Source organism: Hymenobacter fodinae (genome assembly GCF_004745825.1).
GTDB classification, from domain to species: domain Bacteria; phylum Bacteroidota; class Bacteroidia; order Cytophagales; family Hymenobacteraceae; genus Hymenobacter; species Hymenobacter fodinae.
In genome coordinates this window covers 687,766-745,436 of the sequence record NZ_SRLA01000002.1, presented here as the reverse complement: position 1 = coordinate 745,436, position 57,671 = coordinate 687,766, and the positions used below count along the sequence as shown (strand labels likewise).

Below are 57,671 nucleotides of genomic sequence, written 5' to 3'. Positions count from 1 at the left end.
GGAAATTGCTGCCTTGGTGCGCGACATAAGCAAAGCCACCGACCTCACGGAACGAGGCGTAGATGTCCGGCAGGCCGACTACATTGATTACCCCGCCTTAGTGCAGGCCTTCCAGGGCGTCGATAAGGTGCTGTTGGTGTCGGCCGTGGTCTTTACCGACCGGCTGAGTCAGCACCGCAACGTCATCGACGCGGCGAAAGAAGCTGGGGTCAAGCACCTGTTTTACACCAGCATTCAGCGTAGTTCCGACTTTGTGATGCCGCAGGTTACGGAAAGCGACCTGGCCACGGAGGTCTACCTGAAAGCATCGGGGCTGGTGTACACCATTCTCCACAACGGCTACTACTTCGAAGGCCTCGGGTACCTGATTGGCAACGAAGTACCGGAATCCGAAATCCGTGTTCCGGCCGGAGAAGGCAAGATTGCGTTCGTCAAGCGGACCGAGCTGGCCGCGGCTACGGCCGCCCTGCTCACCAGCGGAGGTCATGACAACCGGGAGTATACTCTGACCGGAAGCGAAGCCTACTCGTTTCACGACGTCGCCCAGGAGCTCTCCCAGCTGGCGGGCCGGCCCATCACCTACCACAGCAGCGAGCCCGCGCCTTACATCGCGCAGCAAGTAGCTGCTGGCCTCCCTGAACCTGTTGCTGGCTTCATAGCCCAGTGGGCCGACGCTGCTCAATACGGCATGCTAGCGGGCACGCCCGATACCGTCGAGCGGCTACTAGGCCGCAAGCCAACCTCGCTGCGAGAATACCTAAAAGCAACATATTTCCCAGGTGCCTAAACCGCTGTGCGGCTACAACCCTATACTTGGTTCCTTCTCCCTTTTTCTGCTTTACCAAGTAGCCAAACAAAAAGCCTCACCATGTGGTGAGGCTTTTCTTGTTATACCTGGCCTACGAGGTGGCCTAGGCCACTCTATTGTTTCCAGCCGCCACCTAGGGCTCGGTACACGTTCACCGAGGCGTTAAGCTGCTGCATCTTGGTTTCGATAAGGTCGAACTTCGACTCCAAGGCGTCGCGCTGGGTGAAGAGCACTTCGGTATACTCGGCGCGGGCCGAGCGGAAGAGACTGTTGGAAATGGTGCTCGACTGGTTTAAGGCTTGCACGGCTTTGGCCTTCTCATCGTAGCTTCTTGCCAGGTTGTTGATGCTGGAAAGCTGGTTAGCTACTTCCACGTAGGCATTTAGAATAGTGCGCTCGTAATTGTAGGCAGCCTGGATCTGGGCGGCGGTGGCGTTGCCGTACACGGCCTTGATGCCGTTGCGGTTCACCAAAGGCGCTACTAAATCACCGGCCAGTGAATACAGCATCGACTCGGGTGTCGAGAAGATCAGGCCGGGCTTGAATGCCCCGAAGCCCGCACCACCGGTTATGCGCAGAGCCGGGTAGAAGTTGGCTCGCGCCACCTGAATGTCCAGCTTGGCAGCGGCCAGGCTCTGCTCGGCTTGCCTGATGTCGGGGCGGTTTTGCAGGAGCTGGGCTGGCACGCCGGCCTGCACTACCGCGGGCACCAAGTCATTAAACGAGGCCGCGTTGCGAATAATGGGCTGCGGATACCGGCCAACCAAGAAGTTGATTCGGTTTTCGGTTTCGACGATGCGCTGCTGAATACCGTACTGCAGGCTGCGGGTGTTGTGCACCTGAGCCTCAAAACGCTGCACGGCCAGCTCCGTAGTCCGGGCCGACTCTTTCTGCAGGCGCACCAGTTCCAAGGCATTGGTCTGCAGCTCAATGTTCTGCCGCACAATGGCCAGCTGGTTGTCGAGAGCCAGCAACTCGTAGTACGAGTTGGCAATTTCGGCAATCAGATTGGTCACCGTGAAGTTGCGACCTTCCACCGTAGCCAGGTAGCGCAGGGCCGCCGACTTACGCGAGTTGCGCAGCTTGTGCCAGATATCCACTTCCCAACTGGCAAAGGCACCAATCTGGTAGTTCTGCAGTGGGTCGGGGTTGCGGTGCTCGGGCTTGATGTCGATGGCTTTTTCCGTCGCGCCTTGCAGCGTGTAGCGACTAGGCCGCTCGGCTTCAGCTTTGGCACCCAGGCCTACGAAGGGCAGGTACTCCCCTTTCCGGATCTGCACCTCGTTGCGGGCAATCTGAATTTCCTGCAGCGAGATGTTTAGCTCCTGGTTGCGCTGCAGCGCGGTATCGATGAGGGCTACCAGGTTGGGATCGGTGAAAAAGGATTTCCACTGGCCGGTGGCCGTACTGGCGGTGTCTTTTGTGCTAGCGGTACCGTAGCTGGCGGGCACCGTGCGGTTGACTTTTCTTTCTACCAGCTCGGGCGCTTTGCACGCCGCCACGGCTAGAGCCAGGCATGCGGCGCTTAGGCCCTGATATATGCGTCTCTTAAGCATGTTCTTCAACTAATACGTGCGGCTCGAACTCCGACAAGGGGTGTTCGTTTTCATCCCCAATCAGCTTGCGGCCGGAGGCCAGGGTGCCGAAGATGTAATAAAGCCCTGGCACAATAATTACCCCGAAAATGGTACCGAACAGCATGCCCCCGAGGGCTGAGGTGCCAATGGTGCGGTTACCAATGGCCCCGGCGCCGTGGGCCAGTACCAGCGGAATCAGACCGGCAATGAAGGCGAACGAGGTCATCAGAATCGGGCGGAAACGCACCTTAGCACCTTCAATGGCCGCGTCGCGCACCGACATCCCTTCCTCGTGCTTCTGCACCGCGAATTCCACAATCAGCACCGCGTTCTTACCCAACAGGCCTACAAGCATGACCAGGCCTACCTGGGCGTAGATGTTGTTAGCCAGGCCCATGGTTTTGATCAGTAGGAAGGAGCCGAAAATACCCGCGGGCAAGGACAGGATTACGGCCAGGGGCAGCAGGAAGCTTTCATACTGCGCGGCCAGCACCAGGTACACGAACACGATAACCACTAGGAAGATGTAGATGGCCTCATTGCCGCGGCTAACTTCGTCTTTCGAGAGGCCACCCCAGTCGATGTCGTAGCCGCGGGGCAGGGTTTTGGCTGCAACTTCTTGCACGGCCTTGATGGCCTCACCGGAGCTGTAACCGGCCGCTGCATCGCCGCGGATGGAAGCCGTGGGGTACATGTTGTAGCGGTTGATTTCGTTGGCGCCCTGGCTCTTCACAATCTTCATGAAAGCCGAGAGCGGCACCATTTCGCCCTTGTCGTTCTTCACCCACATATCCAGCACGTCCTTCGGCAGGCGGCGGTACTCCGGCGAAGCCTGCACGAACACCTTGAAGAAGCGCTGATACTTGATGAAGCCCAGCTCGTAGGTCGAGCCAATCATAATGCTCAGCGTATTCATGGCATTGCCAATACTCACGCCCTTCTGCATGGCCAGCTGGTTGTCGATCTGCAGCTCGTACTGCGGATAGTTGGCCGAGAAGAAGGTGAACAGGCCGCTCAGCTCCTTGCGCTTTTTCAGCTCGGCCATGAAGTCCTCATTTACCTTTTCCAGCGCTTTATAGTCGCCGGTGGCGGTTTTATCAAGCAGCTGCAGCTGGAAACCACCCGCCGCGCCGTAGCCGGGTACTGCTGGCGGCTCGAAGAATTCAATGGTCGCGCCGGGAATTTCCTTGGCCTTTTTCTCAAGGTTCTCCACGATGTCGTGCACCGACTCCTTCCGCTCTTCCCAGGGCTTAAGGCTGATCAGTAGGGTACCGGCGTTCGAACCACGGCCCTCGGTCAGCACCTCGTAACCCGCCAGCGATGATACGCTTTCGATGCCGGGCACTTTCTCCGCCAGCTTCGAGAGCTGCTGCGACAAGGCGTTGGTGCGCTCCAGCGTGGAGCCGGGAGGCGTTTGGATAATGGCGTAGAGCATGCCCTGGTCTTCGGCCGGGATGAAGCCCGAAGGCAGCGTAGACGAGATACCGAAGATGCCAAAGCCGAAGGCAATCAGAATACCGAAGGTGAACACCCGGCGGTCAACTACCTTCTCCAAAATGTTGGTGTAGCGGCCGGTCAGGCGCTCAAACCCGCGGTTAAACCAGTCAATGAAGCGGTTAATAGGCGTCTTCTTGCGGGGCTGGCCGTGGTTGTTCTTCAGAATCATGGCGCAGAGCACCGGCGTCAGTGTCAGGGCCACAATACCCGAGATGACGATAGACGAGGCCATGGTGATGGAGAACTGGCGGTAGAAAATACCTACCGGACCGCTCATGAAGGCCACCGGCACGAATACCGCCGTCATCAGGATGGTAATGGCGATAATAGCGCCGCTGATTTCACCCACTACTTCGCGCACTGCGCCGTAGGGCGAAAGGTGCTTCTCCTCCATCTTGGCGTGCACGGCTTCCACCACCACAATAGCGTCATCGACTACGATACCGATGGCCAGTACCAGCGCGAAGAGCGTAATCATGTTGATGGTCATGCCGAAGGCCTGCATGGCGATGAACGCCCCTACCAGCGACACCGGCACGGCAATAATCGGGATGAGCGTAGAGCGCCAGTCGCCGAGGAACAGGAACACCACAATGGCTACCAGAATAAAGGCGTCGCGCAGGGTGTGGATTACGTTTTCGGTGGAAGCGTCGAGGAAGCTCGATACGTCGTAGCTGATTTTGTAGTCCATGCCAGGGGGCATGGTTTTCTTCAGCTCTTCCAGCTTGGCTTTCACGCTCTTGATTACATCAGAGGCGTTGGAGCCGTAGGTCTGCTTCAGCATAATGGCCGCCGAGGGGTAGCCATCGAGGTTGGAGTAGATATCGTAGAACTCCGAGCCCAGCTCCACGTTGGCTACGTCTTTGAGGCGCAGCGTTTCACCGTTGGCGTTGGCCTTGATGATAACGTTCTTGTACTCCTCTACGTCGTTGAAGCGGCCCTTGTAGGTCAGTACGTATTCCAGGGCGGAGGCTTCTTTACCATCGGAGCGGCCGATACGACCCGGCGAGCCAATTACGCTCTGGTCGTTGAGGGCTTCCATCACGTCATCCACGGAGAGGTTGTAGGCCCGCATCCGGTCGGGCTTCAGCCACACGCGCATGGCGTACTGGCGAGAACCCAGGATGCTGGCGCGGCCGATACCGTCGATGCGCTGAATTTCGGGCAGCATGTTTACCCCAGCGTAGTTGAACAAGTACCGCATGTCGGTATTCTTGTCCTTGCTGTAGAGGTTCACATACATGAGCATGTTCGGCACCACGCGGTTTACCACCACACCTTCGCGCTGCACCAGCACCGGTAAGCGGTTCAGGATCTGCGCAATGCGGGTGTTCACGTTTACTACCGCCTGCTCGGGGTCGGTGCCCAGATTGAACACAATCTGAATGTTGGCCTCACCGGCCGATACGGCGTCGGAGGTCATGTACTTCATGCCGGGCACGCCGTTGATGGCCTGCTCCAGCGGGATGAGTACCGACTCGGTCAGCACCTTGGCACTGGCGCCCGGATACGCCGTGCTCACCATTACCATGGGCGGCGAAATCTCCGGGAATTGCGAGTTGGGGAGGGTTTTGATGGCCAAAACCCCCAGGAACATGATTACCACCGATATCACGATGGCAAACACTGGCCTACGAAGGAATCTACTGAACATTATACATTGCTATTAGCGCCAAAAGACCGTCATGTCGAGCTTGTCGAGACATCTTGCCAGAGGGTAATTACCCTCGTTGAAGTTCATCTCAGACGTCAGCAAGCGAGATTGGCTACGCCTTCCTGCGGTTCCTCGACAGGCTCGACATGACGTTCTGTATCGGCATTTTGCTATTATTCAGAGTACACTTTTAGGTGCGACACGACCGACTTGGGGTCTTGGTAAGTGAAGCTGATCTTGTCGCCGTCCTTCACTTTCCGGATGCCTTCCAGCATGATCTTGTCGGTGGCGGCTAGGCCACTCGAAACCACGTAGAGGTCAGGCATTTCAGACGCCACTACCACTTCCTTCTGGTGCACCACGTTGTTTTTGTCCACCACGTACACGAACTTCTTTTCGAGCACTTCGAAGGTGGCTTTCTGTGGAATGATGATGGCGTTTTTCATGGGCACCGTCATCAGCACGCTACCCGTTTCACCGTTGCGCAGCAGCCCCTTAGGGTTAGGAAAAGTGGCCCGGAAGGCGATGTTGCCGGTTTCGTTGTTGAAGTCGGCCTCAATGGTCTGCACTACGCCAGGGTACTGGAACACCTCGTTGTTGGCCATTTTCAGCTTCACGCGCATGGCGCTGTCGGTCTTGGCGGCGTGGGCTTTGTACGACAGGTACTCGGCTTCTGGCACGTTGTAGTACACCCACATCTTGCTGTTGTCGGAGAGCGTGGTCAGCAGGTCGCCCTCGTCTACCAAGCTACCTAGCCGGGCCTGGAAGTGGTCCATGATGCCACTGAAGGGCGCCCGAATGGTGGTGAAACCCAGGTGCGTTTGGGCCAGAGCCACATCGGCCTTGGCTTTTTCCAGCTTGGCCTGCGAAAGGGCCAGCTCGCTCTTCGATACCACGTTGTTGTCGGCCAGCTTCTTGGTGTTCTGGTATTCCAGATCCACGAACTTGGCTTCGGCCTGCGACTTCTTCAGCTCGGCCTGGTACAGCATGGGCATGATCTGGAACATCACTTGTCCCTCATGCACCTGCTGGCCCTCATCCACAAAAATCTTCTGCAGATAGCCTTTTTCCAGGGCCCGCAGCTCAATGTGCTGAATGGAATGAATCTGCGACACGTACTCCTTGGTAATAGTCGTGTCTTTTTGCCAGGGGCTAGTAACCAGGAATTTAACTTGTTCTTCCTTTTCTTCTTTCTTTTCGGAGCAGCTTGTAGCGGAATACAACATGCCCAAGCCCATAAACATGAGCGCGAACCTTCCTTTCATAAGGGTCTTAGGTGCCTTATCAGGCGTTTGGTGATCCAGAGGATAGTGTGTTGTGTGGGATAGAATGCGAGCGGTGCCTGCCTAGGCCAGTAGCGAGGCAACTACTGTGGCTGCCGGATGAAGCAGGTGGCCTAGCGGCTGCGGAAGCCAGGGCCAGTACGATAGTTGTGGGGGCCGACCTACGAGGTTAGTGGGCTGGAGATTTCTACCTAAGGTGTCTTCGTACATGCTTGCTAATTGACGAGGCTACTACCACCCGTTGAGGGCCCGCGGAAACGGAGTAAATGCGGTGGCTGTAGGCCATGCGTCATAGGTTGGTGATACAAAGCACTCCGTATGGCATGAAGACTACATGAAGCAACTATTCATCTAGGCCACTATCAGAGGTATTTCACCTATAGCATGCTATAATTCAAATTTTTATATACCCGTTACCAGATATTTCCCCCGCTGTTCAGATACTTCACCATCGCCTCATTCCGTCGGCCTGTTTTTTGCACCACCTGGTTTCGTTGGGTGGCTCATGGGCGCATGCGCGTGCTTCTGCCCCAGCTTTTTTCGCCCTTGCACATAACCTGAGCTACATAGCCATCGGGGTATAGCACTGGCCTATGCCGCTTCGCCCTCCCACTTCTGGCAGTTCTGAGTAAACCCCTGGTTACTAACCCGCTCGCGAGGCTTGATCCGTATTTAAGGGGGGGGGGGAAATAAGTATCAATCTTCAATAAAACCCGCTTTTCTTCGGTTGTGCAGAACTTCCTGCCGGACGAACTTTCATTATGAAAAACTTACTTGCTCTGTGGTCGTCTCAGCAGCCCGACTTGCTTACTACTGAGCAGGGCCGCCGGCGCCTGGTTACGCTCTTACTGAACCTAACGGAAGGCACGCACCTCTACCCCAGCCCCTGTGAATTGCGCTTGCTTGACCTGTACGCCTGCGGAGATATATCCGTGGAAGAGCTACTCACTAGCCTAGGACCGCCCGAATTTCACTAGCGTCAACAAACCAGGTACGGCAGTATTCTACCGTCAGAAAATCGGGTGCGCCGCTTGGCCCGGAGAGGCCCGGCTGCGCGCTAGGCCACTCTTCCGGCACGTATTCTGACCTAGTCCCGCCAAATACACAAAAGGGCACCACAATTATTTGCGGTGCCCTTTCGAGGGGGTTGCAGCATAGGCCTAGCCCGGGCTACACCTCATGCGGCCATTCAGGTGACGACAGCATGCGGCAGGAGGCAGACGAGGTGGTAGCCTGGTCTGGCGTTAGTTCATAACCCGGAACAGAGAATTGAGGCGGAGCACCTTGAGGCACCGCTTAAGCACTGGGCTCACATTACGAAGCCACACGCCCGAGCCACTCTGGTGCAGCAGAAGCAGCTGCGATACTACGTAGCTCACCCCCATTGCCCGTAAGCACTGCAAGCTGCCGCAATCCACCACAAACTGGGGGCGCGTCTGACCGGGTTGCTGAGCCAGGGTTCTAATCACCTGAATAGCATCTACTCTGTCCAGGTCGAGGGGGGTGAGGGAAGAGAGGCTGGTAGCGGCGGAGGTAAGGGCAGTAGCCATACGTGGGGGTAACAGAGGTAAGAAAGGTGGATGAACGCCGTGTTTGCTTTGATTACGACCGGCTTGCACGGAATAATGATGGCGTAAGCCAGACACCGGTAACCCAAGCATCTGCATTCAACTAAACGGCAGCTTCCCTCCTTTTACTCCCGAATAATTACGGGTTTCCAGTGGCTGAAAACGCGTAATTTCTTTTCAGTAGCTTTCTCCTGCGCGCCGCCAGTTAGGCGCGGTGGTCGTACTCTCGCCCCCGCCTCAGTATTTCTACTGGTATCGGGCTTGCCATGAGCGGTAGCATTACCAGGCCACTAGCTTCACTGAATCCCCATGCGGCAGCGCGTAGAGTTGCGCCATCGTACCTTTCGGCTGTTCACCCACACATTGCAATGGCAGACTTTCTTATTGTCGGAGCCGGCATTGGCGGACTTACTGCTGCCCATGCGCTGCTGGGCCTAGGCCACTCCGTGCGCGTGTACGAGGCCGCGCCGGAGCTGCGCGAAGTAGGGGCCGGAGTAGTGCTAGGTGCCAACGCCATGCGGGCCCTGCACCAACTAGGCCTCCACGACGCCGTACAAGCCCACGGCACTCCCGTGCTACACCTCAACCTGCTCGACCAGCAGGGCCGCATACTGCAGGCTGCCGATACCTCCGTGTTCACGCAAAAGCTGGGCTTCGATAACCTGGGTATTCACCGGGCTGCGCTGCAGCAGGTGCTGCTGCGCGGCTTGCCCGCGGGTACCGTGGTGCTCGGGAAACCGTTTGAGCGCTTTGCAGAAACGCCTACTGGCCTAGCGGTTCACTTCGCCGATGGCACCACTGCCTCCACTGACTTTCTGATTGGCGCCGATGGCCTTCGCTCCCGGGTGCGGCGCCAGCTGTTGCCCCAGGCCCAGCCCCGCTACGCCGGCTATACCTGCTGGCGGGCCATTGTAGATGCGGCGCGGCTGCAGCTGCCGGTGGGCGAGTCGGGCGAAACCTGGGGTGAGCGGGGCCGGCGGTTTGGGTACGTACCCGTGGGCGGGGGCCGGGTGTACTGGTTTGCCTGCCTCAACAGCCCCACACCCCAAAACCCCGCTTTTCGGGCGTACCGCGTGGCCGACTTGCAGCGGGAGTTTGCGGGATTTCACGCGCCCGTGCCCGACCTGCTCCGCCTCACCCGCAACGACCAGCTGCTCTGGAACGATATCTTGGACCTGAAACCGCTGCGGCACCTGGCCTACGGCCGCGTGCTGCTCCTCGGTGATGCCGGCCATGCCACCACGCCCAACATGGGCCAGGGAGCCGGCATGGCCATCGAAGACGCCGCCGAGCTATCCACCTGCTTGGCCACGGCCCCCGACCCTGCAGCGGCTTTCCGAGAATTTGAGCGCCGTCGACTCCCGCGCACCACTCGCATTGTGGAAACCTCCTGGCGGCTAGGCCAAGTAGGCCAGCTAGAAAACCCCGTGCTGACTGGCCTACGCAACACGCTCATGCGCCTTCTCCCGGCGGCCGTTAGCCGTAGCCAAATGGCCTGGCTTTATGAACCTCCAACATAACAAAACGGCCGCCGTAGGAGCGGCAGCCGTTTGGGTTTACGTGGCAAGCTCCTTCTCAGGCTTACCATTAGCTTCTTCCAGCTCCTCTTCGGTTTCCTCCTCAAAGCCCTCCCGTATTTTCTCATTGGCTTCCTGGTGGTCTTCCGCGTCGGCTTGTTCTTGGTTTTCTTCCTGCTCCTGCTTGTCGTGGGGTTCGTAGCTGAGCTTGATGTAAATAGGAAAATGATCAGAGCCCACGTACGGCAGGCGTTCCATGTCATCTACCTTGAAGTCAGGCGACACAAACACGTGGTCGAGGGGCCACCGCAGCAAGGAGTAATCGGCGTGAAAGGTAGGCAACAGGCCGCGGCCCACGCGGGGGTCTAGTAGGCCACTAATCCGGCGAAACAGCTCAGACGTGTGCGACCAGGCCACGTCGTTCATATCGCCAAACACAATGGTTGGCTCTTCCTGCTCCTCAATTTCCTTCCCCACGAGCAGCAACTCGGCGTCGCGCTTGGTGCTGGTTTTCGACTCGGCGGGTGCTGGGGGTTTGGGATGCAGCCCAAACAAGCGCACCCAGGTTTTGCCATCGGGCAGTTGCACGTGCGTGTGCAGGGAAGGCACATCGTCATCGAGCAGATACTTGATCTGGCAATTTCGCAGGGGCAGGCGCGAGAAAAAGAGTAGCCCGTAGGTGTTATCAAGCGGCTCGTGACAGGTATACGGATGCGTTTTTTCCAGCGGCTTCAGCTGCCCGTACCACCATTCATCGGTTTCCACCGCCATAATCACATCGGGGTCTGACTCTTGCAGAGCAGCCAGAGCTTTAGCGCCTTGCTTGTTGAACTGCAGCACGTTCATCACGGCCAAACTCAAATGGCGCTTCCCGTCTTTGAGGGTGCTGTCGCCCACCTGCTTGCTCACCAGGGGGGTGTAGGGCAAGATGCGGATGGCCTGATAAATGACCGACACCGCCAGGGCCGCCAGCAGAACTAGCCCCCAATTGCCCTCTAGCTGGTGCCAGCCCAGCAGCAGACCGGCCACAATGCACAGCAGCGCCACGGCTACAATCTGCAGGCGCGGAAAATCAAACACTCTGATCCACCAGGCCGTTTGTCGTAGCAAGGGCAACACAGTGGCAACCAAGGAAGTAACACCCAGCAAAAAGGCCAGGCTATGGGCTATCAGCAGCCAGAGGGGTTCGTCAAGATCAGGCACGGATGGGGAGAGGTGTGGTGGAACGGGGAAGCAACCGGCGAAAATAAGGCCAGCTTAATCGTCGCTGAACCCTCCCTTCCGCAATTCCTCAATCGTGCGCATCACTTTATCCTTCAGCGAAGTCCGGTATTTCTCCAGCACATCAGCCAGTCGGGCATTGGTCATGGCCAGCATTTCCGTTGCCAGCACCGCCGCATTGGCGGCCCCATCTAGCGCTACAGTGGCCACGGGCACCCCGGCCGGCATCTGCAGCATCGATAAGATGGAGTCTAGGCCATGCAGCGAAGTAACGGAGTTGATGGGCACTCCAATTACGGGGAGCGTGGTGAAGGCCGCAATCATACCCGGCAGATGGGCCGCGCCCCCACCCCCGGCAATAATTACGCGTAGGCCCCGCTTGCGGGCGGTTTCGGCGTACTCAATCAGCCGGTGCGGGGTGCGGTGCGGCGACACCAGCGTGATTTCATACGGCACACCAAACTGCCGCAGAAACTCGGCCGCCGCCGACATAATTTTTAAATCGGACTGCGAGCCCATGATTATCCCAACCAACGGGGTGTCGGTGGGAGAGCTTACATCGGCCGGAGACGAAACAGGGAGAGTTGTGCTCATAGGGAGAGAGAACAAAAACAGGACAGAACCGGCTAGATAGTGCTTCTACGCGCTCCTATGCGCGAGGTTCTTTCACCAAACATAGTGTTTTCCTTGTTTGCTGATTCTCAAAGGCTCGTACCTTTGGCTAGGCCCCAAGTGCCGCCTCAGTTATGGAAATACTGCTCGCCACCTTTACCACCTTGTTTTCGGTCGTGAACCCCTTCAGCGCCATGCCCGTGTTCCTGACTCTGACGGAGGACGACACGCCGGCGCACCGCGGGGGCATTGCGCTGCGGGCCTGTATCTATATGATTGGGGTGCTGGCCGTTTCCTTTTTCGCGGGCCAGTATGTGCTGAATTTCTTCGGCATCAACATTCACCACCTGCGTATCGCGGGCGGCATTCTGCTCATGCGTTCCGCCTTCGACCTGCTCACGCCCGGCGGCAACCGCAGCAAAGTATCCGATGCCACCCTCGACGAAAGCCGCCACAAGGACGACATCAGCTTCACTCCCCTGGCCATGCCCATGCTCTCAGGCCCTGGCTCTATGGCCGTGTGTATTGGCCTGTTTACGGAAAAGCTCAGCTTCCTCGATATGGGGATGATCGTGCTGGGCTTTGTGCTGGTGGCCTTGGCGGCTTACATTATCCTTATGTCCTCGCTCCGCCTCACGCGCTTTCTGGGCCGCCCTGGCATGGCCGCCCTGGCCCGCATCATGGGCTTTATTACGCTGGCCATTGGCGTAAACTTCCTGGCTACTGCCATTGGGGCTTTATTTCCAGGGCTGAGCCGGTAGAAGCTTCTATGTGGTCTCTCATCATTGTAATACCCGTATTACTAATTGGGTTGGTTCTTGTCGCTTGTTATACAATATATAGGTGGCTTCACTTGCGTTTTGGCTACCGTCCTAGTGTTCTTTTTATAACTGGAGTATGTTTCGGTGTGTCTTATCTGCTCTGCACAGAACTTTACCCTTCTGATAAGTTCTATAAGGAAAAGTATGAACAGATAACCTTACTTCCTTTTCCGGCATCAGGTCATATTCTCCGCAAAGACGCTTCTTATCCAACTTTTCCTGATGGCGACTATGAGGTCTGCGCGCTGGTAGAGATGGAGTCGCAGGAATACCTGCAGCTGCAACAGCATTTGGTTCGTAATCCACATTTTATACTTTCTCCCTGCATATCAGATACATCATTTGTCTATAGCCAAGCTTTTGAAAAAGTAGCAGGCGATATTTCGCGCGCTCAACACGCATCCAGTTATGCCCGGAAAGACGGTTTTGGATTGCTATACATCGGTTTACTAAATGACGGAAAGTCAATTATCATGTACCGATTGAGTATTTGATTATCCTGTGCGCTGACAACATATACCGTAGGCGTATCTTTGCGCCTCCTATGCTGAAGAACGACCTCCTCCTCCGTGCCGCCCGCGGCGAAGAAACCGAGCGCACCCCCGTGTGGCTCATGCGCCAGGCTGGCCGCATCCTGCCCGAATATCGTGCCCTACGCGCCCGCCTCAGCGGCTTCAAAGAGCTGGTAGAAACTCCTGAGCTGGCCGCTGAAGTAACCATTCAGCCCGTTGATGCCCTGGACGTGGATGCCGCTATTATCTTCTCCGATATCCTAGTGGTACCCGAGGCCATGGGTCTGACCTACGAAATGGTGGAAGCCCGCGGCCCGCTGTTCCCTGAAACCATCAAAACGGCGCAGGATGTTGCGCGCATGCGTGTTGCTGACCCCGAAGAGCACTTGGGCTACGTGCTAGAAGCCATTCGGGTAACCAAGCGCGCCCTCAACGGTCGGGTGCCGCTCATCGGTTTTGCTGGCGCCCCTTGGACGATACTGGCCTACATGGTGGAAGGGCATGGCTCCAAAACCTTTAGCAAGGCCCGCCGCATGCTCTATGCCGAGCCGGAGCTGGCCCATCAATTGCTGCGTAAAATCACGGATACTACCATTGCCTACCTGCAGGCTCAGGTGCAGGCTGGTGCCAACATCGTGCAGGTATTCGACTCGTGGGCGGGTATTCTGCCGCCGGCGCACTACCAGGAGTTTAGCACCCGTTACATTGCCGAAATCTGCCAGGCCATTCCTGATGTGCCCGTAACGGTATTTGCCAAGGGCGCCTTCTGGGCCGTGGAAGACTTCGCCCAGCTCCCCTGCCGCACCATCGGCCTCGACTGGAACCAGGATGCCCGCGCCGTGCGCCCCCTGGTCGGCGACAAAACCCTGCAGGGCAACCTCGACCCCTGCGCTCTTTACGGCACCCCAGAGCAGGTTCGGGCCGCTACCATTGCCATGCTCGACCAGTTTGGCCCACACCGCCACATTGCCAACCTAGGCCACGGCGTGTACCCCGATACCAACCCAGATAATGTGAAGGTGTTCATTGAAACTGTGAAGCAGTACAGCGCCACACTGCGCTAATTATTTCAGTAGCAAAAAAGCCTGTCACCTGAGAAGCTGACGGGCTTTTTTGTTTTCGAGGGGACGTTGTTACAGGGCTAGGCCTACGGCCTGGGCTTCGGCCAGCAGCAACTGCTTTTCAATGGGCACTACCCCTACCTGCTCGCACACCAAGCCGCCGCCCAAGTTGGCCAGCGCCGCCGTAACTGGGGCCGGCAGGCCTATCGCCACGCACAAAGCGGCAATGCTAATAACGGTATCACCCGCCCCCGACACGTCAGAGATGCTGCGCAGGTGAGCCGGAATGTAGGTGCGCTTCATCTCGCCATTCTCCACAAACACACCACGCTCAGAAAGCGTCACCAGCACAATTTCTGGGGTGAGCACCTCGCGCAACCGCGCTACGGCCGCTTCAAAGGCGGGCTTCTCGGCATCAGTGTCGCCGAACTCCAGCTTGAGTCCTTCGCGTAGCTCTTTCAGGTTGGGCTTAAACAAGGTGCAGTGCTGGTAGGCCAGGAAGTTCTTTTTCTTGGGGTCGACGACGGTAGGAATGCCTTGCTGCCGGGCCAGCTGGATGAATTGCTGAATGCTAGGCTCATTGAGCACGCCTTTGTCGTAATCTTCAAAGATTACTACATCGGCCCGGCTCAGCAGCTCCTCAAAGCTCTCGGCTAGGCCACGGCTTTCCTCCTCGTTCAGGTCGGTTTCTACTTCAGAGTCGATGCGCAGGAGCTGCTGACCGTGGGCCAAAATGCGCTGCTTCACGGTGGTAGGCCTATGCTGGCTGCGCACAATACCGTCGGCCGACAAGCCCGAGGTACGCAGTAGCTCCAGCAGCTGGTCGCCGCCCTGATCGTCGCCGATTACCGCACACAGCAGCGGCGTAGCACCCAATGCCTGCACGTTGAGGGCCACGTTGGCGGCCCCGCCCAGGCGCTGCTCCGTGCGGCTCACGTTCACAACCGGTACGGGCGCCTCCGGCGAAATGCGGGTGGTTTTACCCCATACATACGCGTCCATCATCACGTCGCCCACAATCAGCACGGTGAGGTTGTTGAAGGCGGCAAACAGCTCGGGCAAAGAAGCAGGCAATACGGCAGCGGGCATTACAAGAGAATCTGGTAAAGAAGCCGCAAAGGTAGTCGGCTCCCGGAAAATGCACCGCCCATAACGCAAGAACCACCAACGAGCGGTTGGTGGTTCTTGTCTAAGCCAGTGTACACCGAGCTACACGAGCTTGGCCAGGCTGTTTTTGATGCGAATAAAGGCTTCGCGCAGCTTTTCATCGGCGGCGGCGGTGCTGAAGCGCAGGCAGTTGGGCGCCCCAAAGGCACCACCATCTACGGCGGCCACATGCCCATCGTGCAGCATGTACAGCGCCAGATCGTAGGCTGAGTTTATGGTTTTGCCCTCGGGCGTGGTTTTGCCAAAATAGCCCGATACGTCGGGAAAGATGTAGAAGGCACCGCTGGGCTTGGGGGTCCGGAAGCCGGGAATATCTTTTACCAGCTCCAGCACCATGTCGCGGCGGCGGCGGTAGGCCTCTACCATTTCATCGGCCGAAGTACGCCCACCTTGCAGGGCCGCCAGAGCCGCCCGCTGGGCAATAGAGCAGGTGCCCGAGGTGATCTGGCTCTGGATTTTCTCGCAGGCGCAGGCAATTTCTTTGTTAGCGGCGAGGTAGCCCACCCGCCAGCCCGTCATGGCGTACCCTTTCGAGAAACCATTCACGGTAATTACGCGGTCCTTGATTTCATCGAACTGGGCCATGCTCACGTGCTGTCCCTCAAAGTTGATGTACTCGTAGATTTCATCGGCCAGCACATAAATCTGGGAGTGACGCATCAGCACCTCAACCACCGCCGCCAGCTCTTCCCTTGAGAACACGGCCCCTGTTGGGTTGCAGGGTGAAGAGTACATAACCAGCTTGGTACGAGGGGTAATAGCCTCTTCCAATTGCTGAGCCGTGGCCTTAAAGCCATTTTCTAGGGAGCCAACCAACGTTACGGTTTTGCCCTCGGCCAAGCGCACCATTTCCTCGTAGCTCACCCAATAAGGCGAAAACACGATTACTTCGTCCCCCGGATTCACGAGGCTCATTACCGCGTTGGCCAACGACTGCTTGGCCCCGGTGCTTACCACTATATTTTCGGGCTTGTAGGCCAGATTATTTTCCCGCTGCAGCTTGTCGCAAATGGCTTGGCGCAGATCGGGGTAGCCAGGCACGGGCGTGTAAAAGGTGTAGCCGTCATCGAGCGCCTTTTTGGCCGCGTCCTTAATGTACTGGGGCGTTTGGAAGTCGGGCTCCCCAAAGCTCAAGCTAATCACATCAACGCCCTGAGCCGCCAGCTCCCGCGCCATTTTAGCCATGGCAATCGTCTGCGACTCTTGCATGGCATTGATACGATCAGAAATAACGGAAGTAACGGGGGCAGCAGTAGTAGCGTCAGACATAAGGCATCTGGGAAATGAGAAACAGGGAATGGACGCAAAAGTACGGGAAGGTACGCATTCGGTCCGGTGGGTGAAAGCTGGGCCACCGTTGGGCTACTCCTGCCCTAGCCACCGGAAGCAGCGCAACATAATGCGCAAATCGATACCGGTTACGTAGTCCTTGGCGTAGAGCAGCTCCAGCCGACGACGAGTAGCTTCGGAAAGGGGTGCGGCCGCCTGCGCCACATCGGCGGGCGACAAAATGGCCCGGGCCAGGCGGCGCGGAGCCGCCGCGTAGCGTAGGCCTACCCAGGTGCGCGAGCCGCTTACTACGCGTAGGCAGTTGCGCACAAACCCCATCTTGTATTGCTGAAACAGTACTACTATCGGCAGCAATACTAAGAGCAATATGCTGGTGCATACGTCAAGCAGGCGCTTGTTGCGCACGTGCTGAGGGTGCACCAGATTCAGGGTGATATCCAGGGTGTAGTAGTCGCCGGGAGCATCTTTGCGGGAGCTACCAATGATGTATTCGCTATCCTGGGGCAAAATCTTGTAGGCCACCGGCGGGTACTGGGGCAGGCGCACCATGAGGGAAATGATCTGACTGGCCGACAGGTCGCGGCCGCAAAAAATCAGCTCGTTCAACTCGTACATCCGGATGATATCTTCCAGCTGCCGCACCTCGCCCAGTAAGTCGTCGGTGGCCGTAGGCGCCTCGGCTGTTTCCATCATCTCCCACACCGTGGCGGCGCCTACGGCCGTCTGCCGAAAGTTAGGTGACGGCGCTAGCACCACATCGGGCGCTACAAAGCCAATGACGCGCACCGGCACGCCAAATTGCTCTAGCAGATGCCGCACCCGCTCGCTCTCCTGCCGCGAGCCAACAATAGCCACGTTTTTCTGGTGGTATACTGCTAGGCTAAACTTGTGGTGCCGAATCAGATTTTCCAGCATGCGTCGCCCAATGAGGGCGGCCGCACTCCAGGCACCGCCCAGCACAATTAGGGCCTTGGAGAAACGCCAGGCATCCAAGAAGTTACTAAGCGCCGAAATAAGCACGGTACCAATGAAAATACCGCGCACGATGCGGCTGGTCTTGGTGGGTTTGTCGTATCCCCCACTCAGGTACGCCGAGACCAGCCAGAGCAAGATGTACACCGGCACGGCGGCCAGCATATACTTCTCGGGGTAGGGTATGCGCACGTAGCGGTGGTTTTCCTCCCAATAAGTCTTCAGGAAGTACATGCCCCCGTAGATCAGGCCGGCATCCAGCAGCACAGGAGTAGCCTGGGTGAAGAAGCGCTGGCCTAGCGCAGCGCCCGCGCGCAGCCAAATGGCTAGGTTAATCAGGAAGCTGAAGGCCCCCGCCCGGCCCGGCGCAAAGTGCTTGCGGGCAAAGATGACCATGGCCCGGTAGAACACGAACACGTAGTTTACGCTGGTGCGCTTGGTGCTCTCGCCCTTGTAATGAATGATGCGCGTGCCGGGGTAATAGTAGTTTTTCCAGCCGCCCTGCGTTAGGCGGTACGAGAGGTCAATGTCCTCACCATACATGAAGTAGTCCTCATCGAGCAGGCCTACCTCGGCCAGGGCTGTGTGGCGCATGAGCATGAAAGCCCCACTCAGTACCGCAACCTCGTGGCTTCGGTCCTTGTCGAGGTAGCCCAGGTGGTACTGCCCAAAGCGGCGCGACTTCGGAAACAGCTTGGCCAAGCCAAACATCTTATAGAAGGCCACCGCGGGGGTAGGCAGGCCGCGCTTGCTTTCGGGCAGGAAACAGCCTTGCCCATCCAGCATTTTCACTCCTAGGCCACCCCCATCGGGGTGGGCATCCATAAACTCACAACACCGCAGAAAGGTATCTTCTTCAACTACAGTGTCGGGGTTGAGCAGCAGCACGTACTCGCCGCGGGCCCGCCGTAGCGCTTGGTTGTTGGCTTTCGAGAAGCCAGGATTATCGTGGTTTTCGATGAGAAGTACCTCCGGAAACCGACTACGCACCATGGCCACGGAGCCATCTACCGAGCCGTTGTCTACCACAAATACTTCTACGGTCTCCCCTAGCTTTTCCACTGCCCGCTGCACCGATAACAACGCCTGCTCCAGAAAATAGCAGACGTTATAATTAACGATGATGACTGAAAGCTTTACGGGAGCAGGCACAAGCGCAACGGCGTGGAAAGGGTTACGAAATGTACTAATATTAGCCGCACCCTACCTAGCTTATTTGCAAGCGAGCTGCCAAATCAGCGCAAAATGTATGCAGCCGCTTGGTTACGGCAGGCCACTCTACTGAAACTTTAGCGCTTCCTGGGAAGTGAAGAAAGCAGAAACAGCCCGCAGAATAGCTCTACGGGCTGTCTTGTGTGGGTTATTAAATGGTTAATACGCCGTGGCCTAGCGGGCTTGGCGCTGGCGTTCCACAATAGAGCGACCCAAGGTGATTTCATCGGCGTACTCCAACTCCCCACCCATAGGAATGCCGCGGGCAATGCTGCTTACGTGCACCTCGGGCAGGTCGCGGAGCTTGCGCGAGAGGTAGAAGGCCGTGGTGTCGCCCTCCATAGTGGGGCTGATGGCCAGAATCACTTCGCGCACCTCCGAGCCTTCCTTAGTCACGCGCTCCAACAGGGAGTCAATGGTCAGGTCAGAGGGGCCGATGCCTTCGATGGGCGAAATCACGCCGCCCAGCACGTGGTACATGCCCTGGTACTGGGCCGTGTTTTCAATGGCAATAACGTCGCGGATATCCGACACCACGCAGACCGTGCTCTGGTCGCGCAGCTGGTTGGCGCAAATGGCGCACTCCGGTGTATCGGAAATGTTATGGCAGGTGTCGCAGTAGCGAATCTCGAAGCGCATTTTAGCCAGTGCCTCCGCTAGCGAAGCCGTGGTGTCCGTCTCGGCCTTCAGCAGGTGCAACGCTAGCCGCAATGCCGTTTTCTTGCCGATGCCCGGCAGCTTCGACAATTCACCAACGGCGTTTTCTATCAATTTGGAAGGGAATTCCATTCAGATCAACAAGTTGTAAAAAGAGCTGTCATCCAGGACACGCGAGGGATGCTCACAGGGCCCGTATCTAAACACCAATTTCCCCGTGATAAGTCCCGCGGCGGGCGCTGGATGACAGTTTTTTTCGACGACCTAGGCTACACAATATCGGCCGAGATGCCGCGGTCGTGGATGGCGGTGCACATGGCAGCCAGCTCGTCGTAGGCGCCGTGCTTCACGGTGCACTGGCCCTTGTAGTGGATCAGCAGCGTGCACTGCTCCGCCTGCTCGGGCTCGTGGCCGCACACATCAATGAGCGTGCGGATGACGTGGTCGAAGGTATTAATGTCGTCATTATACACGACCAGGTCACGCACGTCGGTGGTTTCTTCCAGGAGCAGAACGTCCTCGTCGTACTCGATTTGCGGTTTGCTGTTCATGGCACAAAACTACGGAAAAACAGGCAGAAAGCCGGATTTCAGGATGTAAACTGGTGTACTATAACCGCCTGAGCAGCAGAATCGTTTCGGGTTAGCATAGTAAAAGTTGTATGCTGCCAGTAGCTGGGCCTTGTGAGGGGCTGGCAGGGTGGCCTAGCGGGACAGCTCCCGAATTCCGCCGTACTTTTCGGTTCTCATTCCGCAATCCCTTCTACTGCATGCTGCACTCTTTTGCTCGCCGGCGGCTCCTGTTGCTGCTGGCCCTGTTATCGCATCTGTCGGCCCTGGCCCAGCAGAAGCGCCTCACCATGGAAGATGCCTTCCTGAACCGCCAGCTCCAACCCGAAAACCTGCGCCAGCTCACCTGGATTCCGGGCTCGGCGGAGGAATACAGCTACCTGCGCACCACCAACGGGCAGGATGAGCTAGTGCGCGGCGCGGCCAGCGGCCAAGCCACCGCAGTGGTTTCCCTCGGCGAGCTAGGCCAGTCCTTGCAGGCAGTGGGCGCGCCGGCTGTGAAAGCCTCGTCCTTTCCGGCCGTTACATGGGTGAATCCGCAGAGCTTTCTGGTTACGCGCATCGGCAAGGTGTACCGCGTTGATGCCACTTCCAAGCAAGCCACGGCCCTGTTTGGGTACGACCAAGCGGCGGCTAACGTAGACCTCGACCCCACCAAAACGCGGGTGGCCTACACCAAAGACCAAAACCTGTATATCTCGCTGGCGGGCCGCGAAAACGAGGCCGTGACCCAGGAAGCCAACCCGGCCATTGTGAACGGGCAGGCCGCACACCGCTCGGAGTTCGGCATCACGAAGGGCACGTTCTGGAGCCCCACCGGCGGCAAACTGGCCTACTATCGCATGGACCAGACCATGGTCACGGACTACCCGCTGGTGTCCATCGAGCCCGAGCCAGCGCAGGCGCGGCCCATCAAGTACCCCATGGCGGGCGACAAAAGCCACGAAGTGACGGTGGGCGTGTACGACTTGAATGCCCGCAAAACGGTGTTTCTGCAGACTGGGGAGCCCAAGGAGCAGTACCTGACCAACATCACCTGGAGCCCCGACGAGAAGAGCATCTACATGGCCGTGCTCAACCGGGGCCAGAACCACATGAAGCTCAACCAGTACGATGCTGTTACCGGGGCCTTCCTGAAAACGCTGTTTGAGGAAAAGGATGAGAAGACCTTCGTGGAGCCTTTGCACCCGCTCACCTTCGTGCCCGGCCACCCCGACCAGTTTATCTGGCAAACTCAGCGCGACGGCTACAACCACCTCTACCTCTACTCCACCAGCGGCAAACTGCTCCGCCAGCTCACCAAAGGCGCGTGGCAGGTGACGGATGTTTTAGGCTTCGCTAATAAAAACCGGGAGGTGGTTTTCCAGAGCACGGCCGCCAGCCCAATACAGCGCCGCATCTACAGCGTAGGCCTAAGCGGCGGCAAGGTGCGCGACCTAACTCCGCAGGCGGGCACCCACGCCGCCACGCTCAGTCCCGGCGGCACGCAGTTGCTCGATGTGTTCAGCAATGCCACTACGCCGCGCACCATCAAGGTGCTAGGCCTAGCCGACGGCAAAACCCGACAAACCCTGCTGACGGCTCCCAACCCCGTAGCCGACTACCAGTTGGGCGAAACCAAGCTGTTCCCGATCAAAGCCGACGATGGCAAGACCGACCTGTACTGCCGCCTGATTACGCCGCCCGGCTTCGACCCCGCCAAGAAATACCCGGTGGTGGTGTACCTCTACGGCGGCCCCCACGTGCAGCTGGTAACCGACTCCTGGCTGGGTGGCTCCAACCTCTGGATGCAACTCATGGCCCAGAAAGGCTACGTGGTGTTCACCCTCGACTCGCGCGGCTCCGGCAACCGGGGCTCAGCGTTTGAGCGCGCCACGTTCCGGCAGCTGGGTACCGTAGAAATGGCCGACCAGCTCAAAGGCGTGGAATACCTCAAGAGTCTGCCCTACGTGGACCAAGCCCGCCTGGGCATTCACGGCTGGAGCTTCGGAGGCTTCATGACCACGACCATGATGACCCGCAGCCCTGGCACCTTCAAAGTGGGCGTGGGTGGCGGCCCGGTTATCGATTGGCGCCTCTACGAAATCATGTACACCGAGCGCTACATGGATACGCCCCAGGAAAACCCCGAGGGCTACGAGAAGGCCAACCTGCTCAATTACGTGGACAAGCTCCAGGGCAAGCTCTTGCTCATTCACGGTACTGTGGATGACGTAGTAGTGTGGCAACACAGCCTCCGCTACCTCAAGCGGGCTGTTGACCAGGGCGTACAGCTCGATTACTTCGTGTACCCCGGCCACCCGCACAACGTGGGCGGCAAAGACCGGGTGCACCTCTACAACAAAATCACACAGTACTTCGACGAAAAGCTCTAGGCCAGTAGCCCTGCCTCAATAATCACACACAAAGGACCTTTCTCCGAGGAACCCGACTGGCCTAGCAGCCCGGTCCTTCCTCAGAGAAAGGTCCTTTGTGTTCTTTAGCGTTACCGCTTAATCTGGCGGGTAATGGTTTCGTCCGTGATGTTGTCGTCATCCATGAGCAGCAGGGCTTTGCTGAGGATGATGGACAGCACGGCGTCGCCCTCGAAGGGCAGAAACACATCAGAGCTGGTGGTTTTGGCGGAGCGGTCGGGCACGATGCACAGATACTGGTCGTTGGGCTCCATCAGGATGTTGCCGCTGCCGAGGTGAATCTTATAGGTGCGCAGCTTGCCGCGCACCACCAGAAACCGGTCCTTAATTTCACTGACTTTCCCAATTTTCAGGCGGGGCACCAGCCGCTCCAGGGCCAGCTTGCGGGTTTTGGCCACTTCGCCCAGCTCCCCGAAGCTGTAGTTTTCCCAGTAGTTACGGTACGCGGGCAAGCCCCCGTTGTCGCGCCAGAGCGGGTCGTTGCCCACAGAGGCCACCCCCACGAATAGGTCTACGTCGCGCATCACTTCCGAAAACACCAGGGGCGGCACCTCCGGCAGCGGCACCGGGCCGTGGTTGGTCACAAACCGCACCTGATCGGTGCTAACGTAGTGCCAGATGCCCGTATCGTTCCAGGCGTTATCCGCATTGACCTCGCTTACCCAAAACTGCGCCTGTAGGCCATGCGCCGGCAGTTCCAGCGTGGCCGAGTCGGACTCGTAGCCTTTGTCGTAGGCCCCCATGAGGCTGTAGCGCCAGCCGCGCAGCTTGGCCAGGGAGCTGAATTGATGCTGGCGCAGCACGTGGGCGGCCATGCGGTTCGAGTACGTGCGGGTATTTTCCTCGGGCGGCGTGAGTAGGTATACTTCGCGGTAGGCCTGTTTCAGGGGCTGGCGCAGTTGCTTTTCATCGAGCAGGGTGCGCCAGGCCAGTACCTCGTCGGTGGTAGAAAGCACCGGGTGCCACAGCTGCACGGTGTCGGTATCGGCGGGTGTTAGAATCTCGCCGTGGACCGTGCGCCAGGCGCTGTCCAGCCACAGGGCATCAGTGTGGCCTCCCTCCTGCCGGTGAAAGCGCCAGATAAGCTGGCGAGTGAGGTAGCTCAGCAAACCATGCTCGAAGTAATACTGCCGAAACCACGGGTAAGCTACGCACCGCCCCTCCACAAAGCCCCGATCAAGACGCTCGCGTTGGGCTACCAGGGTTTGTTGAGCCTGGGTCTGGGTGGCTTTCAGTTCTTTTAGCTCGGCGGCATGCGTTTTCTTTAGGGCCGCTGGCGCCGATTTCAATTCTTTACCGTCTTTCTCTCATCGCATTTCAGCCTTGCCGTTAACTAACTCCAAGTGGGCGCGGTAGTCATCGTACTGGTACTCCACATGGCCCGCTACTAGGCCTAGCGTGGGCACAGCCATGTCTTCAATTTCGGCTGGGGTGACACCCAACTCCTGCGAAGCCTTTTCAATGCAATTGGCAATCAGGCTCTGGGTGTTGGCTTGCTTCACTTTCAGCCGCAGGCGCGAGAGGTGCGCCACGCCCGGCAAGCCGCCCCGCGACAACGCATACACGCAGGCATTGCCTAGGCCAGGTGCCACGGGTCCTTTGCCTGGAATCTTGCGGTAGCACTTTACCGCCAGCTCGGCTATGGCGTGCAGTATGCCAGGGTTGAGCACCAACGCACTAACCCACAGCAGGCCTTTTGCTAGGTCCTGATTGGCACTGATCAAAAAATGCCACTCCGTGTAGGTATAAGTGTGGCCTCCGTAGGTGTTGGTGCGACTAAGCTCCTGCACCGGCAGTTTAGCCAGGGCGTTCAGCCAAACCTCCATGTGCGACGTTACTGCCTCTGCTCCCACCGCCGCCACGGCTGCGGCCGCTTCCTTTTGAAACTTGGCCGTTGGCTGCGCCCCCGAGGCTTTCTGGCACAACTGCAGCAGCTGCAACCACGGACGAGCTTCAGATTCAGTTTCCAGTGAACACACAAACTCGTTCAGAGCCTGTCCGAACGCATCCCCGGTGGCCAATGTCAGCTTTGGTAATTGTTCTGGCTCACTGACGCCCAACAACTCCCGAATTTTGACCATTATTTTGACCTCATGCGGGTGCTGCACTTCAACGTAAGCAAGCAACTGCTTAAGGTAGGTCTGCATTTCCACTTGCATGGCCTCTTTTTTTAGAAGCTTTTGCAATTGGCCTAGAGTCAAACTAAACGGATACAGGCCTAGGCCCGTGCGCCGGGCTTCGTAGTCCGTCTGGTTAAAATCGAGCCCATAGCGGCGGAATAAGGTTATGTACTCCTCCTGACTGAGTTGCAGCCGAGTCCGCATCAGCGCCGTTAGAATATCGGTCAGTGAAAATCGCAATTGAAAGTTTTGCTGACGGACGCACTCAGTCGCAGCCTCAGCTAAGGCTAGTGCTATTCTTCCGCGGAACCGAGGGGTCTCTTCGCTTACTCGGGCGTAGGCCACCAAGTCTGTGATCTTAACAGTGTAAGGCCTGTCACTGGCTTCTTCAGTCAAAGCAATAAGCGTGGGGCGTAATTCCTGCTCGGGGCAGGTGAGCGAGAATAGTTCGGGCAGAGAATAGGTTTTGGTAGGTAACATGAAACGTGAGGTAGAAGAAGCAAAGCAAGCTTGATAAACAACGAATACAACAGCTGAGAGAATAACCGAGAGACTTATCACCCGCCAACCAGCGGCGTGAGCTTAATAAAGCTCACGGTGGCACCTGAGCCCATCCAGACCTCTTCCTCTAGGCTTTCTACCTGCCGGTCGTTTACCAGCACGAAGTATCCGTTCTGCTGAAAGCCTTCTAGCGCTTTGTACAGCTGTTGCTCCGCATCGATGGGCTTGGGCTGGCGCAGCCGGAAACCGTTGAGCACCCGTTCTGAGTCGGTGGGCTGCACCAAGCCGCGGTATACATCCGACTGCCGGGCGTTATAGGCCGCTACTTCCTGCTGCACGCGCCGGGCAATCAACTCCCGAACGGTGAGCATTTCCTGCGCTACTTCCAGTTCAAGGCGATTCAGGATACCGCCCGTAGCGGTTTCATCTAGAATAGTGAGTACGGCCATATGAACGAAGTTTACTAAGAATGATGGATACTAATTTCATTAGCAATATAGCAAAAATACGGGTTGTTCTATTTCGCTAGGCCACTGTTTCGTTTCCAACGTATTTTTAGCTCAACTTACCCTCTCCCCTGTTCGCATGCCCGTTCCGTCCGCTGAATTCAAACGTGCCCTCAAGCGGCTCTCCGACAAAGAAAAAGAAGCCCTACTCCTGCGCGCCGCCCGCCGCGACGCCGAGCTGTACGATACCCTCAGCTTTGAGCTGCTGCCCGAAGTGACGGTAGAAACCGTGTTTGAGCAGACCTCCGACCAGATTCATGAGTTGTTTGCCGTAGGTGCCACCGGCCGTTTGCTGAACCGCAGCCTCACCAAAGCCCTACAGAAAGCCACTAAGGAAGTGGCCCGGGCCCGCCGCATAACCAAAGACAAGCGCCTGGAAATCGACCTGAACCTCTACACCCTGCGCCACATCTTCGCGAACTACACGGGCCAGTTCGAGAGCGTGTATGGAGGTTTTTATACCAGCACGGCCCGCCTGGCCGCCCGCACCAGCCAGTTGGTGCTACAAAACCTACACGAAGACCTCTGGCTAGAGTACAAACCAGAACTCGATGATTTTCTGCAGCAGCTCCACACCCGCAGCAAAAGCCGTAGCCTCAAATTTGAGCTTCCCCGAGAGTTGGTGTTGCCAGATTGATAGTTACTTGCTGGCTCTATTTCTACCAGCATGTATCTTTTACGTTCCGCGGCCCTTGCCACTTCCCTGGCAGTTCTAACTGCTTGCTCTGACTATTCTACCAATCGGGCCCCAGCCTCCGCTGCCAGTTCAGCCGCTCCAGACACGGCTGCAGCTCGCAAGGCGGCCCAGGAGTTCCGGGTGCACTACAACCACCCCGTCGACCTCGACAGTACCGATTATTACTTTCAGCCTATTTCCGTGGTAGCGCTGGATGGCTCAGGCCGCAGCGGTGGGGGCAGCAGCTACTCCGGTGGCTCTTACGAGAGCGAGTCTGTCCCTACTGGCATTGAGGGCACGTGCTATAATCTGGTGTTCTTTCAGAAGTCGACTTCTGCGGAGCACCTCCTGCTACCCCACAACCGGTTTGTCATTACTGCTATAGATGCGGCCATTAAGCCTGATGTACGCTGGTCCTATCTGTTCTACACCATCATTAAGACCGATACCAACCGCGACGGGACGCAGACCAATGAAGATGCCAGTACCCTTTACGTTTCGGACCGCAGCGGCAGGCAGTTGCAGCAGCTCACACCCAACGGTACGGACCTGATAGGCTGGCAAATTTTGCCGAAAACCAGTATCCTGCTCGCCGAAGTTCGGCGCGATGTGAATAAAAACCGGGAGTTTACCTACGCCGACGGCTCCTACTGGCTGCGCTTCAACTTGCAAAACCTAAAGGCGGCGCCCACGCAGCAACCCTCGGCGACGCTTAGCCAGCAGCTACACCAGCAAATGCTCAACCGCCAGAGCCGCCTTACCCAATAGGCCTAGCGCACAAAAAAGCCCCACCAGAATTCCGGCGGGGCTTTTTATTGAATAAGCAAGTGGCCTAGGCCAGGGTTACTTACTTGGCAATTACGTTGAAGCTCAGCGTGAAGTCATCGTTGATGGCTTTGTCGCCGATGCCGTCGAAGAACGACTTCGAGCCGTATTTGATGTCGAACTTGGTGCGGTCAACGGTAGCAGTGCCGCTAGCGGCAGCTACACCGTTTTTCACGCCCACTTTTGCGGGGAAGGTGATGCTGTTGGTTTTGCCTTTGATGGTCAGGTCGCCGGTGATGTTAGCGTTGTTAGCATCAGCAGCGGCACCTTTGATATAGGCCACCTTCGTGATTTTGAACGTAGCGGTAGGGTTGCTAGCCACGCTGAAGAAGTCGTCGGAGGTGATGTGACCCATGAACTTGGTGTGGGTATCAGCATCCTTAATGTCGGTAGCCTTAATAGACTTCATGTCTACCGTCACGTTGCCACCCACCAGCTGATTGCCGCGCACGAGCAGTTCACCACCCGAGAATTGCACGGTACCGTTGTGGCCGTGGGTTACGGCTTTGCCGTCCCAACCCAGGGTGCTGAGCTGAGGCTGCAGTTTGTACACTTTGTCGGCAGGCTTAACAGCGCTAACGGCAGCTTTCTTTGCTACGGGCTGACCAGCAAAAGCGGGAGCGGCAAACAAAGCGGCGGCCAACAGGGCCGGCAGAACGATCTTTTTCATGATTGAAGTAAGAGGTAGTGAAGGGAGATTAACTGAAAGACGTCAGTCGCGGATTTTATCAAGAAGATTACTGAGTAGCGTAGCTTCCTCAGTGGTTAAGTTGTTCATTCCCAGCTGCTGCGAGTTAACTACCTCGTCAAGCTGCGTAAGCAGATCCAGGCCTTTGTCGGTGATGCGGATATCTACCGCGCGGCGGTTGCTGGGGCACACTTTGCGGGTCACCAATTCCTTGGCTTCCAGCTTATCTACAATGCGAGAGGCGTTGCTAGTTTTGTCCAGCATCCGCTCAATCAGCATGTTTACCGTGGCCGGTTTAGGGTGCTGACCGCGCAGTATGCGCAGGATGTTGAACTGGGGCGAGGTCAGGTTATAGTCTTTGAACACTCCCCCCTGCTTCAGCTGCAGCCAACCGGAAGTAAACACCAGATTGATGTAGGCTTTTTGGTACTCGCTTTGGAAAGTGCGCTGTTTGATTTCGTCTTCAATTTTCATAGCTCAGGCATGGGGTCATGCTGAATGATGATGCAAATATATGTACATACATTTAATGTTGCAACACTATTCAGCTAATTTATTTTTCGATGTTGGTTACTGACGTGATGTAGCTTCTCGGCGGCAAATATCGTAAGCGGGGTATCTAAGCTCCCTGTTCCCATGAAAAAGCTCCTGTACTCTGTGGCATTGCTGACCGGTTTTCTGGCCGCAACACCCGTAATTGCTCAATCCACTACCGCGCCAAAAATGCCGGCCGGCGCCAAAGAAGCCAATTCTAATGACCGCTTTCTGATGCAGGGCGGTCAGGTGGTGCTGGTACAAGGCAAACGCCCTACTCCGCTTACTAAAAATGTGGTTCTCTCCAATGGCACCAAAATCAACTACAAGAGTGGCATAGTAGAACTTCCAGGAGGCAAAATAACGACTTTAAAGGAAGGTGATTACGTGCGCATGGATGGTGGTATTGTCTTCGCCACGCCAAGTAGTGCTGCCGAAGCCCGAAATGAACCCGCAGGCAGCGCCGGCACCCAGTTTCAGCAGTACGTTGACAACCGCCCCGCCCCCAACAGCGCGGCCGGTGTGGAGGCGAGACTCATGGAGCTGAATCAGAAAATCAGCCTCATGGGTGAGAAAATTCAGCTCTTAAACCAGAAAATCAGCCTGATGAGTTCAGCAGGCCAGCGCCCCGCCGATACCAGCCAGCTAGACAAGCAGATTAAGGCCCTGGATGAGAAACTGAAGTAACTGCCGCGTTGCGGATCAGTTCAGGCGCTGCCGGCTGGCTAACTACTCTGTGGTGGTTTGCCAGCCGGCAGCGCTTATAGTAGCAGGCTAGGCCAGTCGGGGCGGCGCGGCACCAGGTAGCCTTGCTCTTCGGCCACCAATCCAAAGGGCTCCTCCTGCACTACCAGAAAACCATCTAAGTCGCACACATCGGCTAGGGTGCTTACCTGCAGGGCCGACCAAATACCCAATGAAGTTTCTACCATGCACCCAACCATCGTCTCGAGGCCATGAATCCGGGTTTCGCGCAGAATGCGGAGGCCGTTTAGGTAGCCCCCGGCTTTCATAAGCTTCATGTTCACCCCATCGAACTGCCGGGCAATTTCTGCAAAGTCGGCCTCGTCGGTCACAGACTCATCGGCGAAAACCGGGCAACCCAACTGGCCTTTCAGGGCACGGTAATCTTCGGCGCAAGCGGCGGGCAGGGGTTGCTCGAGCAGGCGCACCCGCAGGCCCGGCAACGCCCGAATCTGCTCCCACGACTGGCGCAGGCTATCAGCATCAGTCCACGCCTCGTTGCCGTCGATGATGAGCAAGTGGTCGGGCAACAAGCGCGTAACCTCACGCAGCAACTCCACGGCCCCTTCCCGGTTCACCTTCACTTTCAGCAGCGGAAAACGCTGGTAGCCCTGCTGCTGCAGAAACCCAGCCACGGCCCCGGGTTCCATAATGGGCAGGGTAACGGCCGTCGGAACGGCCGGCGCGGGCTGCGAGAGGCCTAGCCACTGCGCTACGGGATGCCCGGCCAGCACAGCCTCGCGGTGCACAAACGCCGACTCTAAGGCAAACCGCAGGGCGTGGGCCGGGGCATGCGCCGTTAAGAAGTCGGTCAGCTCTTCTAGGGTGTTGCACTGGCCTAGGCCGGCGGCCTGTAGCTGCGCAAACTCTTCCTGCAGGCCCTCGGGCGTCTCGCCGTATCTAATGTTGGGGGCAGCCTCACCCCAACCGGCGGCGGTGGCAGCGGTGTCCTGCACTTTCAGGAGCAGGTTGGTTTTCGAGGTGGAAGCGTTACGCGCTATTTTCCAGGTGTAGCGCAGGGGCAGCACCAGCGGCGTGAGGGACCAGGTAAGCATGGGACGAAAGAGCAGAGAGCGAAAGCGAGAGGCCAAGGTACTATGCCACCCCGATACGCCAGCGGATGGCCTAGAGATATGGTGGTACCCTGGCCTACGGGCAAACTCAGGCGGGGCGCCTATTACTGCCCGGCTCAAAAACCTATCTTTGCCAGATTCCCGCCATTATCTCTCTGACTGCTGCGCATGAAGTTTTCGCGACTCGCACCTCTCGTTCTTATTCTCTTTGTACTTGCGGCCGTTCTGACGGCCTTGGGAGCCTACCAAGTTGTTGCCTTACCCGACGCAGTACCCGTGGCGGCCCGCTGGCTGGCCATTGCCGCAGCCGTGGTGCTCGGTTTTCAGCGCCGCTCCATCACGTTTTGGATTGTGGTGAGCATGCTGGTGGGCGCCGAAATTGGCCACGATTTCCCTGAGCAGGCTGTACAGCTAAAAGTTCTCAGCGACGTATTCCTGCGCCTGGTAAAAACCATTATTGCTCCGCTGGTATTTGCTACGCTGGTAGTGGGCATTGCCGGCCACGCCGACCTAAAGCAGGTGGGCAAAATGGGCCTGAAAGCCCTGATTTATTTTGAAGTGGTGACCACCTTCGCCTTGTTTATCGGGCTGGGGGCCATCAACCTGACCCGCGCCGGCGAAGGCGTAGACCGCAGCGGTATTGCCGCCGACACCGAGCAACTGCAAACCGTAAAGCAGACGACGGCTGATATCATCCTGCACATTTTCCCCGAGAACATTGCTAAATCGGTAGCGGAAGGACAAGTACTGCAAGTAGTAGTTTTTGCCATCATCTTCGCCATTGGCTTAGCCATGGTGCACCAGAAACACCGGGCACCAATGCTGCAACTCACCGAAAGCCTGTCGGAGGTGATGTTCAAATTCACCAACGTGGTGATGTTTTTCGCCCCGTTTGGTGTGGGTGGCGCCCTGGCCTACACGGTAGGAAAAATGGGCTTTGCGCCCCTGTATAATGCGTTCAAGCTGCTACTCACGCTCTATGGTGCTCTGGCTGCCTTCTTACTGTTGGTTCTGGTGCCCATTGCCCTGATTGCCCGCATCCCGCTCAAGCGCTTCGTGCTGGCCATTGCCGAGCCCGTTAGCATTGCCTTCGCTACTACCTCTTCTGAAGCCGCCTTGCCCCGCGCCATGGAAGCCATGATCGGCATTGGCGTACCGCGCCGCATTGTGGCCTTCGTGATGCCTACTGGCTACTCCTTCAACCTCGATGGCACTACCCTGTACCTGTCGCTGGCGGCCATTTTCGTGGCCCAGGCTGCAGGCGTGGAGCTCACGTTTGGTCAGCAGTTGGTAATGGTATTTACCCTGATGCTCACCAGCAAGGGCGTGGCCGGCGTACCACGTGCCTCGCTCGTGATTCTGCTGGCTACGGTGGCCTCGTTTAACCTGCCCGCTTGGCCGGTATTCATCATTTTAGGGATTGATGCCCTAATGGATATGGCCCGCACCGCTGTAAACGTGATTGGGAACTGCCTGGCCACAGCCGTAGTAGCCCGCTGGGAAGGTGAGTTTGTGGACAACTACGTAGCCCCGCCGCTGGAAGAGCTGGCCGAGCCAGATAGCGCACTGATCCACTCCGCTCACTAAATCTGGTTATCTAAGTTATAGTAGAATAAAGCCCCGCAATTGATTTACGTGCGGGGCTTTATTTTGCAGAATACCTATACTACAGCCCCTTTAGGACGTATCATAAATAATTGCATTCACTAGGTTATATTTTTTAATTAAATATTTATATTTGAATCAACCTATTTGCGAAACATTATGCGCTACTTTTAGGGTTCAGCCTGGAAGTTAGCTCATTAACCGACCTGCCTATGAATTTCGCGAACCGCTACACTGTCGTCTTCTTCCTGGCTTTTGGACTCCTGGGAGGGTGTAAATCGTCGGAGGAGGCTTTGTATAGTGCCGTGCACTCCAACCACTCGGTTTCTATTGGCAAGCTGCCGCGCTTGGCAGAAGTAGTGGAAGCAGGCCCATTGAATGCTTCGGAAGGTGCTTACCCCGATGACGCCTCAAAGGTATTCCGCCAAGAACTGGCCTACCATATGGCCGAGCCCGAAGACACACTGCAGTATGGTTATGCAAAGCTGATTATTACGGAAGCTACTGTTACGCGCACTGGGCGGGCCCTGCAGGCTTTTCAGATGGCAACCCTCATGACTCCTAGCCTCCTAGGCCTGCCCCTAGAGTGGTACCGCACCGAGGTGAAGGCGGAGGTGCAGATTATAAACTCCAAGGGCGAGGTTCTCGGCTCCTACGTGGGCAGGGGCCGTAGCAACGTGCGGGTGGCCATGTACAGCGGCTACAGCCAGACCAGCGCCCCCCGCATTGCCGATGTGCAGGGTCTACGCCTCGCTCTCGACCAAATTCGGCCTCAATTGGATACCGCGGCGCTCGGTTTACGCAAGCAACTACTAGCGGCGGGCCCGGCGGAGGAAATCATCAATACGGCCACCAGCAAGAATTAACCTGTTCTCTCTTCCTGCGCATACCTACACATGGTTCCCACCTTTGGCCCGCCACGGCGCTGAGGGTGGGAATTAGTATTTAACGGAAGGCTTACTAATTAGTCCGTTACACGCTGTTGGACCTAGGCCTGCTCTCAGTGGCCTAGGCTAGTACTCTGCAACCTATTGGGCTGGTTGGTTACTTTGCGGCTACCTGTCCTTCCAGGATCGGGCATTCTTCACGCTCATCGCATACCTCTTATGAAACATGCACTGCAGGCTTTGGCGCTGGGTGCCGCGCTGCTGGCTGGTCCGGCCGCCGACGCTCAGAAGTCCCCTGCCTCTTCTACTGCCGCGGTGGCCAGCCCCAAGGCCGCCTTCCCTTACCCTATTCAGCAAAAGCAGTTGGCCAATGGCCTGAACGTAGTTACGGTGCCGTTCGACTCGCCAGGACTGGCCTCATTCTTTCTGGTGGTGCGCGCGGGCTCCCGCGACGAAGTAGAGCCGGGCCATACGGGCTTCGCCCACTTCTTTGAGCACGTGATGTTCCGGGGCACCGAGAAATATTCGAAGGAGCAGTACGACGAAGTGCTGCAGAGCATTGGGGCCGCCGCCAACGCCAACACCTCCCTCGACCGCACCGTGTACCACATGACCGGCAACGCCCGCATGCTGGAGAAAATGTTTGAGGTAGAAGCCGACCGCTTCCAGAACCTGAAATACTCGGAGCATGATTTCAAGGCCGAAGCCGGCGCCGTGAAGGGCGAGTACACCAAGAACTCGGCCTCGCTCTATACCCAGCTGAACGAGAAAGTGGCTGATGCGGCCTTCGACAAGCACACCTACGAGCATACCACCATGGGCTTCTTCAAGGACATCGTGGACATGCCCAACCAGTACCAGTATTCCCTCACCTTCTTCGACCGTTTCTACCGCCCCGAGTACACTACGCTGCTGGTAGTGGGCGACGTAAAACAGGAGGAAGTAAACAAGCTGGCCGATAAATACTTCGCGTCGTGGAAGCGTGGCACCTACACGCCCAACATCACCCCGGAGCCTGCCCAAACGGCCCCGCGGGCGGTGCACATCCAGAACGCTAACTTCCCGCCCCTGGTAAGCCTGAGCTACCGCGGTCCGGCCTTCTCCGACCAGAGCAAAGACCTGCCCGCCCTCGACGTGCTCACGACCATGCTGTTTGCCGAAAACTCGCCGCTGTACCAGCAATTGGTGGTGAAGGAGCAAAAGGTGCGCTTCGTGGGTGGCTCGCCTAACTACACCCGCGACCCATACCTGATGACCATTCGCGCCTCGGTGGTGAAGCCTCAGGACATGGCCTACGTGAAAGACCAAATTACCAAGGCCCTGGAAGAACTGAAAACCAAGCCCGTGGACGCCAAGCGTCTCGCCGATACGAAGTCGGCGTTGAAGTATGGTTTTCTGATGGGCCTCGACGCGCCCGACCAAGTAGCCAACGCCCTCTCACAGTTTATCTGGCTGACCGGCGACGTGAATTCCCTGAACCGCTTCTATGCCCAGTACGACCAGGTAACGGCAGCTGATATTCAGGCTGTGGCTCAGAAATACTTCGTGCCTGCGGGTCTCACGGTGGGAACCATCGGGCCGGGCGCTACGAGTGGCCTACAGTAAGCCAGCACTACCTGTATAAGCGACGTGGGCATTCCTCCCCTTCTGCTAGGCCACTATGCCTCGTGCCACTGCAGCAGGCTCGTCGCTTCCTTTTTTCTTCTCTGATTTCGTTTCCATGAAATATATCGTTTCTCGCCTGTTGCTGAGCGCGGCCCTGTTGGGGCCGGTGGCCTTAGCACCAGCTCGCGCCGCCGAACTAGTAGAGCTGCGCCAACCCAACGCCGCCAAAGTGGTGGTGAAGCTGCAGTTCCGCAACGGCTCGGCCGCCGACCCCGTGGGCAAAGAAGGCCTCACCTACCTCACCAGCCAGCTCCTCACCGAGGGCGGCACCAAAGACCTGACGGCCGCCCAGCTCAAGGACCTCCTCTACCCCATGGCGGCGCGCTACTACGCCACCACCGACAAGGAGGTGACTACCTTCACCTTTGAGTTTCACCGCGACTTTATCGACAAATTTTACCCCGTATTGCGGGGGCTGATGCTGACGCCCTCTTTCACGCAGGAGGACTTCGACCGCCTTAAGAGCAACCAGCTCAACTACGTGGAGCAGTTGATTCGGGCTTCTTCGGATGAGGATTACAGCAAGTTTGCTCTCGAAGATCAGCTGTTCCGGGGCACGCGCTATCAGCACATGACGCGCGGCACGGCCGCCGGCGTGAAGAGCATCACGCTTGATGATGTGAAGAAGTACTACGCCAGCGCCTTTGGCCAAAACAACCTTACTATAGGCCTAGCCGGCAACTATCCCGCTTCCTTCGCTAAACAGTTGGAGCGCGACCTGGGCAAGCTGCCCAAGAGCAGCGTGAAAGCGCCCATTCCGGTGGCGGCCATGCCCAAAGGCATCCACGTAGAAATCATCAGCAAGCCCGATGCCCTGGGCTCAGCGGTGTATGCGGGCTTCCCCATCCAGACCACCCGCGCCCAAGACGATTTTGCGGCTCTGATGGTGGCTAACTCCTGGCTGGGTGAGCACCGCAAGAGCTACGGCAAGCTCTACGACAAAATCCGGACGACGCGCTCCATGAACTACGGCGACTACAGCTACATTGAGTGGTACGAGGCCGGCGGCAACAACATGCTCCCCGTGCCCGGCGTGCCGCGCCACGCCAACTACACCAGCATCTGGCTACGGCCGGTACAAATTGCCGAAGGCCTGCGCAAGCAGTACCCCTCTGAGCTGGGCAACCTCACCGTAGGCCACGCCCCATTTGCCCTGCGCCTGGCGGTGCGCGAGATGGACAACGTGGTGAAAAACGGCATGAGCAAAGAGGACTTTGAGCGCACCCGCACCTTCCTGCGCTCCTACGTGAAGCTCTACGGCACCACGCCCGCCAAGCAACTAGGCTTCCTGCTCGACTCGCGTTTCTACGGCCGCAAAGACTGGCTGCAGGAGGTGGATGGCCAGCTGGCTAAGCTCACCCTCGACGATGTGAACCGGGCCATGCGCAAACACTGGCAGGTGCAGAATATGTTCGTGACCATCGTGACCGACGACAGCGAGGCCCAGCCCCTGGCCGACGTGCTCAAGAGTAACACGCCCTCACCCATGAGCTACGCCAACGTGGTGAAAGCCGGCCTACCACAAGCCGTGGTGGCGGAGGATGCCGAAGTAGCCAACTACAAGCTCAACGTAACGGAGGTGAAAGTCATCGACACCAACGACACATTCCGGTAGGCGCTAGGCCACTGCTGGCTATTGCTCCGCCTGCCACAAACCGTCCTGACCTCTGGTCAGGACGGTTTTTTTATGCTCCTATTAAACCTGGCTGGCCGTCGCGCATCTATGCAGCAAAACCAACAAGCAGAACCGCATTTCCCACTTATTCATCTTATGCAAACTTCCCCCTTCAAATCCCTAGGGCTGTTGCTGCTCGTGCTGCTGACTAGCCTGAGCACTTGGGCCCAATCTGGCCAGAATACGCAGGGCAAGACTAGGTCACCCCGCCGCGCCACCCTGGCCTACGTGCGCCAGAATGTGTTGCCAGTAGTGCGCCAGCAGCGCCAGAAGCTGGAGGCCCAGCTCAGCACCTCCGACAAGGCACAGTTGGCCATTTACCGCACGCAGCTACAGGAACTGCGTCAGCGCGGCAAAACGCTACGCCAGAGCTTTCGCCCCGCTGGTACGCCCCAGGGCACCCGGCCGGAGCTGACCGATGCCCAGAAGCAACAGCTACAGCAACTCCGCAACGACCAGAAAGCCCTGCTGCAGGAAGTAGGCAAACTGGCTCAGAAGTACGAGGGCGATATTGCCAAACTAGCCCAGGAAGTGCAGCCCCAGCGCGAGAAATGGACTGCTGATCTGAAAGAACTGGTGGCTCAGAATGCTACACCCGAGCAGCAGGAGCGCCGCAAGCGCTTCGCGGGCAAACGGCGGCCCAACAACTCCGGCGCGCACTACTTCCAGCCCGCCCGGTTCTTGCTGATGAACCCAACTCCGGCCGCCCCGGCTGAGGCCCGTCGCGTGGGCAGCACCGTATACCCCAACCCCGTTACGCCCACCAGCCAGCTGGAGTACGAAGTGAAGAAAGCCGGCCCCGTAACGGTTGATTTGCTGGACAGCAAGGGCAATATGGTGCGCAACGTGGCCCCGGAAGCTCACAAGGAAAAGGGCACCTATACCCTCCCCGTCAACCTTAGCGACCTAACCAACGGCACGTACTACTTCAAAATCACCACCAAAGGAGCGGCCGAAACCAAGCGCTTTGTGAAAGAATAAGGGACTATCTGCGCTAGGCCACTCTGACTTGCCACCTTCGGCCGACCAGGGAAAGTCAAACCCAATATCTAGGCCACCGGTTACGTTTGTAAGCCAGCCCGTTTTCGGGCTGGCTTTTTCATGGGTGCTGCCTGACTGGCCTAGGGTGGCTGGGTGGCGGCGTAACCCTATCTTTACGCCCCTATGCTGCGCTCCTTCTTCACCTGGTTTCTGCTTTTCTCCACTGCTGCACTCATGGCAGCCTGCTGCGGGTCCGTGGCCTGCGACTGTGACGATAGCAACGCAGATTCCTTCGCCATACGGTTTGACACCACCTCTACTACCAGTACTCGTCCCGCCTTCAAGCCCAAGGACTTCGACACTGTGTATGCGGTGCGGGGAGTGTTAAGAGATACTGCCAAGCGCCCAACGCGTGATACAGTTGTGATTATCAGAACGCTAAAACAAGCGCGCGAGCAGCCTATCATCATCAACAACACTAGCCCTTTTGTGGCTAACAACAATCGAAAGGTTAGTCAATACACCTATAAGCTCTACCTGATTAATAGCAAGCGGCCAAAAGTGGCGACTGACTCGGTGGTTGTGGAGCGAGTAGATCTGGACGGCGAGTTTAAGGCCGATGGTTGCTGCACGTGCTACGAGAATACCAGACGCTTGGTGTACATTAAGGGGCTGCCGACACCCTTTGATGCCACTAACCCCAAAGACCCAAAGCAGCCCATTCCGTTTGTAGTGAGTCGCTAGCGCCCCAGAACCCCGGCGGGTAGCAACTTGAACCTGGTGGTTCAACGCGACAGCGGCACGGCGCGTATACGTATCGTCTCCAACCAGTACCGTATTTGGGTGCTGACTTTCGGAGAATCTGCCCTCTGGCTTTATGCTGAAAGAACCTGTTGCCCGCCCGGCCTCGGCCATATTTCCCTTCCAGACCACGCTGAGCCTGGAGCCCCTCATTGCGTACTGGAAAGACCGCGAGGACGCCTCCAACGCTGGGGTGGCGCAACTGGCCCGCTTCATTGGCCAGCAAGTGGCGCAAGCCGACTGGTGCCGAGGCCCCATTACCGACCTTACCCAACTGGAGTGCAACTGCGACCTAGTGGAAACCCTCATGCTGGCGGTGTTTCCCTCGTCGTCGTTCCTCACCGATATCAGCGGGGCTATTCCGCCCTTTCAGCGGTACAGCTTCTACCACACCCCGCGCTTCGAGGAGGTGCTGCTTAACGCGGGCCGCACCATCAAGCAGCCGCTCAATATTGACGTGCATACCTTGGAGGTGTACACTACGCGCATGGCCTACCAGCTTATTCTGGAAAAGGCCTACGGAGTGCACCTACCCATGCAGGGCGCCATCATTTTCACGGTGCCAGATTACAGCATTGGCCTTTACCGACACTACAGCGTCAACTTCAATTCCACTTTCCTTGACGTAATAGTGCACGGGCAGAAGCCGGAGCTCACCCACGAGCAGCTGGAGCACCTCACCCGCAACATGCACCGCGCCGACATCTGGCAGGAAATGCTGCCGCCCGAGCACTTCGAGCTTTCGGGTTTCAACTTGCTGCAGCTCACCGACGTGACGGAGCAGGAAATTCTCTCAGAGCTGAAGTACGACTTGCTGGAGCGCGACGTGCTGCAGGCCTCCGACCGGCTCGAGCAGATTCAGGAAAAGCTGCGGGTATTGTTCGGCCGGCCGTTTCTGCAGCTAGGCATTGCCGCCTACGACGAAAAGAAGAAGGCTTTTGTAGACTTTGGCCGCAAAATCAATCACAGCTTCCTTACCAAACAGCTCCATAACCAGGATGCCAGCTCAGGCTTCCGGCAGATTTACAGCCAACTGTGGCAAGACCGGCAGCCCCTGGTGCTGGAAGATGTGGAGAAGGCCGACCTGCCCGAAGATCTGCGCCAGCAGATTCTAAGCCTGGGTATTCGTTCGGCCATTCTGGCTCTGCTGCCCTACGGCGACGATACCGTAGGCCTGTTGGAACTGGGCTCGCCCAACGTAGGCGACCTGAATGAATTCAGCCTGGAAAATGTAACGCAGTTCATGCCTCTGTTTGCGGTGGCTGTGAAGCGCAACGCTGAGGAAATTCAAACTCGCGTGCAGGCCATCATCAAGGAGAAATTCACGGCTCTGCATCCTACCATGGAGTGGCGTTTCACGGATGCCGCCCAAAATCTGCTTCAGAAGATCGAAGACGGCAACAAAAACGCCGAAATGGAAGATATCGTCTTTCATGAGGTGTACCCACTACACGGGTCGTCTGATATTAGGGGCAGCAGCACTGCCCGTAATGAGGCCATTCAGGGCGACCTGATTGAGCACCTTACGCTAGCCAATAAGGTACTCAAAAAAGCCTCTGAACTGCAGCAGCTCCCCATTCTGGATGAGCTGAAGTTCTACGTGAGCAAGAACCTGCGCCGCTTACGCCAGGGCATCCTGACCGGCGACGAAGTGAGCATTTTCGAGTCGTTGCGCATGGAGGTGGAGCCGCTGTTCAACTACCTGGCACAAAATGTTCCAGAGTTGCGGCCCGTCATAAAGGAATACTGGTCTAACATCGACCCCGAGCTGGGCATCCTTTATAAGCGGCGCAAAGACTTTGAGGAAAGCACCACCCGCCTCAACGACGCCGTCAGCGACTATCTTGATGAAGAAGAGGCCAAAGCACAGGACATGTACCCGCACTACTTCCAACGGTTCAAGACCGATGGTGTGGAGCATAACATTTACGTGGGAGCTTCGCTAGTAGAGAACAAGCCCTTTGACCTGGTATTCCTGAAAAACCTGCGGTTGTGGCAGCTACTGGTAATGGTGGAAATTACGCGCCGGACCGCCGCACTGAAATCGCAGCTGCCGTTGCCGCTGGAAACCACTCAACTTATTCTCATCCATAGCCAGCCCCTCAACATCCGGTTTCGGCAGGATGAGCGCCAGTTCGACGTGGATGGCGCATACAACATCCGCTACGAAATCATCAAAAAGCGCATTGACAAGGCCACGGTACAGGGTACGGGCGAGCGGCTTACCCAGCCGGGCTACATTGCGCTGGTGTACACCCAGCAGCGCGAAGCCGATGAATACTACGAGTACATCGACTACCTGCAAGACCGCGGCCTACTAGAGCCCGGTATTGAGGAATTGGAACTGGAAGAGTTGCAAGGCGTGAAAGGCCTGCTTGCTTTACGCGTGAAAGTGCGCCTGTAAACTGGCCACTCCGCCACACTGCTTTTATCAGTTAAAAGAAGCCCTGAATTCCAGTGGCGACTGGTTCGTCTTGGTCTTGAAGAGCTTGCTAAATGATTGCAAGTGCTCAAAACCCAGCTCGTACGCAATTTCGCTAACGGTTAGGTTTGTGGTCGACAACCTTTCTTTGGCTTTGTCGATCAGCTTAGCGTGAATATGCTGCTGGGTGTTTTGCCCGGTCAATACGCGCAGGAGGCTGCTTAAGTACTTAGGCGAGAGGTGCAAGTGTTCGGCAACGTAGCGCACGGTTGGCAAGCCTTTTTCTGCCAAGTCCTGGTTGTTGAAGTACTCGTGGAGTAGGGTTTCTACCCGTTCGAGTACTTGGTGGTTGGTTTTCTCCCGGGTAATGAACTGGCGGTGGTAAAATCGGTCAGCATAATTCAGCAGGCTTTCAATTTGCGAGATAATAATAGGCTTACTGAACTTATCAATATTGGCCTCATACTCTTCCCGAATACTGCCGATAATCGTCATGATAGTGGCCTCCTCTTTGGCAGAAAGGAATAAGGATTCGTTGAGCGCGTAATCCCAGAAATCGTACTGCTTGATAGTTGTGGCCAGGGGCGTATTCCAGATGAAATCAGGGTGGATGTAGAGCACCCACCCTGATTTTTCTATATCCTCGTCTTGATTGACCGCCGCGATGCTGAATACCTGCCGGGGCGCCATAAAGGACATGATGCCTGAATCGAAGTCGAACGGCTGCTGCCCGTAGGTGGCCTTGACGTTGCGCATTCGCTTGACCGAAAGAGTGTAAAAGTCTAAAAGCAGATTGGTCGGCTCCTCTACGTGCAGGGGTCCGGCAGCCCCGACATCTACCACGCTGAGCAGCGGGTGCTGGGGCTTCGGCAAGCCCCGGTAGGCATGAAAGTCGCTTATCGTTTTGAAATGCCTCATGCTACTCGGCTTCTTTTCGGATTTCCAGTATCAACTTGCCCCGCACGTGCCGGGTTTCACTTTCGCGGTGAGCTTCAGCCACCTGCTCCAGCGGATACACCCGGCTGACGACTACTCGCACCTGGCCCGCATCAATCAGCTGGGCCATTTCGGTCAGCCACTCCTGCCTGGGCTGGTTATTCGACAGTTTGCCGGTGGCGTGCTTGGCGGCCAGGGCGGCTTGCACTGCCTCATCGAACGGAAAATCCAGGTTGACGCTCACAAAAACACCGCCTTCCTTCAACGCGGCTACCGTGCGCAGGCGCTCAGCGTTGTCGCGCAGCGGCGAGGCTTCCAGCACCACGTCTACCCCCTGAGCTAGTTCCGTCATTTGCTGATTGCGATAATCCAGCGCTTCATCGGCACCTAGCTCTCGTAGGTAATCCAAGTTGCCAGCCGAGGCCGTGCCGATGACGTAAGCACCTTTGGCTTTAGCAAACTGCACAGCCAAGCTGCCCACCCCACCCGCAGCACCCTGAATGAGGACGCGTTGCCCAGCTCGCAGTTGGCCATCTTCGAAAAGAGCTGTCCAGGCCGTGAGGCCGGCCAGTGGTACTCCTGCTGCTTCGTTGAAGCCAATACTCTTAGGCTTGTGGGCAAACTGGTTGGCTTTGGCCGCGCAATATTCCGCGTAGCTGCCAGCGCTGGGGAAACTAGGCTCGCCGAATACCGCGTCACCTTTTTGAAACCCTGTTACCGCACTACCCACTTCCTCCACAATACCGGCAGCATCCCAGCCCAGAGTCATGGGTAGCGTTAGGTAGGGCCGTAGCACGTCGTTGCCACCCTCCCGTACTACCCAGTCGGCTGGGTTCACGCCGCTGGCATATACCTTAATTAGGATTTCATCGGCCGCTGGCACTGGACGTGCTACCTCTTCTATTTCCAGAACCTCAGGTCCGCCAAAGGCATGAATTCTTACCGCTTTCATAAGGAGCTCATTTTGAGTTGTTGACGAAACAAAGGTCGTCTCCTGCCCAAAAGCCGGTGTAGCCAAAATGCCCTTTGTCTTAGCCAAAATGGCAGTACCACACTGCCCACCTTCTATAGTCCCGACTTTGCCTCCTCGCGCCACCACAGCCGTAAGGCCGTGCGCAGCAAAATCAGCCAGACCAGTCCAATAGCGAAGCCAGCGGCCACATCGGTGGCGTAATGCACGTGCAGGTACACGCGGGTAAGCCCAATAAGCACGGCCCAAACGAGCAGCCCCGCCGCCCAGAGCGGATGCCGCCGGTGCCGCCAGAGCAGCCAGGCCACGCAGCCGTACAGGGCTAGGCCAATCATGGCGTGCCCGCTTGGGAAGCTCAGGCCTGCCTGCGGAAATAATGCCGAGCTAGGCCGGGCCCGCTGAAAGTGCACCTTCAGCACCTGGTTTAATAAGGAAGCGCCTGCCACTGCCAAGAAAACCTCCAAGCCTTCACGGCGGTGTCCTCTGCTCCGCAGCAACAGCGGTAGGCCTATTCCGACCCCTACCAGAAAGGGCAGAGACGCGAAGAAGGTAACCCCTTCTACTCCGCTTGTAAGGCTAGGCCACCGGCTCCGGAGCACGTCCATTTGAGCAAACGCCCATTGATCGAAGTCGACGGAGTGCTGCACGAATACTACCCGCGTCAGGTAAAAAAACAATACGGCGGAGGCTATAAATACGCCCCCAACCACCGCTATTTCGAGGGTCAGGAAGCTGAACAGAGCGGCAAGTCGGGGAGCAAATCGTTTCATAAAAGCACGTTGTTCATGCTCTCCAACGCAACTCCAGCCTAGGGTGTTAACATGTCCTACAGTGTGGCAAGGGCTGAAAACAAAAAAGCCGGTCCATATCTGGACCGGCTTTCGTGCGCTCGGAGAGACTCGAACTCTCACACCTTTCGGAACTGCCGCCTGAAGACAGCGCGTCTACCAATTTCGCCACAAGCGCAGCATTTTTATCATCCGACAGCCGCGGTGGTTGTCATTTGATGCTGCAAAGATAGGGGGCTTTTTCGACGTGTGTCAAGCTTTCACTACAAAAAACAATAAAAACTTAACCACAAAAATTTGCTTTCCGGGCTATACAGGCTGTTTTTCAGTTGATTGCACTTGTTTGCCGAAGCGTTTTTTTGCGGTAATTTCTAGCTGCCGCAGGAGGGGAATAGCAACTATCAGCCATACTAGGCCCGCCGTGAAGCCGGCCAGCACATCAGTAGCGTAATGCACGCGCAGATATACGCGGGTAAGCCCAATAAGAATAATAAGCGCCGCTAGGCCAGTTGTGAGGCCCCAGCGCAAGGCGGCGGAGCGCACGTGAGCTTGCACCAGATAAATGAGAAGCCCATAAAAAGACGCCGATATCATGGCGTGCCCACTGGGAAAGCTGAGGCCACTAGCGGAAACCAACGGCAATAGGGGCCGTGGGCGGTGGTAAAACTGTTTCAGCACTAGGTTGAGCGTAATACTGCCCAGCGCCACCACCGGCACCAGCAACGAGTACCAGCGGCGCCGCCGCACCAGCAGCCAGCCCACTAGCAGCAGGGCCGTGGCGGTAATGAAATTGCGCGAGGCCAAAAATGTAATACCCTGCACCCACTGCTGGCGCTCGGGCCCAAAGAGCTGGCGCGTCCAGCGGAAAGCGCTGGCATCGAACGTGGCCGCGTCTTGGTCGAACACCTCCCGGCTCAGGGCCAGGAAAATGACGACACCTACCGTACCCAGCAAGAGCGTAATGGCAAATTCGGTGAAAAACAGCGTAACCCCGGCCAGCAGCCGACGAATTGAGTTGGTCATGGGAAAGCAGCAAGTACCCGGCTGAATACCTCCGGTTGACGAGGTTCTTACGACATTTCGGGGCCTTTAGGCCACGTTTGCCACACCCTTGCTTGCCTGATTGCTTATGCCCCTCCCCGACTCTGGCTTTGATTACGTAGCGGCCTTCTATGATCCGCTGGCCCGCTTGGTGTACGGCAGGGCCTTGCAGCGAGCCCAGCAGGCGGCGTTGGAGGCGCTGCTAACAGGAACTCCGCGTATCCTCATTGTGGGGGGCGGCACGGGCTGGGTGCTGGGGGAAGTACTGCGCCAACGCCCAGAGGCTCAGATTCTGTATTTGGAGGCCTCTCCGCAAATGCTACGCCGCAGCCAGGAGTTCATGCAGCAACACTGGCCTAGCAAGCTGGCCCAGGTGGAATTTAGGTTAGGCACGGAAGCGACGTTACAACCCCAAGAGCAGTTTGACGCCGTAGTGACGTTCTTTTTGCTTGATTTATTTGAGCCTCATCGGTTACGTGAACTGGTAGCCCGCCTGCAAGCCGCACGTAGGCTAGGTGCCCCCTGGCTGGTGGCGGATTTTGCCTTCCCTCGCACCTGGTGGCAACGCTTGTTACTGGCCACCATGTACGCTTTCTTCGGCCTTACCACCGGTATCAGTGCCCGGCGTAGGCCACCTCTTGAGGCAGAGCTTGAGCGGCTAGGCCTATCGGCCAGGCCAGTGGGCGCTTTTTATGGGGGAATGGTGGAGGCTACTGTGTGGCAGTAGCAGCCCAGATGGTTTTGTTGGGTTGGCTTGCAGCCTCCTCCTCCCAAAAGTTACCTTTAGGCAGCTATCCATTTACCTCTCCTCTCCTTATGATGCGAAAAACCGCTGCCCTGCTCCTGCTAGGCCTGCCGCTGGCCATTGGCCGCCCGGCCGCTGCCCAGGCTCCCGTACAATACTCCGTGGCCTTCCCCAACGCCGTGCACCACGAGGCCCGCGTGACGGTTACGTTTACCGAGGTGCCCGCCGGCACGCTGCAGGTGCGCATGGCGCGGTCCTCGCCTGGCCGCTACGCACTACACGAGTTTGCGAAGAATGTGTACGACGTGCAGGCCACCGACTCCAGAGGCAAGGTGTTGGCCGTGAACAAGCCTGACCCTTACGGCTGGGACGTGGCTGGGCATGATGGCACCGTGCGCTTCACCTACACGCTATTTGGCGACCGGACCGACGGCACCTACGCGGGCATCGATGCGCGCCACGCCCACCTAAACATGCCCGCCACGCTGGCCTTTGCTCGTGGCCTGGAGCAGCGCCCCGCCGAGGTAAAGTTTGAGCAGGTGCCTCAGGGCTGGACGGTTGCCTCACAGTTGCGGCCCGATGCCGCCAAGGGCACCTGGTATGCCCCGCACCTGCAGTACCTCATGGACTCACCAACCTCCTTGGGGTCGCAGAAGGTGCGCAGTTGGCAGGAACAGGGCAAAACCATTGAGATGCAGGTGCTGCACGATGGCACCGATGCCGAGCTAGACGCCTTCGCCAACAACACCAAGAAGGTAGTGAAGGAAGCCGCGGCCATCTTCGGCGGACTTCCCGATTACGATTTCGGCCGCTATACCTTCGTGGCTAACTACCTGCCCCAAACTAGCGGCGACGGGATGGAGCACCGCAACTCCACCAGCCTCACCAGCAGCCGACCACTACGGGGAACCGGTGCTATTGATAACCTGGGCACCGTGTCGCATGAATTCTTCCACAGCTGGAACGTAGAACGCATTCGACCTAAAGACCTAGAACCCTTCGACTTTGAGCGGGCCAACATGAGCAGCGGCCTGTGGTTTGCGGAAGGCTTCACGCAGTATTACGGCGAGCTGCTGCTACGCCGCGCCGGCATTTATACCGATGACCAGTACTGTGAGGAGGCCCTGAGTGGCCTAGTGGGTGCCATGCTGACTGCCCCCGGAGCCAAGCGGTTTTCGCCGGTGTATATGAGCCAACAGGCGCCCTTCGTGGATGCCGCCGCGGCCATCGACCCCAACAACCGGGGCAATACCTACTTGAGCTACTATTACATTGGTGGGGCCAACGCCCTAGCCTTAGATCTGGAACTGCGCCAGCGCTTCAAGACCGACCTCGACACCTACATGCGCACCCTGTGGCAGCAGCAAGGTAAATTTCAGAGCAATTACGCCCCGGAAAAGCCTTACACCTTGCAAGACCTGCAGCGCGTGCTAGGCCAGGTAGCCAAGGATACGGCCTTTGCCGGGCAGTTTTTCCGCCAGCACATCTATGGGCATGAGCTTCCGAAATATGATGAGCTGCTGGCTCCCGCCGGTATGCTGGTGCGCCCGGCCCGCGCCGGGCAGGCCAGCTTAGCCGCCCGCCTGCAGTTCAACCCCGACAGCTCTGCGACCCTGGGCTCAACCTCGGTCGGCAGCCCGCTCTACACTGCTGGCCTAGACCGCGAAGATGTGCTGCTAAAGCTGGCTGGTCAAAAACCCATCAGCGCCAAAGAACTGCAGAAGCGCCTGGCAGCCCATAAGCCCGGCGACGTGGTACAGGTGGAAGTGCGGGCCCGCGACGGCGTCCGGACGGTGCCAGTTACTCTGGTGGAAGACCCCACATTGGAAGTGGTAACCTATGAGCAGGCGAAAAAGCCAGTGACCAAAGCCCAGAAGAAATTCCGGGAGGAATGGCTGAGAGGCAAAGCCAAGTAATAGCCTGTCTGCGGCGCAGCTCTTGGCTAGTGCTTAAATAGCAAACCCGTATACCCGAATAAAAAGGGCCACTAAGTTTAGTGGCCCTTTTTATTCGGGTTAGTGACACTTGACTTTCCTGCTTACTCCATTGGGTAGCGCAGGCCGATCTGCTGACGTATTACATCTAGCTGTTGCATAAGCTCCAAGCTGAACTGCAGGGGCAGTAACGGGCTTTGTGTGAGACCCTGCGCCAGGCACTGCTGCACGTGCTCGGCTTCGTACAGATAGCCGTACCCTTGCTTTTCGCAGGAGATATGCTGCGGCTCCTGATTTGGGTGCTTCAGGGTGATACCACTGGCGGCGTGAAAGCGACCAGTAAGCTGAAGCTGGCCGTGGCTGCCGTAGAGAATACACTGATTATCGGTTTGCGCAGCTATGGTAGAAAACAAACTGGCCGTGGCGCCACCCTCGTAGGCCAGGGCCATGGAGCAGTTCACGTCTACCCCAGTAGCGGCGCGGGTGGCTACGGCACGTATTTCTTGAGGCTCGCCAAGGAAAAGCTTGCTGATAAACAGCGGGTACACCCCAATATCCAGCAAGGAGCCACCCGCCAGGGCTGGGTTAAACAGCCTGCCTTCCGGCACATACGGGGCCACAAAGCCAAAGTCAGCGGAGAGGTGCTTTATTTCGCCGATGGTGCCGGCCGCTACCAGCTCCAGCGCTTTATGGATGGCCGGGAAAAAGCGCGTCCAGAAGGCTTCCATCAGGAAAACGCCTTTCTCTTCTGCCACCTGCCGCATCTGCTGGGCCTGCTGGGCATTCACGGCAAAAGGCTTTTCGCATAGCACGGGCAATCCGGCGCGCAGGCAGAGGAGCGTGTGGGCGTAGTGCTCGGTGTGGGGCGTAGCAATGTATACCACATCTATGTCCGGCACCGTCAGTAGCTCATCATAGCTACCCACGGCATGAGGTACTCCGAACCGGGCAGCAAACTCCTGGGCCTTGGCCGCATCACGCGAGGCTACCGCGTGGAGCCGGGCGTTGGGCAGCAGCGCAAGGCTTTCCGCAAACTTGTGAGCAATGTTGCCTAGGCCTAGAATAGCCCAATTGTAGGTGCGCATACAGCAAGTATCAGGATGATTGATGGAGGCAGCTAAAGGTAACTGCTCGCCAGAAGTATACTAGATAAACTTGCTTCTAGGCCACTACCTACGGCTGCGTTAGTTCTTACCTGCAGGTAAGGAACTAACGCAGCCGTAGGTAGTGGCCTAGCGGTGCGCTATTCTTCTTCCGCAGCAATGGAGGCTGGGCCATCAGGCAGGTTCAGCAGCGGGCCGAGCAATACGGCATTGGTAAACAACCGGGAGGTGCCGTGCCAGTAGTGGCGGAAGTTGGGGTCATCGGCGAAGAGAATTACTCGGCCGGTGCCCACTTTGCTGACGACTACGGCGGCGGAATTACGAATCTGCTGCAGGTTATTTCTGGATACGTAGCCGCTCACCAGTGGCGACGCGGTGTACTGCGCCACCGTGGCGTAAGGGTTGCGGCTGGGCCGCAAGAATGTGGTACCGTTGCGGAACACGTAGAGGCGGCGGTTAGTCAGGCCAAACCCAATGGGGTTTGTAATGTCGATATCAGTCAGGTAGATGGAGCCCGCAATAGCGCGGGTTCCCTCCTGTTCCTGGCCTACGAAGTCGGCGCGGCGGGGGGCAAAGGTGGTTTGCGGCTTGGGCCGCTGGGTGACTTTGGGAGTTGGGGGCGTTGCTTCGGCCAGCGCCACGGCAAACGCGGTGGTATCGGCCCAGCCACCGTTGGCCGGAATCAGCAACTTCTCTTTCACAATGCCCTGCTTGATGGCCCACTCCGAGGCGTTTTTCAGGGTAACGAGCGTGCCGCCCTCCTGCACCCAGCGCCGCAGCTTATCCACGGCAGCTTTGTCGAGGCTGGTGTACGAACCGCCTACCAGCACTAAACTAGTGTAGCGGCCCAGCGGCGCCTTCCCGAAGTTGCTCATCTCGATTTTGCTCAAAGGCAGGCCTAGCTGCTGGCTGGCCACAAACCACGCTTCGCCAACTTCCGAGGCCGTAGTGCCCGTTCCTACCAGAACAGCAGCCTTGGCCTCGGGCACAGTGCGTACGTTGTTCGAGCCCAGATCAATACCGCCTAGGCTAAAGCCCGTACTGACGCCGGTAAACGTTACCTGGTGCTGGCGGCTCAACCGGCTCACAATTTGAAAAACCGAATCGGCGGGCAGCTTTTGGGCGGCCACCGGAATAACTACGGTGCCGTAGCCAAACTCGGTGGGTTGACTTGCAGAACCGGCCTTGAAAGGCTTGAAGCTAACTTTGGTGACAATACCAGCTCGCTGCAGCGCTACGAGGGCGCGCGGGGCGTTGTAATCAGACCAAGGCAAAAGATAAGCGTAGCTGCTCTGCCCGCCCTGCACGGCTCCCGCTAGGTTTTTGGGCGCCGTAACCGGAGCACCTTGCACTAGGCCAGTGTTCTTCTGCTTCGACACCGCCAGCCCATACGCGTGAGCCTGGCTCCAGCCCGTCACGTCATAGAATACGCTGTCGTGGAAGGTGGTTAGCTCCTCGAACAGGGAGTTGACAATTCGATATTGGGGCTGGCTGGTGGGCACCACGTAGGCCTTGCCCTGCTTGAACTCCTGCTTATCCAGCGTCACGTTCTTGCCCAGCTCGTGCACTTCAATCTTGTGCTGCAGTAGTAGCGCCAAGAACTTGTTGGTCAGCGTCTCGTCTTGGGCATTGCCAAATACGTAGGCTTTGGTCGGGAACTTACGGGCATCGGTGAGAGCCGAGGCAAAAAAGTCGCGCTGATGCCGCAGGTACAGTTCCTTTTCCTCCACGGCCCCGCGCACGGTGGCTAGGCCAGTAGCCACGTGGTTGCGAATGGTAAACGGAAACGTAACTACGCCATTGGTGCCTTCCTGAGCCAGCCCGCGGGAGCTACCCACCTCAAACGTGATGCCCACCCCACCCTGAAAGTCGGGGTACGTCGAGCCGTAGATGGGCGAGAGGTTATCAAACTGCTCCTTGGTCCAGTACAGTGAACCCAAATCGTCGAGGGACTTCGCGAAGTACTTGGCCAGGTGTACGTTCAGCACTTCGTAAGTAGCCCGTGGAATCAGGTCGTTTTCGGTGCTAAAGGGTTTAGAGGGCTCGAAGTAGTACGTACCGTTGGTACCCATTTCGTGAAAGTCAATCATCACGTTGGGGTACCACTCATGGAAGAACGCCATGCGGGCCCGGCTTTCGGGCTGAGTCAGTGGGAGCCAGTCGCGGTTTAGGTCGGTGTAGAAGTGATTGGTGCGCCCACCCGGCCAAGCCTCGGTGTGTTCCCGGTCCAGCGGATCGGTTACGTTGGGCCATGACTTATTCTGGTCAAACCAGTGCGAAGCCCGGTCGCGGCCATCAGGGTTTTCCAGCGGGTCAATGGTTACCACGGCTTGCTCCAGCCACTGCTTGGTTTCGGGCGAGGTGGAGGCCGTGAGGTAGTAGGCCAGGAGCAGCGCAGCTTCCGAAGAACTGCTTTCGTTGCCATGCACCCCAAAGTTCAGGCTGACCACTACCGGCAGCTTGCGGTAATCGGGAGTCGGCAGCTTGGGGTCTATCAGTGCCCGCCGCGCTTGCTGCAGCCCCGCCAAGTTCTGCTGGTTTTCAACGGCTGTAATGGTGGCTACCACCTGGGGCCGCTCCTCAAATGTGGTGCCCAGCACTCGCAGACTCACCTTATCCGACACCCGATCTAGCTCCCGCAGGTAGGCCACTATCTGGTCGGTGCGGGTGTAGTGGGAGCCAATGGGATAGCCGAGAAACTGTTCGGGCGTGGGCACGGCGGGGTCGAAGCTGCCGGCCGTGGCCGCCGGGAAGAAGTACTTGTTTTGCGCCAGCATGGGAGCAGCCGAAGCCAAGCTCAGGCCAAGTAGCGCGCCAAAAAAGGTTGATTTCAACATGATCTGTACAGGTCGTAGTCAAGGAAGAGTGGCCTACTGGCCTAGTAACCGGGGTTTTGCGTCAGGCTGGGGTCGGCCACTAGGTCGTTGAAGGGCAAGGGGAACAGCCAGCGGCGTTGGTCAGTAACGCCCAGCACCGCCCCGGCCCGGCCTGTGCGCACCAAGTCAAACCAGCGGTCCGCCTCGAAGGCAAACTCCACCCGGCGCTCGTTCTCAATTGCCAGTAGCAGTTGCTCGGCGGTGGCGGCAGTGCTGGCGGGCACCCCGGCCCGACTGCGCACAACATTCAAATCAGCCAAAGCGGCGGTTAGCTTGCCTTGCTTGGCCCGGGCCTCCGCCCGAATCAGGTACTGCTCCGCCAGCCGCAGCACGTAGCTGGGGTCGTCGCGCTGGGCCGAGCGGCTGTAGAGGTTGCCGTAGGTGACGGGGCTCCCGGCAATGGTAGTGGTAGCGAGCAGGGCCGAGCGGCTCCCTCCCACTGCTGGGTCGTTGAGCAGCGTAATGGCTGCCGGCACGGGCTGGAAGTTAAACTGCCCGCCTAGGGCGCTTGGGAACCAGTTGTTCCACATCGAGTTGGCGTCGGAGTTGCTGAACGTCAGTTCAAAGATGGACTCCCGGCTGAGGAAAGGAGCCGTGGATATAGCCCGGTAAGGCGTAACTAGGCTGTAGTTGCTGCTGTTAATAACCTGTGTAGCGTAGATCTCAGCATCAGTCCATTGCTGGCGGTACAGGTGCAGACGGGCCCGCAGGGCGCGGGCGGTGTTTTGCACGGCGCGGTTGCGGGTGGCACCGTCGGGCAGCAGGGCTTCGGCCTGGGTTAGGTCGGCCAGCACTTGGTCGTAGGTTTGGACCTGGGTGCTGCGCCCGATTCCCTGGCCGTTCTCCTTGGTGCGGGTGGGCGTGAGCACCAGCGGTACGCCGCCCCAGCCCCGTCCCAGATCAAAGTACACGAGGGCCCGCAGGAAGTAGGCCTCTCCTAGCAGCTGGTTTTTCTCGGTGGCCGTCAGCAGCGGGTCGTTGATGCCGGGTACGGCGGCAATGACGTTGTTGGCGCCATTAACGGCCTGATACATCTGGGTCCAGGCTTCCGTGATAAGCACGTTGTCGGCGCTGAGCTGATTCTGGTCAATCTGCAGAAACTGGTTCAGCGTGCCATTGAAGCGCACATTCTCGCCGGGCAGAAAGCCCAGCACGGGCCAGTTCAGTTGGTAGTAGGCCTGCACCCGGTCGTACACGCCAATGGTGGCGGAGCGGGCACTGCCAGCATCAGTTATGGCTTTGTCGTCGGGCAGTTGCTGCACCGGGGTGGGGTCCAGCAAATCCTGACACCCAGTCAGGCTTACGGCAGCGATGGAGAGTTGCGCAGCAAATAGGAGGCGGTATATAGTCTTTTTCATCAGAATCAACGGCTTATAATCCGACCGTCAGGCCCACCTGGAAAGTGCGCGGCTGGGGCACGGTGGCCCAGTCGAAGTTTTTGGTATTGCTCACGCCGCTTTGCGAGTTGACTTCCGGGTCGAGGCCAGAGTAGGGCGTGATGGTGAAGAGGTTGGCCGCTTGCACGTACACCCGCAGGCTATTCAGGCGCGCTTTAGCAGCCACCACTGTCGGCACGGTGTAGCCAAGGGATAAAGTCCGGAGGCGCAGGAAGGAGCCATCTTCCAGGTACCGGTCGCTCAGGTTCTGCACTACGCCGCCGTAGTTGTTGCTAGCCGCGTTGGTAGTCAGGCGCGGGATGTCGGTGACGTCGCCGGGCTTCTGCCAACGGTCGAGCTGCTCCTTCAGGTAGCCAATGTTGCTTTGAGTGCCGCCGTGCACCAGGAAGAAGCGGTTCATGTTCATGATTTTCGCTCCCTGCTCAAAGTTCAGCGTGAAGCCAAAATCAAAGCCCTTGTAGCTCAATGAGTTGGTGAGGCCCCCAAAGTAGTTGGGCCAAGCATTGCCCACCAGCTTGCGGTCGGCCACCGTGAGCTGGCCGTCACCGTTCACGTCTTCGTACTGCGCATCCCCATTTTCGGGGTTCACGCCGGTTTGGTGGTAGAGCCAGAAGGAATAAAGCGGGGCACCCTCTTCCAGCCGGAAGATGTCGCGGGAGCCACTGGTAATGGGCGCGGCCAGCTTCTCAATTTTATTGACGTTGCGGGCCACGTTGAAGGTGGTGCTCCACTGCGCCGCTGCCTTGGGCAGCCAGTTTACCGTGGCCTGCAACTCCAGACCTTTATTGCTTACAGCCCCGTAGTTTTCTACCACCGAGGCAAAGCCGGTTTTGCGGGGCACCGGTACGTTCAGCAGCAGGCCCGAGGTGTACTTATCGTAGTAGTTGAACTCGACCAGCACCCGGTTTTGCAGCACGGCGGCATCTACGCCCACGTTCCATTGGCGCGTGCTTTCCCAGCTTAGGTTGGGGTTGGCTAGCTGTAGCGGAGCCGTGCCCGGCAGGTCGAGGTAGTTGGCGCCGCCCTGCACTAGGCCACGAGCGGCAAAGTCACTGATGCCGGCCTGGTTGCCGGTTTTCCCGATGCTGGCGCGCAGCTTCAGCTCCTGAAACAGGTTCAGGTTCTTCACAAACTCCTCTTCGCCCAGGCGCCAGCCCACGCCCACGGCCGGGAAGTAGCCCCACCGGTTGTCGCGTCCAAACCGCGACGAAGCATCGGCCCGAATGCTTACATCGGCGGTGTAGCGCTGCTTGAAGCTGTAAGTGCCCTTGCCGAAGAAGGAGACTAGGCCTGCCTGCGAGCGAGACGACGAGCCCGTTTGGGTGGCCGCCGAGGCAATGCTGGTCAGGTCGTTGCTGGGGAACTGCTGCCCGGCCAGGCTGGTACGCTGGAAGGTATTTTTCTGCAGCGTATTGCCCACCAACGCTTGCAACGAGTGGTTTTCGCCCAGGTCAACGCTGTAGTTAAGGGTTTGCTCATTGAGCAGCGTGATATCTCGCGAGAGAAACGAGGACGCCGTGCCGCGGGGCTGCCCCGCCAGAATGAGCGTGTTGTTGAAGTTGTTCTCGTACATGTCGTTGAAGTCGATGCTCCAACTGCTGCGCAGGGTCAGGTGCTTACCAAACTGGTATTGCCCGTACACGTTCGAGATGACGCGGGAGCCCACCGCATCGTTGTTCAGGTTGTCAATGAGCGCCTGGTGATTGTCAAAGGAACCGTACTTAGCGTAGGAGCCGTCAGGGTTGTAAATCGGCAGGTTGGTGCGCGGAAACAAGGCCGAGTTGATGACGCCCACCGGATTGTTGTCGTTGCTGCTGACGTTGCGGTGAGTGCGCGTGAGGGCCGTGCTAGTCCCGATGCGAAGTTTGTCAGTTACTGAGTTGTCGAGGTTTACGCGCAGACTGAACCGCTCAAAGTCGGTAGGCCTGGCAATGGACTGCTGCTTGAAGTAGCCACCCCCGATGTAGAACTGCGTTTTGGCCGACCCACCCGCCGCCGATAGCTCGTAGCTCTGGGTCTGGGCCGTGCGGAACACGTCGGAGAGTCGGTCGTAGGTTTGCTGTTCTTCGGGTAGGCCACGCCCGCCGGCCGCTACCGAGCGGTACGGCACCAGCGCCGGGTTGCCACCATCGTTGAGGAAACGCTCGTTTTCCAGAGTGGCCAGCTCCTGTCCCGTTACTAGGTCGTACTTCTTGGGGGCTTTCGACCAGGCGTGGTAGGTGTTGAAGGTGATGCGTGTCTTGTCGCCCGCTTTGCCTCGCTTGGTAGTAATCAGCACTACCCCGTTGGCCCCGCGCGAACCGTAGATGGCCGTGGCGTTGGCATCCTTCAGAATTTCAATGCTCTCAATATCCTGCGGGTTCAGGTCGGCCAGCGGGTTCGACGACACCTGGTTGCCTAGGCCAGTAGCAATCAAATTAGTGTTGTTGATGAACACCCCATCTACCACGTAGAGCGGGTCGTTGCTGGCATTCACGGAGTTGCTGCCCCTAATACGGATAAAAATGCCACCGCCCGGCACCCCCGAGTTGGCCGACACCTGTACGCCGGGCGCTTTACCCTGCAGTAACTGGTCGGGGCTGGCCGCCGGAATATCCTTCAGCGCATCGCCATTCACGGAGCTGATGGCGCTGGTGAGGGTTTTGCGGTTCTGCTCGCTGTAGCCAGTAACTACCACTTCCGAAAGCTGCTTTACATCGGCCCGCAGAGCAACCTGCACCGTCCCGGAGGTAACGTTTACCGTTTGCGCCTGATAGCCAATGGCGCTAACGAGCAATGTGTTGTTGCCCTCTGGTAGGTTAAGCGAAAACTGACCCTTGCCATCGGTAGTAGCGCCAATAGTAGTGCCCCGCACAATAATCGTGACGCCTGGCAAGGGGCTGCGGTCGGCCGCGTCGGTAATCGTACCCGTGATGGTTTGGCCCGCCGCAGTTTGGGCGAAGCTCGCCGGAGCAAGCGCGGCTACCACCCCTGGCACTGCCAGTAGAGTAGAGTATTTCATATCAGAAAGAGAAGGAAGTGGAGCCGCCGAACCGCGCTCAGCGGCTGGCACAAGTGCCCCTGATGACTTCAAAAAGCCCTTTTTAGACGAGCTACAGCAGAAAAGCACGCTTCCTTCGGGGTGCCGGCTAGCGCATAACCGGTCAACTTCATTGAGAGCCTCAATGAAAAATGGGTACCAACAGGAAGGAAGGACAGACCTAGGCTGGTTGGTTTACGTCTGCCATCCGTCCGGAACGGAGCGGGCGTAGTCCGACTACCTCCTAGGCCAGGAGTTGGTGTAGCAGTCAGACGCGCTACCGCCCTCTGCTACCGGAGCAAGCAAAAAGAGTACAAGGGGTTCCCTGGTCCTTAGCAGCTCATGGCCCGCATCTGCATACAGACGCTCGAACGCATAATGCTACAACACGCCTGCTGCAGGGCGTTGGGCGCGGCGTTTAGGACGGCAAGGCTGGTGAAGGTGCTCACGGCGTTGTTGTTTTTATATGGTCAGGACTTGGCACCGTTCCGGATGTTCCGGGGGTTGTCGGCGGTTCATAGAGCCTGTCTCTCCGCGCCTCTGTATAAAAACAATCCTTTGTGGGTGAAAGAATTGGTCTGCCAAATGTACAGGCGCATTTCCGAGAAATCCAAATTTTTGTTTTCAGCCCGGAACTTTTTGCGCCAAAAACTGCGGGCCGCAGCACCTATGAAACTTGCGCCGTGTGCCCGCCTGCCTATATTTGCCCTCCTTTCAAGGTGGCCTAGCGTCTTCCACAGCGCTTTATACCCGACGAATAAATTCTTCTCTTCCCTAGCGGCATGCTACCTGTAAAGCTGATCGAAACCTGTTGCTGTTGTTGCCCCGCTCTACGCTAGGCCACTGCCCCTCTTGGTTTTCTCTTCAGTTCTTACTTGACTCTGCATGTCTGCTATCCCTGCCGTCACCCGGCCGGACTTAGTGCGCGGCATTCGCCGCTGGGACTTCGTCGCGCTTATCATCAACATTACCATTGGGGCCGGCATCCTGGGGCTACCCGCCAAGATCTATGCCTTGGTGGGCGCTTATAGTGTAGTGGCCTACGGAGCCAGCGCGGCCATTGTCGCGCTCATTATCCTGTGCTTTGCTGAGGTCAGCAGCCGGTTTAGTGGCGCAGGTGGCCCTTATTTGTATGCGCGGGAGGCCTTCGGGCCGCTGGTAGGTTTTGAAGTTGGCTGGCTGCTCTGGATTTCGCGGCTGGCCAGCTTTGCGGCGCTTTGCAACCTGTTCGTCGATTATGCCGCGTACTTCTGGCCTACGGTGGGCAGTGGCCTAGGCCGGGCAGTGCTGATGGCCGGTTTAATTATGGCGCTTACGCTCATCAATCTGGTGGGGGTGCGCACGGCTTCGCTGGTAAACAATATGTTCACAGTCAGCAAGGTGCTGGTGCTAGTGCTGTTTACGGGCGTAGGCCTGTTTTTCGTGGATTGGCAGGTTTTCTCGTTTGCGGTGGCGCCCGGCTACACCAATTTCTCGGGAGCTGTGCTGCTGCTTATTTTCACCTTCTCTGGCTTTGATGTGGCAGCAATTCCGGCCGCTGAGATTCAGCAGCCCCAACGCAATGTGCCCTTTGCGCTGTTCACGGCTATTGCCACGGTAGCCGTGCTGTTTCTGCTGGTGCAGGTGGTATGCATTGGCACGTTGCCCAACTTGGCCGCCTCGGAGCGCCCCCTGGCCGATGCCACCCAACAATTTATGGGCCCGATAGGCGCAGCCTTGGTGGCTGTGGCGGCTATACTCACGGCGTTGGGTACGCTGAATGCCCTTATGCTGACGGGCCCCCGCCTGCTCTTCGCCTTGGCTGAGCAAGGCCAGATACCAGCCGTTTTCGGAGCTACGCACCCGCGGTTCCGGACGCCGCACGTGGCCCTTCTGGTGTCGGCGGCGCTGAAGCTGGTGCTGGCCATATCGGGCACGTTCATTTACGCCCTCACACTCAGCACCATTATTCGGCTCACGTACTTCGCACTTACCTGCGCGGCCCTGCCGGTGCTGCGCCGGCGCACTCCGGAGGAGCCAGCGCCGTTTCGGGTGGCCGGGGGCGGCGTGGTGGCCGTGCTTTGCGTAGGCCTGTGCCTGTGGCTTTTAATCAGCAGCAAGGGCAACGAGGCCCGCGACGTTGCCCTGTTTGCAGCCGTAGGCCTAGGCCTGTATTTCATCTGGAACCGACGGAAGCCGGTGCCAGCAAATTCAACCCAGGGTGCCGAATGATGTTAGAGCTAGTTGCTAGCTCCCCTCCTCAGATGATTCCGCGAATCAAGCGGCGTGGGGTTAGGGGTGGTTGAAAAATTAGAATTAGAAACTATAGCTAGTTGACGTTCAACGATTGGTCAACCACCCCCAACCCCTCCTTTCCAAGGAGGGGAGCTAGCTTTTAGCTTCTGACTCTCAATTGCTCTTCGCTCCGGCTTACCCGTTATATTGCTCTTCTTCCTCACACTATGTCCCTCTCCTCCCCTATCACGTCGGTGGCTATTCGTACGCCGCAGCGCGTGGCTGAAATATCTTGGTTTGATGACCTCTGCGGGGGCGATACGCAATACTTGAGCGTGCTTGATGGGGCCTACCGCAGCTCCTGGGCTCACTGCCGCGACATTACCCTGTCGGCGGAGCGGCTGGGTTATTCCAACATTCTGCTACCTACTTCCTACACCGTAGGCCAGGATGTAATGACGTTTGCGGCCGGTATTGCCCCGCAAACGTCGCGCATCAACCTGCTCACCGCCATCCGGACCGGCGAGATTCAT

At 57.6% G+C, this 57,671-nt stretch carries 46 protein-coding genes, 1 tRNA gene and 1 riboswitch (2 of these 48 only partly in view); of the genes, 21 read left to right on the top strand and 26 right to left on the bottom strand.

All coding sequences use genetic code 11. From position 1 onward, the window contains the following. On the top strand, positions 1-787 hold the 3' portion of the coding sequence (locus tag EU556_RS10415; protein ID WP_135433872.1) for an SDR family oxidoreductase. The gene continues 77 nt to the left of window position 1, outside the view; the window shows 787 of its 864 coding nt (coding positions 78-864); the start codon falls outside the window, past its left edge; it ends in the stop codon at positions 785-787. Between the two features lie 134 nt (positions 788-921). Here EU556_RS10415 and EU556_RS10410 read toward each other — a convergent pair whose 3' ends face one another. The 3 genes from EU556_RS10410 to EU556_RS10400 form a co-directional block, all read right to left on the bottom strand. Then, a complete protein-coding gene (locus tag EU556_RS10410) occupies positions 922-2,364 on the bottom strand; it encodes a TolC family protein (protein WP_135433870.1) in 1,443 nt (480 codons plus the stop codon). Next, positions 2,357-5,536: an efflux RND transporter permease subunit gene (locus EU556_RS10405; protein ID WP_135433868.1), complete on the bottom strand. Its 3,180-nt coding sequence runs from the start codon at positions 5,534-5,536 to the stop codon at positions 2,357-2,359. The genes EU556_RS10410 and EU556_RS10405 overlap by 8 nt, the downstream gene beginning before the upstream one ends. 173 nt (positions 5,537-5,709) lie before the next feature. Further along, the gene (locus EU556_RS10400; protein ID WP_135433867.1) at positions 5,710-6,801 is read right to left on the bottom strand and encodes an efflux RND transporter periplasmic adaptor subunit; all 1,092 of its coding nucleotides are present in this window, start codon (positions 6,799-6,801) and stop codon (positions 5,710-5,712) included. Positions 6,802-7,580: 779 nt separating this feature from the next. Here EU556_RS10400 and EU556_RS10395 point away from each other — a divergent pair. Further along, positions 7,581-7,796: a hypothetical protein gene (locus EU556_RS10395; protein ID WP_135433865.1), complete on the top strand. Its 216-nt coding sequence runs from the start codon at positions 7,581-7,583 to the stop codon at positions 7,794-7,796. Between the two features lie 267 nt (positions 7,797-8,063). On the opposite strand, the gene EU556_RS10390 is transcribed toward EU556_RS10395, so the two are convergent. Next, the gene (locus tag EU556_RS10390; protein ID WP_135433863.1) at positions 8,064-8,369 is read right to left on the bottom strand and encodes an STAS domain-containing protein; all 306 of its coding nucleotides are present in this window, start codon (positions 8,367-8,369) and stop codon (positions 8,064-8,066) included. Positions 8,370-8,755: 386 nt separating this feature from the next. Here EU556_RS10390 and EU556_RS10385 point away from each other — a divergent pair, with 386 nt between their 5' ends. Further along, positions 8,756-9,907: an FAD-dependent monooxygenase gene (locus tag EU556_RS10385; RefSeq protein WP_167855534.1), complete on the top strand. Its 1,152-nt coding sequence runs from the start codon at positions 8,756-8,758 to the stop codon at positions 9,905-9,907. 36 nt (positions 9,908-9,943) lie between these two features. Here the strand turns inward: EU556_RS10385 and EU556_RS10380 are convergent, their stop codons facing one another. Beyond that, a complete protein-coding gene (locus EU556_RS10380) occupies positions 9,944-11,107 on the bottom strand; it encodes an endonuclease/exonuclease/phosphatase family protein (RefSeq protein ID WP_210116259.1) in 1,164 nt (387 codons plus the stop codon). A gap of 54 nt (positions 11,108-11,161) precedes the next feature. Continuing rightward, the gene (gene purE / locus EU556_RS10375) at positions 11,162-11,719 is read right to left on the bottom strand and encodes a 5-(carboxyamino)imidazole ribonucleotide mutase (protein WP_135433859.1); all 558 of its coding nucleotides are present in this window, start codon (positions 11,717-11,719) and stop codon (positions 11,162-11,164) included. Between the two features lie 152 nt (positions 11,720-11,871). On the opposite strand from purE, the gene EU556_RS10370 reads away from it, so the two are divergent. The 3 genes from EU556_RS10370 (at position 11,872) to hemE (ending at position 14,134) form a co-directional block, all read left to right on the top strand. Continuing rightward, on the top strand, positions 11,872-12,498 hold the full coding sequence (locus EU556_RS10370; RefSeq protein ID WP_135433856.1) for a MarC family protein: 627 nt from the start codon (positions 11,872-11,874) through the stop codon (positions 12,496-12,498). Between the two features lie 146 nt (positions 12,499-12,644). Next, positions 12,645-13,052 carry a hypothetical protein gene (locus EU556_RS10365; protein WP_135433854.1) on the top strand — a complete coding sequence of 136 codons (408 nt, stop codon included), beginning with the start codon at positions 12,645-12,647 and terminating at the stop codon, positions 13,050-13,052. Positions 13,053-13,102: 50 nt separating this feature from the next. Beyond that, the gene (gene hemE / locus EU556_RS10360) at positions 13,103-14,134 is read left to right on the top strand and encodes a uroporphyrinogen decarboxylase (protein ID WP_135433853.1); all 1,032 of its coding nucleotides are present in this window, start codon (positions 13,103-13,105) and stop codon (positions 14,132-14,134) included. Between the two features lie 69 nt (positions 14,135-14,203). On the opposite strand, the gene EU556_RS10355 is transcribed toward hemE, so the two are convergent. From EU556_RS10355 to EU556_RS10335, 5 genes are all read right to left on the bottom strand, one after another. Beyond that, positions 14,204-15,220, bottom strand: a complete 1,017-nt coding sequence (locus EU556_RS10355) for a bifunctional heptose 7-phosphate kinase/heptose 1-phosphate adenyltransferase (RefSeq protein WP_135433851.1) — start codon at positions 15,218-15,220, stop codon at positions 14,204-14,206. A 120-nt stretch (positions 15,221-15,340) separates the two neighbouring features. Further along, a complete protein-coding gene (locus tag EU556_RS10350) occupies positions 15,341-16,567 on the bottom strand; it encodes a pyridoxal phosphate-dependent aminotransferase (protein WP_135433849.1) in 1,227 nt (408 codons plus the stop codon). Positions 16,568-16,660: 93 nt separating this feature from the next. Then, a complete protein-coding gene (locus tag EU556_RS10345; protein WP_135433847.1) occupies positions 16,661-18,712 on the bottom strand; it encodes a glycosyltransferase family 2 protein in 2,052 nt (683 codons plus the stop codon). 234 nt (positions 18,713-18,946) lie between these two features. Then, entirely contained in the window at positions 18,947-19,561 is a 615-nt protein-coding gene (gene recR / locus EU556_RS10340; RefSeq protein WP_135433846.1) for a recombination mediator RecR, read from the bottom strand. 137 nt (positions 19,562-19,698) lie between these two features. Next, positions 19,699-19,980, bottom strand: a complete 282-nt coding sequence (locus EU556_RS10335; protein ID WP_135433844.1) for an ATP-dependent Clp protease adaptor ClpS — start codon at positions 19,978-19,980, stop codon at positions 19,699-19,701. A gap of 218 nt (positions 19,981-20,198) precedes the next feature. Here EU556_RS10335 and EU556_RS10330 point away from each other — a divergent pair, with 218 nt between their 5' ends. Then, the gene (locus EU556_RS10330) at positions 20,199-22,373 is read left to right on the top strand and encodes a S9 family peptidase (protein ID WP_135433842.1); all 2,175 of its coding nucleotides are present in this window, start codon (positions 20,199-20,201) and stop codon (positions 22,371-22,373) included. A 110-nt stretch (positions 22,374-22,483) separates the two neighbouring features. On the opposite strand, the gene EU556_RS10325 is transcribed toward EU556_RS10330, so the two are convergent. The 3 genes from EU556_RS10325 to EU556_RS10315 all read right to left on the bottom strand — a co-directional run bounded on the left by EU556_RS10325 (position 22,484) and on the right by EU556_RS10315 (position 25,482). Further along, entirely contained in the window at positions 22,484-23,701 is a 1,218-nt protein-coding gene (locus tag EU556_RS10325; protein ID WP_135433840.1) for a DUF4132 domain-containing protein, read from the bottom strand. Between the two features lie 18 nt (positions 23,702-23,719). Further along, positions 23,720-25,012 (bottom strand): hypothetical protein, encoded by a 1,293-nt coding sequence (locus EU556_RS10320; RefSeq protein WP_135433838.1) that lies wholly within the window; start codon positions 25,010-25,012, stop codon positions 23,720-23,722. Between the two features lie 77 nt (positions 25,013-25,089). Beyond that, complete coding sequence (locus EU556_RS10315; RefSeq protein WP_135433836.1) at positions 25,090-25,482, bottom strand: hypothetical protein; 393 nt, start codon at positions 25,480-25,482, stop codon at positions 25,090-25,092. A gap of 136 nt (positions 25,483-25,618) precedes the next feature. Here EU556_RS10315 and EU556_RS10310 point away from each other — a divergent pair, with 136 nt between their 5' ends. After that, positions 25,619-26,176 carry a hypothetical protein gene (locus EU556_RS10310; protein ID WP_135433834.1) on the top strand — a complete coding sequence of 186 codons (558 nt, stop codon included), beginning with the start codon at positions 25,619-25,621 and terminating at the stop codon, positions 26,174-26,176. A 30-nt stretch (positions 26,177-26,206) separates the two neighbouring features. Continuing rightward, positions 26,207-26,983, top strand: a complete 777-nt coding sequence (locus EU556_RS10305) for a hypothetical protein (RefSeq protein ID WP_135433833.1) — start codon at positions 26,207-26,209, stop codon at positions 26,981-26,983. 79 nt (positions 26,984-27,062) lie between these two features. Here EU556_RS10305 and EU556_RS10300 read toward each other — a convergent pair whose 3' ends face one another. Both EU556_RS10300 and EU556_RS10295 read right to left on the bottom strand, forming a co-directional pair. Further along, a complete protein-coding gene (locus tag EU556_RS10300) occupies positions 27,063-27,710 on the bottom strand; it encodes a YceI family protein (protein ID WP_135433831.1) in 648 nt (215 codons plus the stop codon). Positions 27,711-27,752: 42 nt separating this feature from the next. Next, the gene (locus tag EU556_RS10295) at positions 27,753-28,202 is read right to left on the bottom strand and encodes a MarR family winged helix-turn-helix transcriptional regulator (protein WP_135433830.1); all 450 of its coding nucleotides are present in this window, start codon (positions 28,200-28,202) and stop codon (positions 27,753-27,755) included. A 162-nt stretch (positions 28,203-28,364) separates the two neighbouring features. On the opposite strand from EU556_RS10295, the gene EU556_RS10290 reads away from it, so the two are divergent. Next, positions 28,365-28,949: a DUF6799 domain-containing protein gene (locus tag EU556_RS10290; protein ID WP_135433828.1), complete on the top strand. Its 585-nt coding sequence runs from the start codon at positions 28,365-28,367 to the stop codon at positions 28,947-28,949. A 74-nt stretch (positions 28,950-29,023) separates the two neighbouring features. Here EU556_RS10290 and EU556_RS10285 read toward each other — a convergent pair whose 3' ends face one another. After that, positions 29,024-30,061: a dipeptide epimerase gene (locus EU556_RS10285; RefSeq protein ID WP_135433826.1), complete on the bottom strand. Its 1,038-nt coding sequence runs from the start codon at positions 30,059-30,061 to the stop codon at positions 29,024-29,026. A gap of 186 nt (positions 30,062-30,247) precedes the next feature. On the opposite strand from EU556_RS10285, the gene EU556_RS10280 reads away from it, so the two are divergent. From EU556_RS10280 to EU556_RS10250, 7 genes are all read left to right on the top strand, one after another. Further along, the gene (locus tag EU556_RS10280) at positions 30,248-31,666 is read left to right on the top strand and encodes a dicarboxylate/amino acid:cation symporter (protein WP_135433824.1); all 1,419 of its coding nucleotides are present in this window, start codon (positions 30,248-30,250) and stop codon (positions 31,664-31,666) included. Between the two features lie 230 nt (positions 31,667-31,896). Then, complete coding sequence (locus EU556_RS10275) at positions 31,897-32,550, top strand: hypothetical protein (RefSeq protein WP_135433822.1); 654 nt, start codon at positions 31,897-31,899, stop codon at positions 32,548-32,550. Positions 32,551-32,790: 240 nt separating this feature from the next. Then, positions 32,791-34,176, top strand: a complete 1,386-nt coding sequence (locus EU556_RS10270) for a M16 family metallopeptidase (RefSeq protein WP_135433820.1) — start codon at positions 32,791-32,793, stop codon at positions 34,174-34,176. A 115-nt stretch (positions 34,177-34,291) separates the two neighbouring features. Beyond that, positions 34,292-35,851 (top strand): M16 family metallopeptidase, encoded by a 1,560-nt coding sequence (locus EU556_RS10265; protein ID WP_167855533.1) that lies wholly within the window; start codon positions 34,292-34,294, stop codon positions 35,849-35,851. Between the two features lie 156 nt (positions 35,852-36,007). Beyond that, positions 36,008-36,892, top strand: a complete 885-nt coding sequence (locus EU556_RS10260) for a T9SS type A sorting domain-containing protein (protein ID WP_167855532.1) — start codon at positions 36,008-36,010, stop codon at positions 36,890-36,892. Between the two features lie 183 nt (positions 36,893-37,075). After that, on the top strand, positions 37,076-37,636 hold the full coding sequence (locus EU556_RS10255; protein ID WP_135433814.1) for a hypothetical protein: 561 nt from the start codon (positions 37,076-37,078) through the stop codon (positions 37,634-37,636). 133 nt (positions 37,637-37,769) lie between these two features. Further along, positions 37,770-40,097: a GAF domain-containing protein gene (locus EU556_RS10250; RefSeq protein ID WP_135433812.1), complete on the top strand. Its 2,328-nt coding sequence runs from the start codon at positions 37,770-37,772 to the stop codon at positions 40,095-40,097. 27 nt (positions 40,098-40,124) lie between these two features. On the opposite strand, the gene EU556_RS10245 is transcribed toward EU556_RS10250, so the two are convergent. The 5 genes from EU556_RS10245 to EU556_RS10225 all read right to left on the bottom strand — a co-directional run bounded on the left by EU556_RS10245 (position 40,125) and on the right by EU556_RS10225 (position 43,832). Beyond that, positions 40,125-41,033: a helix-turn-helix domain-containing protein gene (locus EU556_RS10245; RefSeq protein WP_135433810.1), complete on the bottom strand. Its 909-nt coding sequence runs from the start codon at positions 41,031-41,033 to the stop codon at positions 40,125-40,127. 1 nt (position 41,034) lies between these two features. Then, complete coding sequence (locus EU556_RS10240) at positions 41,035-42,003, bottom strand: NADP-dependent oxidoreductase (protein WP_135433808.1); 969 nt, start codon at positions 42,001-42,003, stop codon at positions 41,035-41,037. 113 nt (positions 42,004-42,116) lie between these two features. Then, a complete protein-coding gene (locus EU556_RS10235; RefSeq protein ID WP_135433806.1) occupies positions 42,117-42,791 on the bottom strand; it encodes a phosphatase PAP2 family protein in 675 nt (224 codons plus the stop codon). A 114-nt stretch (positions 42,792-42,905) separates the two neighbouring features. After that, positions 42,906-42,987: transfer RNA gene (locus tag EU556_RS10230), tRNA-Leu, on the bottom strand. Between the two features lie 131 nt (positions 42,988-43,118). Continuing rightward, positions 43,119-43,832, bottom strand: a complete 714-nt coding sequence (locus EU556_RS10225; protein WP_135433804.1) for a phosphatase PAP2 family protein — start codon at positions 43,830-43,832, stop codon at positions 43,119-43,121. A gap of 106 nt (positions 43,833-43,938) precedes the next feature. Between EU556_RS10225 and EU556_RS10220 the strand changes: the two genes are divergently transcribed. Beyond that, the gene (locus EU556_RS10220) at positions 43,939-44,577 is read left to right on the top strand and encodes a class I SAM-dependent methyltransferase (RefSeq protein WP_135433802.1); all 639 of its coding nucleotides are present in this window, start codon (positions 43,939-43,941) and stop codon (positions 44,575-44,577) included. Between the two features lie 89 nt (positions 44,578-44,666). Then, on the top strand, positions 44,667-46,511 hold the full coding sequence (locus EU556_RS10215) for a M61 family metallopeptidase (RefSeq protein WP_245327562.1): 1,845 nt from the start codon (positions 44,667-44,669) through the stop codon (positions 46,509-46,511). A 122-nt stretch (positions 46,512-46,633) separates the two neighbouring features. On the opposite strand, the gene EU556_RS10210 is transcribed toward EU556_RS10215, so the two are convergent. The 4 genes from EU556_RS10210 to EU556_RS10195 all read right to left on the bottom strand — a co-directional run bounded on the left by EU556_RS10210 (position 46,634) and on the right by EU556_RS10195 (position 54,906). Then, on the bottom strand, positions 46,634-47,614 hold the full coding sequence (locus tag EU556_RS10210; RefSeq protein WP_135433800.1) for a Gfo/Idh/MocA family protein: 981 nt from the start codon (positions 47,612-47,614) through the stop codon (positions 46,634-46,636). A 158-nt stretch (positions 47,615-47,772) separates the two neighbouring features. Beyond that, positions 47,773-50,469: a M14 family zinc carboxypeptidase gene (locus EU556_RS10205; protein WP_135433798.1), complete on the bottom strand. Its 2,697-nt coding sequence runs from the start codon at positions 50,467-50,469 to the stop codon at positions 47,773-47,775. A gap of 41 nt (positions 50,470-50,510) precedes the next feature. Continuing rightward, on the bottom strand, positions 50,511-51,866 hold the full coding sequence (locus tag EU556_RS10200; protein WP_135433796.1) for a RagB/SusD family nutrient uptake outer membrane protein: 1,356 nt from the start codon (positions 51,864-51,866) through the stop codon (positions 50,511-50,513). 13 nt (positions 51,867-51,879) lie between these two features. Continuing rightward, positions 51,880-54,906: a SusC/RagA family TonB-linked outer membrane protein gene (locus tag EU556_RS10195; protein WP_135433794.1), complete on the bottom strand. Its 3,027-nt coding sequence runs from the start codon at positions 54,904-54,906 to the stop codon at positions 51,880-51,882. Positions 54,907-55,383: 477 nt separating this feature from the next. Further along, a riboswitch (SAM riboswitch) is annotated at positions 55,384-55,475 on the bottom strand. A 334-nt stretch (positions 55,476-55,809) separates the two neighbouring features. Here EU556_RS10195 and EU556_RS10190 point away from each other — a divergent pair. Continuing rightward, positions 55,810-57,135, top strand: a complete 1,326-nt coding sequence (locus EU556_RS10190) for an APC family permease (RefSeq protein ID WP_135433792.1) — start codon at positions 55,810-55,812, stop codon at positions 57,133-57,135. Between the two features lie 230 nt (positions 57,136-57,365). Then, positions 57,366-57,671 carry the beginning of an LLM class flavin-dependent oxidoreductase gene (locus EU556_RS10185; RefSeq protein WP_135433790.1) on the top strand. Its footprint extends 864 nt past the window's final position, so only the first 306 of its 1,170 coding nucleotides appear in the window; the start codon lies at positions 57,366-57,368; its stop codon lies beyond the right edge, outside the window.

Bases quoted from the DNA above. Each gene is read 5' to 3' on its own strand.
- EU556_RS10410 (WP_135433870.1), bottom strand. From the start codon at position 2,364: ATGCTTAAGAGACGCATATATCAGGGCCTAAGCGCCGCATGCCTGGCT.
- EU556_RS10405 (WP_135433868.1), bottom strand. From the start codon at position 5,536: ATGTTCAGTAGATTCCTTCGTAGGCCAGTGTTTGCCATCGTGATATCG.
- EU556_RS10400 (WP_135433867.1), bottom strand. From the start codon at position 6,801: ATGAAAGGAAGGTTCGCGCTCATGTTTATGGGCTTGGGCATGTTGTAT.
- EU556_RS10395 (WP_135433865.1), top strand. From the start codon at position 7,581: ATGAAAAACTTACTTGCTCTGTGGTCGTCTCAGCAGCCCGACTTGCTT.
- EU556_RS10390 (WP_135433863.1), bottom strand. From the start codon at position 8,369: ATGGCTACTGCCCTTACCTCCGCCGCTACCAGCCTCTCTTCCCTCACC.
- EU556_RS10385 (WP_167855534.1), top strand. From the start codon at position 8,756: ATGGCAGACTTTCTTATTGTCGGAGCCGGCATTGGCGGACTTACTGCT.
- purE (WP_135433859.1), bottom strand. From the start codon at position 11,719: ATGAGCACAACTCTCCCTGTTTCGTCTCCGGCCGATGTAAGCTCTCCC.
- EU556_RS10370 (WP_135433856.1), top strand. From the start codon at position 11,872: ATGGAAATACTGCTCGCCACCTTTACCACCTTGTTTTCGGTCGTGAAC.
- hemE (WP_135433853.1), top strand. From the start codon at position 13,103: ATGCTGAAGAACGACCTCCTCCTCCGTGCCGCCCGCGGCGAAGAAACC.
- EU556_RS10355 (WP_135433851.1), bottom strand. From the start codon at position 15,220: ATGCCCGCTGCCGTATTGCCTGCTTCTTTGCCCGAGCTGTTTGCCGCC.
- EU556_RS10350 (WP_135433849.1), bottom strand. From the start codon at position 16,567: ATGTCTGACGCTACTACTGCTGCCCCCGTTACTTCCGTTATTTCTGAT.
- recR (WP_135433846.1), bottom strand. From the start codon at position 19,561: ATGGAATTCCCTTCCAAATTGATAGAAAACGCCGTTGGTGAATTGTCG.
- EU556_RS10335 (WP_135433844.1), bottom strand. From the start codon at position 19,980: ATGAACAGCAAACCGCAAATCGAGTACGACGAGGACGTTCTGCTCCTG.
- EU556_RS10330 (WP_135433842.1), top strand. From the start codon at position 20,199: ATGCTGCACTCTTTTGCTCGCCGGCGGCTCCTGTTGCTGCTGGCCCTG.
- EU556_RS10320 (WP_135433838.1), bottom strand. From the start codon at position 25,012: ATGTTACCTACCAAAACCTATTCTCTGCCCGAACTATTCTCGCTCACC.
- EU556_RS10315 (WP_135433836.1), bottom strand. From the start codon at position 25,482: ATGGCCGTACTCACTATTCTAGATGAAACCGCTACGGGCGGTATCCTG.
- EU556_RS10310 (WP_135433834.1), top strand. From the start codon at position 25,619: ATGCCCGTTCCGTCCGCTGAATTCAAACGTGCCCTCAAGCGGCTCTCC.
- EU556_RS10305 (WP_135433833.1), top strand. From the start codon at position 26,207: ATGTATCTTTTACGTTCCGCGGCCCTTGCCACTTCCCTGGCAGTTCTA.
- EU556_RS10300 (WP_135433831.1), bottom strand. From the start codon at position 27,710: ATGAAAAAGATCGTTCTGCCGGCCCTGTTGGCCGCCGCTTTGTTTGCC.
- EU556_RS10295 (WP_135433830.1), bottom strand. From the start codon at position 28,202: ATGAAAATTGAAGACGAAATCAAACAGCGCACTTTCCAAAGCGAGTAC.
- EU556_RS10290 (WP_135433828.1), top strand. From the start codon at position 28,365: ATGAAAAAGCTCCTGTACTCTGTGGCATTGCTGACCGGTTTTCTGGCC.
- EU556_RS10285 (WP_135433826.1), bottom strand. From the start codon at position 30,061: ATGCTTACCTGGTCCCTCACGCCGCTGGTGCTGCCCCTGCGCTACACC.
- EU556_RS10280 (WP_135433824.1), top strand. From the start codon at position 30,248: ATGAAGTTTTCGCGACTCGCACCTCTCGTTCTTATTCTCTTTGTACTT.
- EU556_RS10275 (WP_135433822.1), top strand. From the start codon at position 31,897: ATGAATTTCGCGAACCGCTACACTGTCGTCTTCTTCCTGGCTTTTGGA.
- EU556_RS10270 (WP_135433820.1), top strand. From the start codon at position 32,791: ATGAAACATGCACTGCAGGCTTTGGCGCTGGGTGCCGCGCTGCTGGCT.
- EU556_RS10265 (WP_167855533.1), top strand. From the start codon at position 34,292: ATGAAATATATCGTTTCTCGCCTGTTGCTGAGCGCGGCCCTGTTGGGG.
- EU556_RS10260 (WP_167855532.1), top strand. From the start codon at position 36,008: ATGCAAACTTCCCCCTTCAAATCCCTAGGGCTGTTGCTGCTCGTGCTG.
- EU556_RS10255 (WP_135433814.1), top strand. From the start codon at position 37,076: ATGCTGCGCTCCTTCTTCACCTGGTTTCTGCTTTTCTCCACTGCTGCA.
- EU556_RS10250 (WP_135433812.1), top strand. From the start codon at position 37,770: ATGCTGAAAGAACCTGTTGCCCGCCCGGCCTCGGCCATATTTCCCTTC.
- EU556_RS10245 (WP_135433810.1), bottom strand. From the start codon at position 41,033: ATGAGGCATTTCAAAACGATAAGCGACTTTCATGCCTACCGGGGCTTG.
- EU556_RS10240 (WP_135433808.1), bottom strand. From the start codon at position 42,003: ATGAAAGCGGTAAGAATTCATGCCTTTGGCGGACCTGAGGTTCTGGAA.
- EU556_RS10235 (WP_135433806.1), bottom strand. From the start codon at position 42,791: ATGAAACGATTTGCTCCCCGACTTGCCGCTCTGTTCAGCTTCCTGACC.
- EU556_RS10225 (WP_135433804.1), bottom strand. From the start codon at position 43,832: ATGACCAACTCAATTCGTCGGCTGCTGGCCGGGGTTACGCTGTTTTTC.
- EU556_RS10220 (WP_135433802.1), top strand. From the start codon at position 43,939: ATGCCCCTCCCCGACTCTGGCTTTGATTACGTAGCGGCCTTCTATGAT.
- EU556_RS10215 (WP_245327562.1), top strand. From the start codon at position 44,667: ATGATGCGAAAAACCGCTGCCCTGCTCCTGCTAGGCCTGCCGCTGGCC.
- EU556_RS10210 (WP_135433800.1), bottom strand. From the start codon at position 47,614: ATGCGCACCTACAATTGGGCTATTCTAGGCCTAGGCAACATTGCTCAC.
- EU556_RS10205 (WP_135433798.1), bottom strand. From the start codon at position 50,469: ATGTTGAAATCAACCTTTTTTGGCGCGCTACTTGGCCTGAGCTTGGCT.
- EU556_RS10200 (WP_135433796.1), bottom strand. From the start codon at position 51,866: ATGAAAAAGACTATATACCGCCTCCTATTTGCTGCGCAACTCTCCATC.
- EU556_RS10195 (WP_135433794.1), bottom strand. From the start codon at position 54,906: ATGAAATACTCTACTCTACTGGCAGTGCCAGGGGTGGTAGCCGCGCTT.
- EU556_RS10190 (WP_135433792.1), top strand. From the start codon at position 55,810: ATGTCTGCTATCCCTGCCGTCACCCGGCCGGACTTAGTGCGCGGCATT.